Raw genomic sequence first — 57,671 nt, 5'->3', positions numbered from 1 at the left:
CCTATTACTGTGAAATCCTGTGCAAATACATACACTAATCTTCCATCTACTGTTCCATATCCAGTAATTACACCCTCTCCAGGTGCACTTTTCTTTTCCATGCCAAAATTTGTACATCTATGTGTGATAAACGCATCTATTTCCACAAAGGTATTTTCATCTAGCAACGCTTCTATTCTTTCTCTAGCTGTAAGCTTTCCTCTTTCGTGTTGTTTCTTTATACTTTCTTCTCCACCGCCTAGCCTAATTTTCGATTTTCGTGCTTGTAATTCTTCAAGTTTAGTGCTTGACATATGTTTTACCCTCCTTTATTACTAATCTCTCTGGCAAAGCTCTACTAAAACACCATTTGTACTTTTAGGATGGCAGAAAGCTATTTTCGCTCCACCTGCACCATATCTAGGTTTTTCATCTATCATTCTTATTCCTTTATTTTTCATATCTTCTATAGCTTTTTCTATATCTTCTACTCTAAAAGCTATATGCTGCATGCCTTGTCCTTTTTTTTCTATGTATTTTGCTATAGGTCCGTCTTCCTCTGTTGATTCTAATAATTCTAACTCAGTATCTCCAATTGGTAAAAAAGCAACTTTCACTTTTTGTTCTTCAACAATTTCTGTATCATGTAATTTTAATCCTAGTACTTGTGTATAAAATTTAAGAGTTTCTTCTAAGCTTTTTACAGCTATACCTATATGATCTACCTTCATTACCATAAAAAAACCTCCTTAAATTTAACCCAAAATATTCATTTAAAAAATATATTGGAAATTATTATCATGAATAATCTAGATTTATTTATTTTTAATTAAACTTAATATCTCATCTTTTGCAGTATATGGATCAATTTTTCTTAATACTACATCGTTAGATATATTATTAAGAAAATCGTTTTTTTGTGCTTTCTTCATTATTATATTCATAAGTTCAGTTTCTACCATGCTTATTATCTCTTTTCTAGCATTTTCTCCTCTTCTGTCGCTAAGTTCTCCACATTCTTCCATGTAATCCATATGACTTAGTATCTCATTTAATAGCTCATTTACACCTTCATTTAGTCTTGCTGTTACTTTTACTACTGGAATCCTTCTATCTTGTCTATGTCCTAAATCTAAAACTGTTTGAATTTCTCTAGCTGTTTTGTCTGCACCTTGTAAGTCACTTTTGTTAACAGCAAAGACATCTCCTATTTCCATCACTCCTGCTTTTATCGCCTGAATATCATCCCCTAATCCGGGTACCATAACCATAACTACTGTATCTGCTGTCTTCACTATGTCTACTTCTGATTGTCCTACTCCAACTGTCTCTACAAATATATAATCCATTCCAAATATATCTAATATCTTAACAGCTCCCTGTGTAGCTTTAGAAAGTCCTCCAAGATATCCTCTTGTACCCATACTTCTAATAAAAACTCCTTTGTCTAGTGCTAAATCAGACATTCTAACTCTATCACCTAATATTGCACCCCCACTAAAAGGACTCGTTGGGTCTACTGCTATTATTCCTACTTTTTTCCCTCTTTTTCTTAATTCTTTGGCAAGTTTATCAGTTAGTGTACTTTTCCCTCCACCTGGAGGTCCAGTTATTCCTATAATGTGAGCTTTTCCGGTTTTATTATAAAGTTTTTTTACTAAATCTATTGCTTCTTGTTCTTCATTTTCAAATAGCGAGATAAGACGAGCACATGCTCTCTTATCTCCTAATAGAAGCTTATTTTCAATATTCATACTGACACCACCAATTTGTCATTATTGGACTCTTTTGACATTTTTTCTTATGAAATCTATTGTTGTGCCTGTAGTTGTTCCAGGTGTAAATATCTCAGCTATACCTGCTTTTTTCAATCCAGGTATATCTTCATCCGGTATAACTCCACCACCAATTACTAATACATCATCTGCTCCTTGTTCATTTAAAAGCTCCATAACCTTTGGAAACAAATGATTATGTGCTCCTGATAGTATACTCATGGCTACTACATCTACGTCTTCTTGTATAGCAGCTGCTACTATCTGCTGTGGTGTTTGTCTTAATCCAGTATATATAACTTCCATACCTGCGTCTCTTAATGCTCTTGCAATTACTTTTGCTCCTCTATCATGACCATCAAGACCCGGTTTGGATACTAATACTCTAATTGGTCTGTCCATAAAATATCCTCCTTTTCATATAAAAATCATACCCTGATTAATCAATATTTAAATTATAAGTTAACAGATTGTTGATATTCTCCAAATACCTCTCTCATAATTCCACATATTTCTCCTAAAGTAGCATATACCTTAACTGCTTCTACTATAAATGGCATTACGTTTTCTTCGCCTTGACATGCCATTCGTAGAGCTTCTAATCTTTCTTTTACCTTATCATTATCTCTTCTTGCTTTTAACTGAGCAAGCTTAGCTTTTTGTCTTTCTCCTACCTGTGGATCAACTTTTAATAATCCTTTAGGACTTTCTTCTTCTATTTGGAACTTGTTCATTCCTACAACTATCCTAGAATTATCTTCTATTTCTTTTTGATAATCATATGCTGAATCCATTATTTCTTTTTGTATATATCCTAGGTCGATAGCTCTAGGAGCACCACCTAAATCATCTATTTTATTAATATATTCCATAGCTTTCTTTTCTATTTCATTTGTTTTTGCTTCTATAACATATGAACCAGCTAATGGATCAATAGTATTAGTTACTCCACTCTCATGTGCTACTATTTGCTGTGTTCTTAAAGCTATTCTCACTGAATCTTCTGTTGGAAGCGCAAGTGCTTCATCTCTAGAATTTGTATGAAGTGATTGCGTTCCTCCTAATACAGCTGCTAATGTTTGTATTGTAACACGAATGATATTATTGTCTGGTTGTTGTGCTGTTAATGTTGAACCACCAGTTTGTGTATGGAATTTAAGTGCCATTGATTTTGGATTTTTAGCACCAAATCTTTCTTTCATTATTTTAGCCCATAATCTTCTTGCCGCTCTATATTTTGAAACTTCTTCTAATAAATCATTGTGTGCATTGAAAAAGAAAGATAATCTTGGTGCAAATGTATCAACATCTAATCCTGCTTTTATAGCAGCATCAACATAAGCTATACCATCTGCTAGAGTAAATCCAACCTCTTGTGCTGCAGTTGATCCAGCTTCTCTGATATGATAACCAGAAATACTGATTGTATTCCATTTAGGAACATATTTTGAGCAATATTCAAATATATTTGTTATTAGTCTCATAGAAGGTTCTGTAGGAAATATATATGTCCCTCTAGCAATGTATTCTTTTAATATATCATTCTGTATTGTTCCTCTAAGTTTATCAGATGATACTCCTTGCTTTTCTGCAACAGCTATGTACATTGCAAGTAGAACTGATGCAGGTGCATTTATAGTCATTGATGTACTAACTTTATCTAAAGGTATACCATCAAATAGTACTTCCATATCTTCTAAAGAATCTATAGCAACTCCTACTTTTCCAACTTCTCCCTCTGATAACGGATGATCTGAATCATATCCTATTTGAGTTGGAAGATCCATTGCTACTGATAATCCTGTAGAACCTTGCTCAACTAGGTATTTATATCTTTTGTTTGACTCTTCTGCTGTGGCAAATCCAGCATACATTCTCATTGTCCATAGTCTACCTCTATACATTGTAGGTTGAACACCTCTTGTGTATGGATATTGTCCTGGAAAGCCTATATCATCATTGTATTGTAATGATTCAACATCTTCTGGTGTATAAAGCCTATTTACATTTTCTCCGGATCCTGTTGTGAAATTTTCCATCCTTTCTGGAAATCTTGAAAGAGCTTTGTTAACCTTAGCCTGCTGCCATTGCTCTTTTTCTTGCTTAATTTGTTTAAGCATATCATTGTCAAACACTTGAAAAATCCCTCCTATCATATTTAGAGACTGAAAAAATAAGTTCCTAATACTGCAATGGGAAGTTATTTTTCGAATATCCCTTTGACTTAAACTAACATCTTGTACTTCCAGATATAAATTACACTATTATATTTAACATTGAATCAAAGTAACCAATTTATAGTACAATTTCGTTAGCGTTTATAGAACTATCGTTCTATATTTTTTCGTAAAACATTAATATTCATGTATAGACTAATACATAATTAATAATTTTGCAAGATATTTTATCAAATTATTTATAAAATGAAATAAAACTTTCAAATACTTATATTAAATAAGTATTTTTTTATTAATTTTTTATAATCAAAATTTTTGAAAGTTCCCTAAATAACTCATAAAAAAATACAATATCACTCTACAATTTTAATGTAGTAGTTTTATTGTACTTTTTAATACTAATTCTTAATTTTATTTAAAAACTTTTCTATATTTACTATATATCTTGTATGTGTCCCTTCTCCTATTTTCTTATTTTCATCATATGCCTCTACTTTAAAACAAAGTTTTTTACCGTCAATTTCTATTAACTTTGCTACAGCATAAACCTTTTGTCCTACTGGAGTTGCACTTATGTGATTTACATTTACATTTATACCAACTGTTGAATATTCATTGCCCAATTCTTTATCTACTGCGTTAAGTGAAGCATTTTCCATTAAGCCTATCATAACTGGTGAAGCAAAAACATAAATATCTCCACTTCCAAATTCCGCTGCAGTATCTTTATCTGTTACAATTTTTTCTACTCTTGCTTCTAATCCTATTTTTAAATTAGAAAACATATTTCCACCTCATCCTTTATGAAATTTTTTTACTAAAATATTATATCACATATAACTAATATATCTCCTTGATTATTTATAACTAGCCTAGTATTTCATCAATGTATAACTTTTATAATGAAACTCCTACTCATTTCATTCCTAGGAATAAGCGATTCACATCAAATCATAGATTTGAGTTTTCTACTTAAAAGCATAATTTAAAGGGAGATTAACTATAACCTCCCTTACATTTTTATTCTTCTTCTTTTTTTGTTATATCTAATTTATCAGTATTACTTTCAGGTAAAAGATCATCTAAACCAGCATCTTTTTTACCTGTAAAAATTTCTTCAAATTCTTCAGCTGACAAAGTTTCTTTTTCAAGTAATGCTTGCGCTACTTCATGAAGTTTATCCATGTTTTCACTTAACAGCTTTTGTGCTTTGTTGTATGCATTATCTATTATGCATCTCATTTCATTGTCTATTTCTGCTGCTACTTCTTCACTGTAATTTTTACTTCTTCCTAAATCTCTTCCTATGAATACTTCATTATCATCAGTTCCATATGTCATTGGTCCAAGCTTATCACTCATTCCATAATGAGTAACCATATTTCTTGCTATCTTTGTAGCTCTTTCTATATCATTTGAAGCACCTGTGCTAATATCATTTAGCACCAATTTTTCTGCTACTCTACCACCTAACAAATGTATTAATGTTTCTTCCATTTCTATTTTTGAAGTATAATATTTATCTTCCTTTGGAAGTATCATCGTAAAACCACCAGCTCTTCCTCTTGGAATTATACTTATTAGGTGAACTGGGTCTGTATTTGGTAGTAATCTAGCTACAACAGCATGCCCTGCCTCATGGAAAGCAGTAAGTTTTCTTTCTTTTTCACTAATAACTCTGCTTTTCTTTTCTGGTCCTGCTATTACCTTTGTTATAGCTTCTTCTGTTATATCCATTGAAATTTTCTTTAAATTTTTCCTAGCTGTTAAAAGTGCTGCTTCATTCATTAAATTTTCTAAATCTGCTGGTGTAAAACCTGGTGTTCTTCTAGCTAATATTTTTAAATCTACATCCTCTTCTAACGGTTTACCTCTTGAATGTATTTTTAATATAGCTTCTCTTCCAACAATATCCGGTACTCCCACATGTACCTGTCTATCAAATCTACCTGGCCTTAATAACGCTGGGTCTAATATATCAGGTCTATTGGTTGCTGCTATAATGATTATGCCTTCATTGTCTCCAAATCCATCCATTTCTACAAGTAATTGGTTTAATGTCTGTTCTCTTTCATCATGTCCTCCACCAAGTCCAGCACCTCTTCTTCTACCAACTGCATCTATCTCATCAATAAATACTATACATGGTGAATTTTTCTTGGCTTGTTCAAATAAATCTCTAACTCTGGAAGCTCCAACTCCTACAAACATTTCAACAAAATCAGAACCACTTATACTGAAAAATGGTACTCCTGCTTCACCAGCAACTGCTCTTGATAAATATGTTTTACCAGTCCCGGGAGGTCCCACCATCAAAACTCCTTTAGGTATCCTAGCTCCAAGAGCTATATATTTTTTAGGATCTGAAAGAAAATCCACTATTTCCTTTAACTCTTCTTTTTCTTCATCTAAACCAGCAACATCTTTAAATGATACTTTTTTATTTCCATCTTGCTTATGCATTTTTGCTTTGCTTTTACCGAAGGACATAACCCTGCTTCCTCCACCTTGGGACTGCTGCATAAAAACAAACCAAAACACAACAATTACTAATATCATAAATATAGTTGGTAATATTTGCATGATCCAAGGAGTGCCTTCTTCTTGTTCAGCTTCAATCAATAAATCTGTGTTTAAGTCTTGAAACTTATCTATATAAGCTTTTTCAACTTCTGGTATTTGTGATATAAAATTTTTACCTTCCTTGTACGAAGCTACATATACACCCGTAATTTGATGATCCACAATCTTTATATTTTTAACATGCTTGGCTTCAATCTCTTGTTCTAACAAGCTGTATTCTATTTTTTCTGTCTTTTCCATTGGCTTTGTCATTATATGAACAAGAGCTATTATTATTATAAATATTAGTAAATAAAAGCTTATACCTCTAAAAAACTTTCTCAACTACAGTCCTCCTCTCATTAATAAATCATTGTTGTAGTTGTTTTGATTTAATTAGATAAAAAATTTTTCAATTCTACATACTGTGATTTAACTAATAAATTCTATTATTATCTCGATTTATACTATCCTAGATTATTTCATAGAAAATAAATACTATACTGTATTCTTCTTTTTATAAGTATCAAATCTAAAAGCAAAATCAATTACTTATTCAAGTAATCTGAAACTATAATAAATTTAATCAATATTATTTATATATTTCTTCCTTTAATATTCCTATATATGGTAAGTTTCTGTATTTTTCAGCGAAATCTAGCCCAAATCCAACAACAAATTCATTTGGTACTTCAAATCCAGTATAATCAACGTCTACTTCAACCTGTCTGCCATCAGGTTTGTCTAAAAGTGTACATATTTTTATGCTCTTAGGATCTCTAGATTTTAAGTTTTCTATCAAATACTTCAATGTTAATCCACTATCTATAATATCTTCTACTATTAATATATCTCTCCCTTCTATACTAGTATCTAAATCTTTAATTATTTTAACTACTCCAGAAGACTTCGTTGAAGCACCATAACTTGATATAGCCATGAAATCCATTTCCAGATTTAAGTTTATATTTTTTGCAAGTTCTGTTATGAACATAACTGCTCCCTTTAAGACACATATTAACACTAAATCCTTACCTTTATATTCTTCAGTAATCTGTAATCCTAAATCTTTAATTTTTGCTTCTAATTCTTCTCTTGAAATTAATATCCTTTCAATGTCCTTTATCATATAAATCCTCCTTAGTGATATATTGTATTAATATCACTTTCTTAGTATTTTTATCGACTTTATACAAATCACTTAACCTATATCCTACTACCCATATGATATTTTTTTCATCTTCAATAATCGGTATATTATCTCTTTCTTCTCTAGGAATTTTATTGTCTATAAAATAATCCTTGAGTTTTTTACTACCTTTCATTCCAAATGGAACAAATTTATCACCAGGTTTTCGATTTCTTATATATAAGTCGCCTTTTATTTTATCATAATCAATGTATTTTATAAACCTATCATTAGATTTAAAATCAATTTTTTGTATATCCTTAATTTCTATAATAATATCTGATTTAAAATTATTATTATAATTTTTAGCATTTAAAACAAGTTTATTTCTATCTTTGATAACTTTATGTAAACTATTTTCTTTTTTTCTTATCAAACATGTGTCATATTTTTTTAATAATTCGACTCCCATTGTTGTATCGTGAGTTTTACCTGCTACACCATTTTCTATGAAATGAGTTATAATTTTTATATGTTTTAAGCCTATATTTTTCCTGTTACCATTAATTGCTTCTATACTTAATCTTATTATTCTTGATTTAATAGAAATATGTAATTCTTTAAATTCCTCTACTTTTATTTCTATAATATTTTTGCTCTTTTTATTGCATACTTTTTCAAATTTTTCTTCTGCATACTTATTAATAAAGTCATTATCTTCATTCATTATATTTGCTGTTCTTGTCAATGTATTTACTATGCCTTTATTGAAGTTATTTTCGATATAAGGTATTAATTCTAGTCTTATTTTATTTCTCCCATAAATGGGCTGAAGGTTAGTTTTATCTATTCTAGGATTCAAGTTATTGTCTTCACAATATTCCTCTATCAGAGATCTGTCAATACTTAACAAAGGTCTTATGATATTACCTACCTTAAATTCCATTCCTTTTAATCCTTCTATCCCTGTACCTCTTAAAAACCTCATCATAACAGTTTCAGCTTGATCATTTTTGTTATGTGCAACTGCTATTTTATTTGCAGATTCTTTTTTTAGAATTTCGTTAAAAAACTTATATCTTAGTTCTCTTCCTGCTTCTTCAGAAGACATTTTATTTATTTTTGCATACTCGTCCATATTAACCTTTTTATTATAAAAAGGTATATTCCACTGTTTACATATATTTTTAACATATTTTTCATCTTTGTCGGCTTCTTTACCTCTAATTCCATGATTAATATGTACGGAAATAATGGTAAAATTTATTGATTTTTGTATATTTTTCAAAACACAAAGAAGAGCCATGGAATCAGGCCCTCCAGAAACTCCTACAACTAACTTGTCTCCTGATTTGATTAAATTATTATCAACAATTGTATCATAAACTTTTTGTTCCAAATCATCACCTACAGCTAAAACTATTTTATCGTTTTGTAAATTTATTAGTTTTATTTTTTTATTATACCAAAAAACAACTATGTTTATAAAATATATTTCAAATTTTTTAGAATCTACAAAAGTCTTTATAAAATAAAATTTCTAAAAAGCTTCTAAGTAACATTATTTTATAATCAATCTTAATACATTATGTTTCACTAAAATGTTACTTCATTTTAGCATACAATATAATAAAAAAAATAAAAAAATGCTTAAGCTTGTTGTAAATAAAATATCTATAATACGATAATATAAATATTTATTATTTATTACTGAATTATAAACTATTTTTAATTCTTTTTCAAATATTTTTATATTTTTATATCTACATTTTAAAGATTCTATTATAAAATCCTTTACTATTTTATTTATTTTGAGTTCTTTTACAATAATAATTAAATCATTAAAATCAAATTTTAGTGGATTTAGTTCTTTATCTATAAATAAATGTATTATTAACATTGTTGTGTTAAATATTAGTATTTGTTCTTTAGAGACTTTAGAATTACTACACCATGAACTCATATTATACGCAGGGGTAAACTCGGTAGCAGATCTATCTAAGGAAACTACCGAGCCAAAATCTATAATCATAATTTTATTATTTTTTTTGTCTATTAGTATATTATCAGGCTTTATATCGTAATACATATATTTTTTTGTAAACATTTGTTTTAAATATTTTATTAATACTAGCCATATACTTATAATATTTTTTTCAGTTATATTATTATTCATAGTTGCATATTCACGCAAACTAATTCCATCTATATAATCCATAACTAAAAAAAAATGCGCCTTTTGATTGATATATATATCATCCATATCATAAATTGTTGGTATAAAATCTAAATTTTTCAGACTATTCATGACTTCATATTCTCTAGATATAGAATACATATTATCACTAATTTTAAGTGCAAAAATATTATCATCTTCATCACAAACTTTATAAATAGTTCCTACTCCACCGCTTCCAATTTTACTTAAAACTGTATATTTATTTTGATTCCATTTTCCTATGATACTATTCTTCATATTATCAAACTTTCAAATAAGCCTTCTTCTTTTAAAGTATCATTCTTATTATTTAACAAGTTTATAGCTGCTTGTAGTGCTGATCCTGTTGGTGTCAATCCGCCTATTTCAATTTCTTTTATAGCTTTTTCTAAACTCTTTATATCATTTGTAAGATTAGATATGATTTTGGAATCTGTTTCTTCATCACATGGATAAGCTATAACGCTAACAAAAGTTTTTCCTTTTCTTTCACTTAAATTTCTTAATAGGCTAATAATACTCTTTTTTGCTATTTCTATTTTATTGGTCATACTTTTACTACAATCTAAAACAACGCTACATTTTATTGTCATTCCATCTTCAATTTTTTCTATAAAATTAATTATTTTTTTTCTAGAATCGGGCTCAATATTTTGCAATTCTTTACCAATAATTGCTTGTAATTCTTTATTTACTGCTTGTTCAATAGTTTTACATACTGTTTGTTTTGTTAACAAACAAATACTCTTCTCCAAATCTTCAATATCAGTAATTTCCCAAAGACCTCTTCCTGCCTTTGCTATACCTTTTATTTCTTGTAAGTACTCTTTATCTTTAGAACCTTCTATTATGCCAATAGTACTTATTGATATACCACTATTAACTGCATTTTCAGCAACCGTTATTGGGTTAATACCTTTATTAGATTTTCCATCAGTTACAAGTATTATTTGCTTAAATTCAATATTTTTTTCCATAATATCCCTCCTAGTATTAATGATTATTTACATTTTTTATATTTATATACTTTTTCGAGGGATAGTAAGTTCATTTTACGCTTTTCCATATTTTTGTCGCCAATATAGTCATATCATCTCTATTTTTTATTGGTGCTATTTTTAACGCCGAATCCATGATTTTATCTGCAACTGTTTGAGGATTTACACTATCAATATTTCTTATAATTTCGGTTAACCAAGCTTCTTTATCTTGACTATCTTCATTAGCATCCAAAACTCCATCAGATAACATAATTATAATATCTCCATTTTTTATTTGCTCTTCATATACATAAATATCAACTTCTTTCAATATACCTATTGGTAAACTGCTAGAATTTATGGATATAATTGTTTTATTTCTTTTTATATACGTAGGTGCTGAGCCGATTTTTACAAATTGTCCTTTCCCAGTATAAAGGTCTAATATAGACATATCCAATGTTGTCAACATTTCATCATTAGATTTTAAAATTAATATAGAATTTATAGTTTTTAAAGCTACTTCCTTATTATATCCTGCTTCTAAAAATTTTTCTAATAATGAAACTACGGTACTGCTTTCTATATTTGCCTTGTAGCCTACTCCCATACCATCACTTAATATTGTAAAATAGTTGTTTTTACGTTCACCAAAAACATAACTATCTCCAGAAACCTTGGCAAAAGAATTATTTACTCTTGATACTTTTGTTATTGCATTAAATCTATTAGCTTTGATTAACTTTATTTTTGAATACTTGTTATTTTGAGAACTGCCATAAAAGTATTTATCCATTTTAATTTTATATCCAACAATAGAAGACACTATTTTAATAAGTTTTTGTACTTGGCTATTATCTAATTTGTTTTTTGTTTCTACTATTATCTCGAATTTTTCACTACTCGATTCTGTGACTACAACCTCTGTTACTGCAATCTCATTATTTTTTAATTGTATATAAATACTATTCTCTACATCCTCTTTAAACCTTATATCTTCTTCTATTTCTTGTGATAAATCAACCATTATATTTGATACTCCTTTTAATTGTTGCGAAACTAACTGCCTACTCTCTTGTATTTTTTTATTCCAAACATAGTTTAATTTGTATAAATCAAATAGATAATTACATTTATCCACTATCTTATTAGGGCGAAGACATCTTTTCCTTATCAAAAGTGGAAGATTTTTTTCTTTTAAGTTTCCTTTCATCTCAATCATATTCATTAAATCAAACATAGCTTTATATGTGTTATAAAAGTCATTTTTCCAACATATTGAATATAAAGAACAATTTTTACATACACCTTCTGATATCTTATCAATAAAATCTGATATATCTTTATTTTGAGTATAATTTTCTCCTTGAATAACCCTATCAAAGGTTATTGATAATTCTTCAAAAACCTCTGATAATTCCATTAATCTTTTTTTTGTTATATATTTAATCCTATTATGATAAGATTTTTTAACTGTAAGTTTATTTCTGTTAAGTAGTATAGTACGGTCAAAAGCTTCTATGAAACTTTTGCCAAGCAGTAGAAACATTAATGCTCCAGCTATAATTTCTCTAGTCTTTATTACAATATCAACAGCTTCTATGGAATAATATGAGATTATAAAATAAGACATTATAAAACTTATAGAACTTGCTAATTTACCTAATTCTTTAAATAATCCTGTCATCAGTCCACAAAAACCTAGTATTGCAACTGTTATATATATAAATGGCGTACTAAAAGATATAATCAATCCAACAGCAATACCAATAGCTGCACCCATTGATGGTCCTTTCATATTACCAACTGCAATTATTATAAATATACTAATTATACTCCTTAGCGAGAAACCATAAATTTGAGCTTGTCCTACACCAGCAATAACTAAAGCTAAAATAATAACTAATGATATTATTTCCTCGTTTATTAAATCCTCATCATACTTAAAAAATACAGAAATACCATAGTTAAATATATAAGTTGCTGCAAATATTATAACTGCTTCAAAACTAAGCATTATAAAGTCGTATATAAAGTAGTCTTTTATACTTAAAAAAACAATCCTTATAAAGACAATTAAGAATGATGATAACAAAGCTGAACCTATTTTATTAAATTCTATATTTGTTTTAAAAACATTATGCAAAAAAAGCAATATCCATATTGCCATTATATATTCGTATTTCGTCATTCCTGTAACAGTTAATAGACCAATAGTAGCACTTAATCCTGTCAACCAATTTCTTTTACCTTTCACCATATAGGCTCCGACTAATGCTATTGAGAAAGGCATAAAGTTATTCATTAGTTTTACTCTAGATATAAAAATACATATAATTGTTATAAAAAAATACGGAATACTAATATACAAATAGTTTTTTATATCTTCGATTCTTGCCGTATCCCTATTTATGTTTTTTAACTTTATATTTTGTACTATTTCATTAACCATTAACTCACCACCCTTTACTTTGTGCCTGCTATTGTATCAAAACTCAGCTGTTTTATTTGTCAATAAAGGGTATTAGTTAAAAAAAAGTGTTTTACACAAAATTTAATAAATTATCATATGATGTGAACTTTTTAGCTTGTATGACATATTTTTATCTGTTTAAATCGTTGTAGCTTATCATTTTTATAATTCTAAATGTTCAATATAATCATATAATAAGTTTATAATAGTATTTATCGCCATAAAACCATTATTTATTTCTAATTTAAAAATAAAAAAAATACTCATTATGACAATAATCTATCATATTTAGAGTATTTTAATTAATCTATAGTATTCGACATAATTTCTATAGAAAATAAATATAAAAATTCAATACTTTTTAAATTGTCTACCTATTCTTTCTAAATAACCTAAACCTTTGCTAGATTAATAGCTTGTCAATACAGTTCTTTTAGTATAAAAAAACTTCTATTAACACCTAGTAATTGTATCTTTTAAAACTATTCTATTTACATTAAATTAATAAAAGTTAGTTTTAAGTTTTTAAAATAAAAAAAATTTATAATATGAAAAAACCGGTAAAACCGGTTTAAATATGCAAATATATTAACGAGATCTTGAATTACCTCTTTTAGATTCTCTATTTTTTATCTGGTCTTGTCTCTCTGTACTGTCTTTTAAAAATTGTGACATTTTATCCTCAAAAGACATACCACGTTGAATACGCTCCGTTTTATTGGACCAGTCTATCTCTGTAGGCTGCCTATTACTTCTTTTCGGTTTAGCTTGTCTTATAGATAAACTTATCTTTCCTCCTTCAATAGATAAAACTTTAACATTTACCTTTTGTTTATTTTTTAGATGCTTTTTTATATCACTTACGTATTCATGTGATACCTCTGAAATATGGACTAATCCAGTCTCTCCTTCTGGTAGCTGAACAAAAGCACCAAAGTTTGTTATGCCTGTAACTGTGCCTTTAACTACATTTCCTACTTTAACTGGCATATATAAACAATTCCTCCTTTAAAAATTATCTGTTTAATCTTTTAAAGTATATATTAATATTTCTAATATGTCAATAATAACACATTAAATATAATATGTCTATATTTGCTTTTATAACGTTTATAAACAATTTTTAATATATTGTACTATATGATAAGTAAGCCTTTTTTTATAATATTTATGATGCTAAATTAATATTATTGTAAAAATAAATAATTTTTTTCTATTCTTCATCTTTCTTATCTTTTTTCTTTTCTTCTATGTAAATATATTCACCAGGCTTAACCATTTTTAGTTCATCTCTAGCTATAGATTCAACAAATTCTAATGAATTTCCTTTCTCTATCTTTCCCTTTAAATCTTCAATATCATTAGTAACAGCATCTATTTTTTCTTCTTCCTCTGCTATTTGATTCTTTAAATCATATATTAATATATATTTTTTGAAACAAAGACTCAATAGGTATATTGTTATAATCAACAGAAAAACAGTTCTAAACTTAAATAGCTTTTTCTTTTTTCTTTTCATATTTTATCCATCCTTAAAAATTTTATACTAATCCTATTAAATTAGTGCTTCTTAAATAAAATATATTTTGTATGCTTTTTTATATCATATATTATTCTATATGGTAAACTTAAAATCCTTTTTATTCTTTTTTTATGTTTTATCACTTTTTTGTTAATTTTCAATCTCATTTTAACTAATATATTTTTAATATACTTTAATGGTAATACTAAATATCTTAATATATATATAATAGGTTTTATAAGTAATCCTATAATCTTTATCATAGCTTTAATAATGATTTTGCTTAGTAATAAGCTGTAAATTAAGACACCTAAAATAAACCCTAATAATACGTACCCTCTAAGTTGACCCCAATTACTGTAGAATAATATACCAATTGATATTATAGATATTAATATCCAAAATAGCAAGTCTTCTATTAATGTTGCTAGTCTTTTTGGCTTAATAAAATATCTGAAAACTCTGTATAAATCATAAATAAAACCTATTATTAGTCCTCCATAAATTGTAGTGAGAAAAATTAAAATCTGGTCCTTCGTTAATACATACATACAAACACCTCATAAAGCTATTTAAACATATTTTTTAATAGACCTTTCTTATGATTTATAGATTTATTACTGTATACCATAGAATCAATGTGTCCTTCTATTTTGACATTTGCATCATCCAGATTTAATTTGCTAATATTTAAAACCTCGCCTTTTATTGTCACTACCCCATTTGTTGTAACAATGACTATACAGCTTTCATTAAATTTATCTACGTGCTCAACACCAGTTATATTTAATTTTTTTCTATCTTCTAGATATATATTTTGATTAGTAGTATTTACTATATTATTCATACTAATCCCCCTTTTACTACTCATGTTAAAAGAGTATGTTTTAAAAACTTACTTTATGACATGAATAATGAAACAAAAACTTTGATTAAATTAATTTAATGTATTATAATTTCTCACATTTTTTAAAGTACTCTATAGATTAAAAAAAGGTTATCTCTATATAGAAATAATTTTCTATTTTGAGATGACCTCTTTATTATAGTATCTTGTATAACTTATGTGCATCGTCTTTAGTAACATGTTCCAATAACTCTATAACTTCTACTTTTAATGTCTTGTTACCAAAAATAACTTCTATTATATCCCCAGGTGTTACTTCTGCTCCCGGCTTAACTTCCTTATCATTTATTAAGACTCTTCCTTTTTCACATGCTTCCTTTGCTAAAGTTCTTCTCTTTATTATTCTAGAATTTTTTAAAAATTTATCTATCCTCATTAATTCACTCTCCATTTCTAACAAGGTTATTTTTTCATTATCTAGTAAAATAATTAAAGTTTTTTATGTTAAATTTCTGAAACATAACAGAAATAATTTCTTTTGTGTTTTAAAAAATCAGGTCAAAGACCTGATTTTCTACTTATTAACTGCTTCTTTTAATGTTTTACCAGCTTTAAATACTGGAGCTTTAGATGCTGGAATTAATATTTTTTCTTTAGGATTTCTTGGATTTCTTCCTTCTCTTTCTTTACGATGTCTTACTTCAAATGTTCCAAATCCAACTAATTGAACTTTATCTCCATTTTCAAGAGCACCTTTTACACTTTCCATAAATGCATTTAAAGCACTTTCAGCATCTTTTTTTGTCAAATTGCTTTTATCAGCCATACTTGTTATAAGATCTGCTTTGTTCATTAAAATACCTCCCTATTTTTGAACTGTAAACTCAGTTATGTAGCTATAAGACAATACTAATATAATTAACTAATATTCTAGGTATCTTTGTAAAATCCTTCTTTTCAATATTATTTTTTATCTTTTTTTAAGTTTTTATGTATTTTTGATAAATTCCATAGTTCATTCATTTCTTTTAATGTCATTTCTTTCAAATCTCTATCTTGTTTCTTACTTTCTTCTTCCATAAATTTGAACCTAAAAATGAATTTTTCTATTGTATTTATTAGAGATGTTTCAGGATTAACCTTACAAAACCTACTTAAGTTTACTACTGCAAATAATAAATCTCCTAATTCCTCTTCTATATTAGATTGATCATTATTTTCTATTGCCTCTTCTAGCTCTCTAAATTCCTCTTTAACCTTTTCTAACACTTGATTGATATTATCCCAGTCAAAACCAATTTTAGCGACCTTCTTTTGGATTTTGTGGCTTCTCATCAATGCAGATAATCCTTTTGGGATGTTTTCTAAACCTTCTGAGTACGATTCGATATTTTTCTCTTTATCTTTTATGCTTTCCCAAATGTGTCGCACTTGGTTAGCTGTATCTACTTTTACTTCTCCAAATACATGGGGATGCCTATTTATTAATTTCGAAGAAAGCTTTGCTATTACATCCCACAAATTAAAGGTTCCTTCTTCTTTTGCTATTTGACTATGAAAAATAACTTGTAACAATAAATCCCCTAATTCTTCCGCTAAATTATCTGAATCATCATTATTAATTGCTTCTACTACTTCATAGGCTTCTTCTAACACATATTCTCTTAACGAACTGTGTGTTTGTTTCATATCCCATGGGCAACCATTCTTACCTCTTAATCTTTCCATTATTGTTATCAGATCGTGTAAATTATATACTTGTTTATTTAAATAATCAACAGCAGGTATAAACAAGCAAGATTTATGATCCCAACTAGTCAATCTATCAATTTCATAGACTAAAACTTTTTTTGACGTGAAATCTAATTCCTCTTTGTTTTTATTTAAAACATAAATTTCAAATTCGTCACCATATATTTCACTTATATATAGCTTTATTTCAGAAGCTATTAGTTGATCATAAACATTAATGATTATATTTTCACTATTAATATCCAAATATTGATTACCTATATCTAATGCATTAACTATTTTTAAGCTTTTATCATCATTTTTTTTGACTGTTTTTAATACTTCATCAACAATACTTATACTACCTATTATGTCTAGCTTTATTAATCCTTTTTTTTCTTTTTCTAAAAGTAACTGCACAATTTTATCTGATAGTACTGGATTGCCTGGAGCACAATATGATATTTCGTTATATCTATTAGCATTTTCTATTAAATCATTTGTTATTATTTCATATACTTGATCAAAAGTTTGACTTTCTTCATAAACATAATCATATGACGTAATTTCTTTACCCATTCCTTTTAAATAATCAGCAACCTCATGGTTTTTTGTTCTAAAATATAATCTATTAGACTTTTTTATACTCTCAGCTGCTGATAATGTAAGTGAAGAGTAATTCCCATAACCTAATCCTACAATAGTTATTTTCGCCATTTTTACACCACCTATATAATAACTCATTATTTTAAAATATGAATAATTTGGGTTGAATACTACTTCCTAATTAATCTATACTTTCTTAACACCTTTACTATTTTATTTCCTTTTGGTATAATTTCAAAATCTCTTTGGGTAATTGCACCTGTTACAATTAATGCTACACCATAAATTATTCCTCCGATAATAATAGCTATAATCGTTGTTAATCTCTCTGGAATATACTTACATATGTATAGGTAAGATATTTTAACAGCAATAAGCATAATTACAGCTGCAATAGCTGGTTTAATAAATACATCTATAAAATTTGGCCTTATATTAACATATTTTTTGACAGATACATAATTTAATATACTAGCTATTGCATATGCACATATTGTTCCTATAACAGCTCCATAAATGTTGATACTTTTTATTCCTGTAAGTGTATAAGTTATTACAACTTTACATGCTGCACCTATAATAAGATTCCTAACAGGTATAAATGGCTTTCCTATAGCTTGTAAAATACCTGTCATTGACTGCACTAATGCTAAAAATATTACACTAAATGCAAGTACTGATAAAATAGAACCAGCACTTTCTTGTACCTCTAAACTCTGAGTAAAATATAATAACTTCATTATTGGCACTGCTAGAGCATATAATCCTAATGCCGCTGGTAAACCAATAACTAATGATACCCTAATTCCAGAAATAGATATATCTCTAACATTCTTATAATCTAGTGTAGCATATGCAGCTGATATAGCTGGTACTAAGCTCATTGATAATGCAATTGAAAAAACTTGCGGGAAATTTATTAATGTCTGAGCCATGCCTGCCATTCGTCCATACAGCTTTGAAGCCTCGATTTTAGTATACCCTATTACCTGAAGTTTTCGCATAACTATTGCAACATCTATACTATTAATTAATGGTACAATTGCCGCTCCCATAGTAATAGGTATAGCAATAATTAATATATTTTTTATAATCTGATTTGTACTTTCGTAAACTTCTGTAGAATCAGTTCTAATTTCGTCTTTAATATTTTTTCTATTGTATAGGTATATTAATACCATCAATATTGTACCACCAATTGCACCCGCAGAAGCTCCAAAAGCAGCTCCTCCAGCAGCTTTATCTAAACCTTTATCTAATAATATGTAAGCAAGATATAATCCTATACCTACTCTAAATATCTGCTCTACAATTTGTGAACATGCAGTAGGTACCATATTTTGACGTCCTTGAAAATACCCTCTAATAGCTGACATAATTGGTACAAATAACAATGCTGGTGTTAATGCCATCATAGCATAATACGCTTTTGGATTCTCTAAATAAGAAACTATCATACCACTACCAAAGAAAATTATCGATGAAGTTAATACTCCTCCTATAATTAAGCCTAAAAACGAAATCCTAAATATTCTTTGTGCGTTTTTGTACTGCCCTAAGGCTCTTTTCTCTGATACTAATTTTGCTATAGCTACAGGCAAGCCAGCTGTTGATATTGCAAACAGCAAGTTATATATTGGGTATGAGGTTTGATAATAACCCATACCTTCGTCTCCTATTAAATTTACTAATGGTATTCTGTAAAATGCTCCTAATACTTTAACTAATATTCCGGCTGCTCCTAAAATGACAGCTCCTTTTAAAAAAGACTTCTTGCTCATTAATTATCCTCCTAAAGGCTTTAAAAGCCTATATTGTACTTAACATTTTCTATTATAGCAAATATTATGTTTTAATTAAATAAAAAAATAAATTACAATCTTCTAAAACAGGATAAAGTATATTTATTCCTGATCTTCATATATACCCCCATAATGTGCTATATAGTTCTAAATTATCAGCACAGAACCTAAATTTTAATTTAAAGTGAATGGCTTATCCAGACTGAGTTTGAGGTACATGAATGAGTTTCATAATTAAGAAGTGATGAATTTTTTATAAATAATTTGAATTTTACTATAAATTTTTACTATATAAAATAAATATATTACATTATAATTTATCTAATACTTTTTTTTAACTATGATTATTTATATAACGTTAAAAATATAATTAATCTCCTATTCCATTTTTTCATAGGAGTAAGCAATTCATATAAAATAATAGATTTTGTTTAATGCTTATAATCTCTATAAATAATTTGAGTTTAATGCATCACATAAAAAAACCTGCTTAAATAAGCAGGCTTTTTTTAACCTTCCATTTGTTTTGCTAAAAACCTAGCTGCAGTTTCTGCTAATTTAATTTCTACTTCTCCCATAGTAGCTCCTGATTCTTTTGAAGCTAATATTACTGCTCCAATTGGATCTCCTTGTGAAACTACAGGTGCTATAATTTGTGTTACATATTGCTCTGAACTTGCTTCATCTAATATTAATCTAATAGGTTTTATTTCACCAGCAGTTTCATAAATCTCTTTGCTTTCAATAATCTTTTCTAATTCAGTACTAAGTCTTTTATCATAATATTCCTTATTAGATGCACCTGATATTGCTACTACAGTATCTCTATCACAGACAATTGCAATATGTTTAACAGTTTGACTTAATGCTTCTGCATATTCCTCTGCAAATTCACCTAGTTCTCCTATAGGAGAATATTTCTTTAATATAACTTGCCCTTCTCTATCAGTAAATATTTCTAGTGGATCTCCTTCTTTAATACGTAAAGTTCTTCTTATTTCTTTAGGTATTACTACTCTACCTAAATCATCAATTCTTCTAACAATTCCTGTAGCTTTCAAAATTTTTCCCTCCTAGTTATAAAATTGAAGCAGTTCTTATGTATTATTATTTTACTGTTAAGATTATTTTATACATAGCTGGAATTTTTAAAATTTGCTTATACCTAAAAATTGAAATCTAAAATTACTAATTACATTTATTATTTACAAAAAAAAAGCCGTTTAAACGGCTTTTTTAATTATTATTCTCTTCTGTATTATTATCTTGTTCATTACTATTTTGTTGGTTATTATTTTCATCTGATTCAGTAGCTTCGTTTTCATTATTTTCTTCTGACTTCTTAGGCTCCTCAAATTTCAATAAAATCTCAACATTAGCTTTTTCTCTTTCTTCTTGTATCTGTTGATTATATATACTTTGTTTTATGCTTCTCTCAACATCTTCTTTATTACTATCAAATCCAATTTTGCTATCTGTAACCTTTATTACATGATATCCATATTTAGTTTTAACTACGCCGCTAATTTCTCCTACTTCTAAATCAAATGCAGCATCTGCAAACTCAGACACCATTTCTCCACGTCTAAAATAATTTATATCTCCACCATTACTAGCAGATGGTCCAGTAGATTTTTCTTTAGCTAAAGTAGCAAAATCAGCACCTTCATTAAGCTGTTTAATTATATCTAAAGCCTCTTCTTCAGTTTCAACCAATATATGACTTGCTCTTACGCTATCATATAATTGTTTTCTCTGTTCATAATAATCTTTAGCTTCTTGTTCTTCTACTTCCATTACCTCATCAATATACTTATTTATTATAAGACTTCTTTTTAAAATAAACTCCTTAAAAAATTCTTCACTTAAGTTCATGCTATTTAAATACTGTTCAAAATTCTTTTTATCTTCTGGAGTTGAAATATAAGTATTAATACTCTCTTCAACTTCTTTCTCATCAACCTTTATATTATTATTATCAGCATTTTGCATCTGAACTTCTTGAAGTACTAAATCTTCTAAAACAGCTTCTCTAATAATAGTTTCAAATGTTTTTCCATCACCAGCATCATTATCCCACATATCTGGTGCAACATAACCACTTGCTTCTGCAAGTTTTTTCCTATATTCTAAATACTGATCAAAGTCAGCTTTCAATACTGGTTTGTCATTTACTAATGCAACTGCATCATCTTTACTTATAGAACAACCAGCCATAAAAATTGCAAAACTCATAAGTATAGTTATTAAAACTATAAATTTATTCTTTGTCAAATCTTTCACTCCTCTACCTACATAAAAATCCATACTACAATATATAGTATATAATAACTTATTCATTATTTAAACTGTCAATTTTGTTAACTACTTTCTCTATGCTAGACAATATCTTGCTTTGATTAGTATTATTAAATTTATATTTCAAACCAGGTGTTCTTGATAAATCAAAACTAATACCTTTACCAAAAAAATTCGAAAGTTCATTAAGAAACATTGGTGTTAAAATATTTATACTATCAAATTCAATCTTAATTTCATTATTCTTTTGAACTACACTTACTATACCATTTCTATTACAAATAGATTTAATATAAGCAATTTTTATTAAATTTTCTACTTCTTTAGGTATGTCTCCGTATCTATCTATTAATTCCTCAATAACATCCCTATAGTCTTCTACGCTTTGAACTGATGATATTTTTTTATACATTTCAACTTTCTGTTGTTCATTTTGTATATATTTATTTGAAATATACCCGTCAATATTCAATTCTATAGTCGTCTCAACTTGTTTTGTTTTTATTTTACCTTTAAGTTCATTTATTGTTTCCTCTAAGTATTTTACATAAAGATCATACCCAATAGCAGCCATATGTCCATGTTGTTCTGAACCTAGTATATTACCAGCTCCTCTTATTTCTAAATCTCTCATAGCAATTTTGAAACCTGAACCAAATTCGGTAAATTCTTTAATTGCTTTTAACCTTTTTTCAGCAACCTCTGATAACACCTTGTCTTTTTCGTATGTAAAATATGAAAAAGCAACTTTATTTGATCGGCCTACCCTTCCTCTTAATTGATATAGCTGCGATAAACCCATTTTGTCGGAATCATATATAATCATAGTATTCACATTAGGTATATCTAATCCAGTTTCTATTATAGTTGTACATACGAGAATATCATATTGTCCTTCTAAATAATCAATCATAATGTGTTCTAATTCTCGCTCACTCATTTGCCCATGAGCAACTGCAATTCTCGCTTCTGGCACTAAATCTTTTATATGTGCTGCCATTTTTTTAATACCCTTAACTCTATTAAACACAAAATAAACTTGCCCTTTTCTATTCATTTCTTTCTTTATAGCATCTATAACCAACTGGTCATTATATTCCATTACATACGTTTGTATAGGATAGCGTTCCTCTGGTGGTTCTTCAATCAAACTCATGTCACGAACGCCAATTAATGACATATGAAGTGTCCTAGGTATCGGAGTAGCTGTTAATGTTAATACGTCAACATTTTCTTTTATTTTCTTTATTTTCTCCTTATGTTTTACACCAAACCGCTGTTCTTCATCTATAATTAATAATCCTATATCATAAAATTTCACATCATTTGATAATAATCTATGTGTCCCAACAATTATATCTATATTTCCAATTTTAACATCTGAAATAATTTTTTTCTGCTGCAATGGAGTTCTAAACCTACTTAACATTTCGATTTTTACTGGAAAATCTTTAAATCTTTCTTTTATTGTATTATAATGCTGTTGTGCCAATATTGTCGTGGGAACTAGGAAAGCTATTTGTTTACTATCCATCACTGCCTTAAAAGCTGCTCTTAATGCAACTTCTGTTTTACCATAACCAACATCTCCACACAACAACCTGTCCATAGATTCTTTTTTCTCCATGTTATCCTTAATTTCTTTTATACACTTTAACTGATCCGGTGTTTCCTCATATGGAAATAAATCTTCAAATTGTTTTTGCCATGGTGTATCTTCTGAAAAGCTATAACCTTCTTGTAAATGTCTTTTAGCATACAATTCTAAAAGATCCATTGCCATATCTTCTATAGATTTTTTAACTCTATTTTTTGTTTTTACCCAATCTCCACTACCTAATTTATTCACTTTAGGTTTTACAGAATCTGCTCCGATATATTTTTGTATTAAATCCATTTGTTCAACAGGAACAAATAATTTATCTTTTCCCAAATATTTTATACATAAATAATCTTTCTTAATTCCCTGAACATTTAACTGCTCAATACCTGTATATTTACCTATACCGTGGCTTTCATGAACAACATAATCTCCAATTTTTAAATCCGTAAATGATGAAATCTTTCTAGCACCATCTTTTGATTTGACACGTCTTTTCCTTTTATTGGCTCCAAATATTTCTTTGTCACTAATAAACATTAATTTTAAAGCTGGATATTCAAAGCCTTTATTAATTGTTCCTTGAGTAATAAATATTTGGCTAGAATAAATAACTCTATCTCTATTTTCTATATATAAACAATCTATATCCAAATTCAAAAGATTTTTTTCAAGCCTTTTACCTCTATCTTCTGTTCCTGATAATATAATAATTTTATATCCATTATATTTTAATCTTTTAAGTTCTTCAGCTAATAAATTAAGTTTATTATGAAATGGTTGTATTTCTTTAGATACCATACTTATTATTTCTCTTGGCTCAAATCCATTTATGCTTTTTAATAAGGCCGATATACAAATACATTCTCTTGATTTTATTTGATCCATTATATCATCATATTCATAATAAATATCTTTATGTTTACTTAGTAATTCTCCTCTTTCAAATAAATCTGTATATTTACTAATAAAATCATTTTTTATATTTTCATATTCTTCATTTATTCTTTGTGGTTCATCTAATATCATTAAACTGTCTTTATCAAAGTAGCTTGTAATGCTTGTTAATTTATTGTCAATATAAGGAGTCACCATATTAATATTTTGTATGCATCCACCATCATCCATTATATCAATATAATGTCTAAACTTATCCTCTAATTTTTCTACAAAACTAGAGTATGCTTTAGTAGATAAGTTATTTACTGAAAATTCTAAATCTTTTTGCAGCTTTTCTTTGACATCATTTATTATATTGTTTTCTATTAACACTTCTTTAAAAGGTGGTATATCTACTTCATCTAAGCTATCTATAGACCTTTGATTTTTTATATCAAAAACTCTAATAGAATCAACTTCATCATCAAATAGCTCAATTCTTATAGGATTTGCTCTATTTATTGGATAAAAATCAATCAAGCCACCTCTTACACTAAATTGACCAGTTCCCTCTATCATATCAACTCTTTCGTAGCCTTTTACGATAAAAGAATTAATTATATTCTCTAAATCTATCTCTTGTCCATAGCTAATTGTTAAATTATATTTTTTAAATATTTGGGGCTTTATAATTTTATTTAATAACGTTTCCACTGAAGCTACTACAATTATTTTTTCTTTATTACACAATCTATTCATTACTTTAAGTCTCTGATTATGAATTTCATGACTAAAAGCATCAATATCATATAAAAGCAACTGCTTTACTGGGAAGATTTCTGCACTATTGTTATTAAAAAATTTTAAATCCTCAACAATTTTTTTTGCCCTAAATTCATCATGTGTTACAATCAATATTTGCTTTGATAAATGAAAATTTAAACAATAAGCTATATGACTAATATTTTCCATAGATAAACCATGCACTAATATTGGAGACATATCATTTTTGATTGATTTTACTATTTTATTATAAGATGCAAGATTTTTCATTTGATCAACAAATACATTTTTAGACACCAATATCGACTCCTTTAATTACAAGTAGCATTAGTCCAGAATTCAGACTGTTAACAAATCCAAATTCCTTTTTGTTACTTCATTTGAGAATGCTTACATGTTTTTATACGCTCCACTTACTCATCTGAAGCACACCTTGAATTTTGCATTTCTTAACAGTCATTTATATAAAATTTCATTAACAAGCTAAGCCCAGATATAGTCTGGGCTCTTTTGTATATGCAATTTTGAAACTAACAAATATTTTTTACCAATGTATTTAATTTTTAAACTGATTATAGATAATATACTACATAATAGATATTAAAATCTCTGTTTTATACGTTAATCATTTATTAGAAACTACAAGAATGCAGTATGATGTTCAATTTTTTACTAATAATTTTAAACTTAATACTATTTCCTTTTGTTAAAAATATTCATAGCTTGATCAACACCATTTTTTATTATCTCTAAGACAGCTTCACTAGCTCTTTCAATGGTAGTATCTATCAATTCTCTATCTTCTTTACCAAAATTATTAATAACATAATTAGCTAAATCTTGTCCCTGATTAGGTTTACCTATCCCTAGACGAATACGAGGAAAATCTTCACTTTTTAAATGATATATTATTGATTTCATACCATTATGACTACCTGCACTACCTTTTTTTCTAATTCTTAAGCTACCTAATTCGATATCTATATCATCATAAATTACTATTATATTATCTATTGGTACATTGGTATATTTAAGTATTTCCATCACAGATATCCCACTATTATTCATATATGTTTGAGGCTTCACTAATATTACTTTGTTACCATCAATCATTGTCTCACCATATACTGATTTAAATTTTATCTTAGATAGTTTCACATTGTTTTTTTCAGCAAGACAATCTATTGTGTTAAATCCAACATTATGTTTAGTATTTGAATATTTGTTGCCAGGATTACCTAAGCCTATAACTGCATACAAACTACTCAACTCCTTACTACTAATTTCTACTTTTATTCACTAGAACAAATTTAGCTATGTATACAGCTGTTCTTCGTATCTTCTTTAATAATTTTAAGTCTTCATATTTTATAAGTGCAAAAGGCTACTTTTTTTCAGGTGGAGTAGAACCTCCACCTGAATTCTTGATTTTTCACTTTAACTAAACAAATTTTCTATTTGTCAAATAATTTACTTACTGAATCATTATTATTTATTCTCTTTATAGCTTCAGCAAATAGTGGTGAAATTGACATTACCTCTATGTTATCTATGTGTTTATCTTCTGGTAAAGGTATAGTATCTGTTACAACCAATTTTTCTATAACTGAATTTTCAATTCGCTCTATAGCTGGACCTGACAATACTGCATGGGTACAACATGCATAAACTTTTTTAGCACCAAAATCCTTTAATACTTTAGCAGCTTTTGTCATTGAACCAGCTGTATCTATGATATCATCGACTATAATTACATTTTTATTTTGAATATCACCAATAACATTCATAACTTCTGATACATTAGCTTTTGGTCTTCTTTTTTCTATGATAGCTATTGGTAAATCTAATATACTTGCAAAATTTCTAGCTCTTCTTACTCCACCAATATCAGGAGAAACTATTACAGTATCTTTGTCTATAAGATTATTTTCTTTAAAATATTTAGCTAAAATTGGTACTGCTACTAAATGATCTACTGGAATATCAAAGTATCCTTGCAGCTGAGCAGCATGCAAATCCATACTAACAACTCTATCTGCTCCTGCAGATGTTAATAAATCTGCAACTAATTTGGATGTAATTGGATCTCTAGCCTTTGTTTTTCTATCTTGTCTAGCATATCCATAATAAGGTACAACTGCATTGATTCTTCCTGCTGATGCTCTTTTAAACGCATCTATCATAATAAGTAATTCCATCAAATTTTCGTTTACAGGTGGACATGTAGGCTGAATAACAAATACATCTCCTCCCCTTACAGTTTCGTTGATATCAACAGAAATCTCACCATCACTAAATGTACTAACAACGCTATTTCCTAATTCAACACCAATTTCTTTGCAAATTTTTTCAGCAAGCTCTCTATTGGCATTTCCAGTGAAGATTTTTATGTCCATCTTATTATTAGAACACATTTAAATTCCTCCTTTATTCTTGGAAAACAAATACATACTACTATATATCGTTTTATATTGTTAAAAAACACATCTTTTATTATAACATAAATTAAAAGTAGAACAAAGTCTTCTATGATAGATTGAAAGTAGACTTTACTATTTTAAATAAACTATATTTAAACCATGATTATTCATAGAATTAAATGCAATGCTATGAGTAAGGACTAAAATATATTCATACGAAGAATAAGTTTTATCAATAAAATTACTTATAGCATATTATTGGTCTTCATATGCGTAATCAGGGTTAATATTGAAATTAATTATTAATTGTGAATACAATGAAATTATACTAATACATAGAATGTATATAATACACTTTGATATTATCATAAATTACAATAAATTTACAAGACTTATATTTACTTCTTTTTAGCTTTTACCCATCCGCTTTTATTAACTTGTCTAGCTCTTGCTATTGATAGAGCATAAGCTTCTACATCATCAGTAATTGTTGAACCAGCAGCTAAAAAGGCTTTTTCTTCAATTATTACTGGAGCAACAAGATTACAGTTACTACCAACAAAAGCATCATCTTTAACTATTGACTTATATTTATTCTTTCCATCATAATTAACAAATACTACACCACAGCCAATATTTACCCTCTCACCGACTTCCGCATCACCTATATATGCTAAATGACTAGCTTTTGAAAAATCTCCAATGCTTGCATTCTTTATTTCAACAAAATCACCAATTTTGACATTACTACCAACCTTACTCTTTGGTCTTAAATATGCATATGGTCCAATGGTTGTATTATCATTTATTTCACTTTCTACTATAGTAGATATCTGCACTTTAACATTATCACCTATTTTACTATCTACTATTCTGCAATTATTTCCAATTATACATTCTTCTCCTATAACAGTATTACCTTGAATTGACACACCCGGATATACTATAGTATCTCTGCCTATTCTAACATCATTATCTATATAAGTACTCATTGGATCAACAATCGTAACTCCACTGAGCATTATTTCTTCATTAATTCTTTTCCTCATTACTGATTCAACTTCTGCTAACTGTACTCTTGTATTAACTCCCATTATTTCAGTATTATCATTTATATTATATGCACCAATTTTACAACCAATTTTTTTAAATATCTTTATTGCATCAGTTAAGTAATATTCATTTTGTGCATTATCATTAGATAGGTTATTTAATGCCTTTTTTAAATAATTACCTTTAAAACAATAAATGCCCGAATTAATTTCTTTAATTTTCTTTTGATCAACATTTGCATCTTTTTCTTCAACAATAGCTGCTACTGTATGTTTATCATCACATCTAATAATTCTTCCATAACCGGTAGGATTATCAATTTCAGCTGTTAAAATTGTAACATCATTTTTTTCTTGTTTATGGTAACTAAGGAATTGTTTTAATGTGTTATCTTTAATTAAAGGTGTATCTCCATTCAATATCATAACAGTATCTTCATCATTAATTTCATTTTGAGCCTGCATAACCGCATACCCTGTTCCATAAGGAACTTCTTCTCCTATAGGTTGCTCTATAAGTTTTACACTCTTATAACTGTTATCCTCAATTATTTCAATAATCTTTCCTTTATTTTTTCCTACTATTATAATATTTTTATCACTACCAGTATTTTGGGAAGCTTCAATAATGTAACTAATCAAAGGTTTACCGCAAATTCTATGTACAACCTTTGGAGTTTTAGATTTCATTCTTGTTCCTTCTCCAGCAGCTAATATAATGGACATAATCATATTCTTCACCTCTCTTGATTTTTTATCTCAATACATATATTTTCTATAATTTTCATCATATTAATTTTCTTAGCTAAATTTTACAAAATTTTAACCTGATTATTCATCGAATATTTTAATACATGAATCTTGAATTCAGCAATTTACACCAAATCAAGATTTGGGTTCACTGATAATAATTTTGTATGAATAATCCAGTTTTAATATATATAAATATCTTATATCCCTTGTATTATAACAAATCAATAATATAATAACAAATCTTTTGAAAAGTTTTCTTCAAAAAAATAAAAGAGTCTAAGACTCTTTTATTCAACACACTCAACCTCAACCTCTTTTTGATATTCTGTAAATACTGCTTCTTGTATCTTACTTCTTGTTTCTGAGTTGATTGGATGGGCTATATCTCTAAATTCCCCATCTACCATTTTTCTACTCGGCATAGCTATAAACAATCCATTCTGTCCTTCAATAATTTTTATGTCGTGTACCACAAACTCGTTGTCAAATGTTACAGAAACAATAGCTTTCATTTTACCATCGTTGTTTATTTTTCTTACTCTAACATCAGTAACGTTCATGATCTCACCACCTTCCTGCATAACTCAGTTGTATTAACAGTATAATTCTATATATATTTGGAAATTCCTCCTTTTTTTTTAATTATTACTGTTTTTTTATATTAACCTAGTCAATAAATATATTATTATTTGCAGTTATCTCAACATTTTTAGCTATTTCATCTATGTTCTTAAGTGTTAATAATGATACATAGTCATCTACAACTTTCTCTTCTGGATGTTCTGTAGATATTAATATTCCAGTACCAACAACTTCAGCATTAAATTCTTTCATCATATCATAAATTCCTTTAACTGTTCCCCCAGCTCTCATAAAATCATCTATAACTAAAATCTTCGAACCTTCTTTCATTGCTTTTCTAGCTAATGACATAGTTTGTATTTTTCTAGTAGAACCAGAAACATAATTTATACTAACCGTTGGACCTTCGGTTATTTTTGCATCTTTTCTAATTATAATTAAAGGTTTATTAAAAACTTTTGCTGTCATTAAAGCAATTGGTATTCCTTTAGTCTCCACTGTTATAATATAATCTATCTCTTTTTTACTAAAAATAGAATAGAATATTTTACCTATATTATATACTAAATCCGGAGAATACAATAAATCTATCATATAAATGAATCCACCAGCAATTACTCTATTACCTTGCGAAAGATTTTTACACATTTTATTTGTGAAATCCATTATTTGCTCATTGTCTAGTATAGGTAGATATCTAACTCCTCCTGATACTCCAGATAAAGTTTCTATATCCCCTAATTTTAACTTTGTCACAAGTTTTTTTACTATAACAATATCCTCACTTATTGTAGATTTTGCTGCATCAAATTTCTCATTGAAATAATTATATGTAAATATTGTATTTGGGTTATCCGTCAGGATATTCATTAAAGCTCCTATTCTCTCATTTCTTTTTAACTTATCCACGTTTTACCTCCACATAGTACGAATATTATCTTTATTATATACGATTTTATTCGTATTTATCAATACAATCAACACTTTTTTTCTAAGAACAGGATAATTATAAACGTAGGCATTATAAATACTATGATATATGTTATAACAATTAATATTTAATCTAATAAATCATAAAATATATAATTTCAATCCAACAATATTATTGATATGTTATAATTGTAACTATAATTAAAATTTATTAATACAATGAAATAACAATGTAAATAATGGTAATAATATAAATACTTATATTTTTAGGAGGTATCATATTATGTTGACTTTTACAAAGCCCAATACAAAATTAAAACATATCCATTTTATTGGTATTGGTGGAATAAGCATGAGTGGACTAGCTGAAATATGCTTAAATAATGGTTACATTGTATCTGGTTCCGATATGAAAAGTTCACTTATTATTAAAAAGCTTGAAAAAAAAGGTGCTAGGATATATATAAGTCATGATAGAAAAAATATAGAAAAAGCAGACCTAGTTATATATACTTCTGCTATCAAAGATGACAATCCTGAATTAATTGAAGCTAAAAAAAGAAAAATAGAAACTGTTGATAGGGCAACTTTTTTAGGTAATCTAATGAAAGATTATAAGCAATCTATATCAGTTTCTGGAACACATGGCAAAACAACTACAACAGGTATGTTAGCAACTATACTTCAAGATTCAAATGATGATCCAACTATTTTATTAGGAGGGAACCTTGATTCTATTGGTGGAAATATTAAAATAGGTTCAAATAACGTTTTACTCACTGAAGCATGTGAATATAAAGGTAATTTTTTAAAATTCTATCCAACTATTGAAGTTATTCTAAACATAGATAAAGATCACATGGACTATTTTACTTCAATTGAACATATTATTGACACATTTAAAAAATTTACAGATTTGATACCTATCAATGGTACTTTAGTTATAAATGGTGATGATCACAATTGTAAAAAATTGTTTGAAAAATTTAAATGTGACTTTGTCACTTTTGGTATAGATAACACTTGCAATTATTCAGCTAAAGATATTGAAACAAATGGTAATTCTATTAGTTATATGCTTACTATTAATAATAAAATAAAAAGACATGTTAAATTAAATGTTATTGGTAAACATAATGTTTATAATTCTCTAGCGGCAATAGCTTCTGCTCATATATATGGATTGGATTTAGACTATATTATATCTTCAATTTCAAATTTTTATGGAACTGAGAGAAGGTTTCAATACAAAGGTATTGTAAACAATATGACTATTATTGATGATTATGGTCATCATCCTACTGCAATCAAAGCTACCCTAAGTTCTACTAGTAAATTGAATCATAATCATTTATGGTGTGTTTTTCAACCACATACTTATTCTAGAACATACGAGCTTTTAGATGACTTTTCTAATGCATTTTATGATTGTGATTTTGTTATAATAACTGACATTTATGCTGCACGAGAAAATGACACTGGTATTGTTCATTCAAAAGATTTAGTTGAAAAGTTAAAAGCTAATGGTATAAATGCAACATATATTCAAGATTTCAATGATATTTCGAGCTATATACTTTCTAATGGTTCTCAAAATGATATTGTTATAACTATGGGTGCTGGAGATATCTATGAAGTTGGCAATAAATTAATACAATAAAACAAAGCACTAGAACCACCGAAGCAAAGTTCCTTTCTCACGTTTAGAAATACGAGACTTAATAATCAATAAATGTATAAATTGAAAATTTACGGACACAATAATAGCGTAAAATATACCTTAGTCCCCACTCCCCATTAAACAAAGTCTTCGATAATAATTTGTTGTAGACTTTGTTTATATTTATTTATAGAAATTATAGATTATAATTTCCTAATCCTAAATATTAAAAAAATCTCCTTTTTATGAGGAGATTCTTTATTTTACTATTCTTGTACATTGTAAAGTTCTAATATATATTCTTTTATCTTTTCAGAATCGTGACGGAAATAATCGCCCTTCTTAGCAGACCCTGGTAATACTTTCATAGTTATATCTTTATCAGGATCTATTCCAATTGCATTTTTAGCATATATAAGCATGTCTGTTAAAGGCATATCTGTTCTTACATAATTAAAACAAGTCTTAATTACTGCAGGTAGTTTAAAGCTTAATGCTTTATTTATTGCTGATTTTAAAAACTGTTGCTGCGATTTTATTCTACCAAGATCTCCATCTTTGTAACCATTTCCATTCGAACTCTTCCTGAACCTTAAAAATTTAACTGCATTCTCACCATCTAGCACTTGTTTTCCTTTTGGTATGTCTATATGCAAACTTTTGCCAACAGTTGTATCATCGTATTTCATATGAAATGGAACGGTTACTTCTACTCCACCAAGTGTATTAACTATTTCTTCTACGCCTTCATATTTAACACTAACATAGTAATGGATTGGGATCCCACCAAGTATTTTTGAAACAGCATTCATAGTTCCTTTTGCATTACTTCTACCATATACTGCATTAATTTTCTTTTGATCAGCATTATTATGTCCCGCTTCACTATAATAAGTATCTCTAGGTATTGAAAGCAAGTCCATTTTTTTTGTTTTCGAATCAAAACTTGCAAATATTATAGTATCAGTTCTAGTATCTTCTAAGCCCAATAAAAGTACATTAACTCTCTTACTATCATCTATAGCTCTCTTTAATGGATCTTTTTTTACATTATCACTTTCTTTAATATCATCACCTATAACCTTGGATTCTGGAATATTAGGATCAACTTGTGGATCATAAATTTTCATATAAGCTATTACTCCTGCTCCAACTGCTAATGCAAAGCATAAAAAAGCAGCTATAAAAATTTTAATAAAATGTTTCATTTTTGGTTACCCCTTCTCTTAAAATTTTTATACATTATCTATTGTGTCTTTTCCTATTTTATTAGTCACGTCATAAAATTCATTTCATGAATATTATATTATAATTTTAATAAAAAATAAAATGTTTTACTAATAATTCTATTTTTATATATACATGGAATGTTTTTATTTTTTATCATTGGCTACTTTGTTTTCTTCTTTTACATCATAAAGTTTCATTACATATTCTCTAGTCATTTTAGGATCATGGAAAAAATAAGATAATCCGTCTTTCATCCTAGCTTTGCCAGATAACACTGACATACTTATATCTTCTGATGGATTTATTCCATAAACATCTTTCGCATACATAAGCATATCTGTTAAAGGCATATCTGTTTTAACACAGCTAAAACTTTTTTTTATAACTATTGGAAGTCTAAAACCTAATGCTTTATTAATAGCAGATTTTATAAATTGTTGTTGTGCTCTTACTCTGCCTAAATCTCCATCTCTATAACCTTTTCTATATCTTAAAAACTTTACAGCATTTTTCCCATCTAAAGTTTGTAGACCCTTTGGTATATCTATGTGCAAACTTTTACCAACCGTAGTATCGTGATATACCATGTGAAATGGGACATTTACTTCTACTCCACCTAGTGAATCTACAATATCTTCAACACCTTTATATGTTATACTGACATAGTAATGTATTGGTACGCCTCCAAGCAAAGTGGAAACTGCATTCATAGTTCCTTTTGCATTACTTCTGCCATACTTTGCATTTATCTTCTTTTGGTCTGGCTTGTTATACCCTTTATCCCAATAATAAGTATCTCTAGGAATTGAAAGCATGTCCACTTTCTTTGTTTTTGGGTCAAAACTTGCAAATATTATAGTATCAGTTCTAGTACTCTCTAATCCTAATAAGAGAACATTAACTCTCTTACTGTTATTTATAGCTATTTTAAATGGATCTTTTTCCTCATTGTTATTATTAACGTTATCTCCTACATCTATAGGGTTTTTGGGATTATTAGAATCCAAATCATCCTGTGGATCATATATTTTCATGTATGCCATTACCCCAGCTCCAACTGCTAATGCAAAACACAAAAAAGCAATTGCAAAAATTTTGATAAAATACTTCATATTATGTGTCCCTTCTTTCTCATTTAACTCATTATAATGAATTCACTCTAAATCATAGATTTAGTTCTCTGCTTAAATGATACTAATTTTATCATATACAAAAATCATATATTTTATAACAACAAAAGCAATTACGTAGTAATTGTAACACACCGTTTCAACAAGGCTAAAGCTTTCACACCACCTGTTAAATCTAATCGGTAACCGTCACCTATATAGATTTGGAAACATCTTACACCTTGTTATAACAACGAAAGCAATTATGTAGTAATTGCAACACACCGTTTCAACAAGACAGAAGATTTCACACCGTATGTTAAATCTAATCAATGATACCCACCACCTATAGAGGGCGGGGACATTTTGCGCCTTGTTCTAATACATAAATAATTATATTTGAAAAATATTAAAAATTATATTACAATTGTATATCAAATAAATAAGTACTAATTGATTATTACATTATTTTCATTTTATTTGAATTTTTCAATACTCAAGATTATATCATTATTTAATTACATTTTCAAATAACCTTTTTATTTTTTAAGGAAACTCCTACTACCTTGGTTCCTAACAGTAAAACTCCCCACATCGTAAAAAAACTAGTATATTAAATACTAGTTTTTGTTTCCTATTAACATATTTTGTATGCTTTGAGCATTTGTTGGTGGGCTAAACAGGTATCCCTGTATTTTATCACAACTCTTTAATTTTAAGAAATTTAACTGTTCTTCAGTTTCTACTCCTTCAGCAGTTACATTCATATTTAGATTATGCCCTATATCTAGTATTGACGAAATTAAAGCTTTATTATTCATATTATCTCCTAAACTAGATACAAATGATTTATCTATCTTTAGTGTATTGAAATTAAATTTATTCAAATAGCTTAATGAAGAATATCCTGTTCCAAAATCGTCTAAAGCTATACTTATACCCATTTCTTTAAATTTCTTTAAAGTTATTGCAATATTTTCATTACACACTAATACACTTTCTGTTATTTCAAGTTCTAAATACTTAGGATCCATTCCAGTTTCCTTTAATATCCTTTTAACACTCTCTATAAAATCAATTTGCCTTAGCTGAACAATTGAAATATTTACAGATATTATTATAGGAGTACAACCACAATTTATCCATTTCATGTTTTGCTCACATGCAGATTTCAATATCCATTCACCTAATTGTATTATTGTGCCATTTTTTTCTGCTAAATGTATAAAGTCGTCAGGTTTTATCAATCCTTTATGTGAACTTTGCCATCTTACCAATGCTTCGACACCTATTATTTTTTGCTTTTCTATATTCATTATTGGTTGAAACTCTAAATAGAATTCATTATTTTCTAATCCACTTAAAATGCTGTTTTCTGTAATCATTCTATCAAAAAGATTTTCATTCATAACCTCTTTGTAAAACTCGTAAGTACCTCCACCTTTTTCCTTTACATAGTGCATAGCTATACTTGCATTTTTCACCAAATCGTATGCACTGCTACTTTTATATGTATCCATACAAATACCAATACTAGTTTTTATATGAAGTTTTTTCCTATCTATTATCCATATCTTATTTAAAGATTCTAATATATTTTTAACAAAATTTATAACTTCGCTCTTATTTTCAACATAATCTAAAATTATAGCGAATTCATCTTCTCCAACTCTACTTACTGTATATTTATTATTTACTATATATTTTAACTCATTAGCAATATGTTTTAATAATTTATCGCCTGAATTATATCCATATATATCATTTATTGGTTTTAATTCATCTATACCAATTAAGACAACTGTAGCTTTATTATTATTACATATGCTAACTAAGATTTCATTAAAAAATCTTTTATTTGGTAAACAAGTCAAGTGATCATAATAAGTCATTTTACCTATTTTGTCCATCATTTTATTGAAGTCTTTTGCTGCTTCTCCTATTTCATCATCACTATTAATATTTGCTCTAATACTCATATTTCCTAATGCTGCTATGTTAAAAACTTCTTTTAGTTTGATAATTGGTTTTGAAATAGAATCAGCTAACAAAACTGACATTATGATAGCTACTAATATTCCCCCAAAACCTACTACAATAAGTTCTTTAGTTACCTTCATTACAGGATTAAAAACTATATTCTTAGAAACCTCAGTTATTATTCTCCAATTATTCGTACATGGTATCTTACTGTAGTAATATAAATTTTTATAATTACTATTAAAGACATGTCCTGATTCGCCTGAAAGTATAATTTCAGCTGCACTTGCAAAGCTTTTGCTAATATACTTTGATTCTTTTCTGATATTACTCTCCATCATAGCCGAATCTTCGAAATGAGTTAAAACCAAACCCTCTCCGTTCACTAATACGCTGTTACTTGATTCTGCATTGGTATTTAAGATATCCATTATATTACTTAAACTTTTTAATGATATTGCTGCCCCTAAAACTCCAACTATATCTCCTTTTAAATCTTTTATTGGAGAAGCTATAACAATTAACTTTTCTCCATCAAATTTTGATATAAGTGGATTGGATATTACATTTTGCCCTTTTATCGCCTTTGTAAAATAATCTCTATTAGTAATATCTATTATATAATGTGAAAATTTATAATCATGATCTGTGCTTACAATGCTTTTACACTTACCATTTATATCACTAATAAAAAAATCTTTATATACAGATTTTTCTGCTTTTAGTTCTTTCTTTAAAAATTGTGATGCATCATTCCAGTTTTGTTTTTTAAACACATCCATTCTTGAATATATAGAAACTTCGTTAGTCTTTTCGTTAAGCCAAGTATCAATCATATAAGCATAATCTTTTATATTTTTTTCATATTGCTTATCTAAAACATACGTTAAACTGTTACTTGTAAAAAAATATGCCATGATAATTAAAGCTATAGCTACAAAACTACTAATAAACAATGAAACAAATAGCATTTTGTTTTTGATACTTTTAAATTTAATTTTACTCATTATCTCAGCTCCTATATATGCTATTTATAATAATCTTATATTATCCCAGATTATTCATAGAAAATTAAATACCTTTTATTAATGAACCTCATTCTTCAAATGAATAAGCGGCAAACCAGAAACTCATTCCAAGAATGAGTAAGCTATTCACATAAAATCACAGATTTTAGTTCTCTGCTCATGATTATAAGAAATCCATCAAATGGCGGGCATACCAACTCGGTATGCCTTCGAATTCACTGGAATCTTCTAATTCAAAATTATACAGCATACTATTCAAAGTTATATAAATAATCAGGGATATTATCTATAAAAAATATCCTCAATTACAAATCATTATGACTCTAATGTCGTTTTTGTACCTCACATTACGTCTGAATAAGCGATCGACACTAAATTGAATTTTAGGTTCTTAGCTCATAATTCAGAACTATACATCGCATTATGGAGAATCAGTTATAATTAGTGTACTAATAAATATTCTATTAAACATTGTTTTTTCCTTTATTATATGTGATTTTTATCCATTGTTTTACGTTTTTAGGGATGTAGTCCCATATTTGTCTTTATTTAAACTTTTGCCTATATCATTTAAATGTACCTAATGTCCTAAAGTTACCTTCAAAACAACAATGTATTTTTCTTTGCAAAAACTTTAACGAACTTTCTTATATACATTAAAGCAAGTTCAGCATCAACACTGAACTTGCTTTTTTTCAAAGCCTATTATTTTATTGTTTATTCTTTCTAGCTCTAGAAATTGACCAGTATAAACCACCATATAAGAAAATAAATCCGAATATAAGCATTATCCATGCTCCAATAGGCATATTATTCCTCCTTCTATAATATTGCTCTTTTTGTAATCTATAGACAATCACAAAACTTCAAACAGTAGATAAGTTATAATTTCGTAAATAAATTAGAGTATAAAGCTATATTGAAATTAAATAATAAATCTATGATTTTGAATATTACTTAGCTAATCTTTTTTCAGCACTAGATTTAGTTCTACCTAATATGAAAGAGACTATAACAACAACTATAGTTACTGCCCAACCTCCAATTGCTATTGACCACATTGGATATCCACCATATAATGTACCGTTTATTGCATCTTTAACCTCTTGAATAATGTTAGCAACTAATATAATCAAAAGTACTAATGGTGAAATGTATTTTAGCATTACATTGTACCATGATCCTAGTTTTATATCTGATATTGGATTAACATAGTCTCTAACCTTCTGAGCTGAATAAACCCAACCAACAACTATTGCTTCAAAAAATGCCACTGATATAATTCCAAAGTTATTAACATATCTATCAACTATATCTAACCAATGTAAACCAGCTTTTGTTGCATATAAAAAACTAATAATAAATCCAACAAAAACAACCCAACGTGTTACTTTTTTCTTATTCAATTCCCATTTATCAGAAATACCTGCAACAATACCCTCTACTAAAGAAAACGCTGAATCAATACCTAATGTTAATAACATAATAAAAAATACTAATGCAAATATCACTCTTCCAAAAGGTAATAGGTTTATAGCTTCAGGATAAACCCAAAATGCTAAACCTACTCCACCACTTCCAGCAACCTCTGCTACTGTTGAACCTTTTTGTAATGCCATATATCCCAATGTTCCAAATACAGCAAACCCTGCCATGAAGCTAATACCACAGTTAGAAAGTGCAGTTATAATAGCATTATTAGTAATATCCGATTTTTTAGGTAAGTAACTTGCATATGCCATCATTACACCAAATGCTAAACTCAATGAAAAGAATATTTGACCGTATGCTGCTGCCCAAACCTTGGGATCTAATAGTTTTGAAAAATCAGGATTTAAGTAGTATTTAATACCATCTATAGCTCCATCTAACGTTAAACCTCTTATTACAAGTATTCCTAGCATTATTATAGGTAAAGGTACTGTCCACTTAACTACCTTGCCCACAGATTTTACACCATCTTTAATAGTCAAATAGATAGCTATCCAAGCTATAATTAATCCTATAACTACAGGAATACTAAAGCCGCCTAATACTCCAGGTCCGCTAGAAATTTCAAGTACATGATTTAAGAAAAAATCTTGCGGTACATTTCCCCATGCCAATTTAATTGAGTACCATAGATAATCAAATACCCAAGCCATTATAACACTGTAATAAGTAATAATTACAAAAGCTATTCCCAGTGCCCACCAACCTATGCCTTCAGATCTTTTTTTTATGCTACCAAATGAAGTAGGCGCACCTGCTTGAAACTTATGTCCAATAGAAAATTCCATAATTAATAAAGGTATACCAGCTGTAATAAGTGCAATAAAATAAGGGATTAAGAAAGCTCCTCCTCCATTTGTGGCAGCCTGATAAGGAAATCTCCATGCATTTCCTAGCCCTGCTGCTGAACCTATAGCTGCAAAAATAAAAATAGTTCTGCTATTCCATCTCTGCCTATTTTCCATAATTTAACCGTTATGTAGGATTTACAAATCTAATAATAACTTAATTATTAATAAAATTTAACCTACTTCCCTGTTCACCGAGTACAATTTTGTAATTTCAAATGAAATATACTACTTTCGTTTGGTCACACTCTCCCAGGGCGTAAAATCGGATGTAATTCACCCTACATATTAGCATTATCTATTAAATAGAGTCATGCTAATCAACGGTATTCCAACTCCTTTCATATTAAATTTGACCATTTAATCAATTATCATATTAATTGGTTAAACACGAAGACTAAAGGTAAGTCAAAGTCTCCCTTTCAATCTTTATAGATAATATTTCATCAAAACTTTAAATAAAATTAATCCTACCCTCCTTTGTTTTTTTGATTAATTCAGTAACTCTTTAACCCTAATTATTCATACTAAAGTTCAACAATATGCTGTCAATTTTGGGTTAAAGTCATTTTGAAAATATTGTTGATTTTATGTTTAAATACATTAAGTCTTGGATTTGATTTTGAATAGTTATTAAACTTAGGTAAGTTTGTTAAAATAAATTATGATACTAATTTAAGAAATGATAATGTTGATAATAATGAGTGGTATTATGTGTTATTGCTTGTATATATTGTATCATGTTTGTAGTATGTTTACAATAATTACTTTTTTGATTTAACCCTATATAAATATATATTCATTTAATTATATGTTCATTCATATATAGTTAAATATAAAAATCTATTAAAGATATATTCTCCAACACCTTAATCAATAAATTCTCTCCTCTAACTTATAGAAATGTGTGCCTTAAAAGAACAATAAACAGCATACGCCGCGTTAATCTTGGTTACTCATATACATATTTTCTAATCACATCTACTCTAGTCAAACAGTAACCAACTGCTCTAGTAACTGTTTCAACCAACAAATTCACTAGGGCTCAATCTGAGGTTTCTTTGTAGGTGACTTTTAAGAAGCACTTTTTTCAGCGCTTCTATAAAATGAAAAAAATTGCTTCTTTACAGGAACCAGCAAAGATTCTCAGATTCGTGCCCCTCTCCATTTGGTAATGTATCTAACCGTTTTTTCTGACAACACACTCACAACGTCTGACCCTAAAGAAATCAAACCATTAAATCCTTTAGAAGCTACATGACATTTTTTGACCACGACATTGATGCCTATATTTTTTCATCTTTATATTATCATAAAAATTTAGGCATCTCCGAGTAAAAAAAATGTCTTGTATGCCTTCAACCCACAAACATTGAGCTACACTTACTTCAAAGGTTGATCCTAACTACTATCTATTTTTTTAACTCTTATTGAAAAAGTAGAACATTCTTATTATAAAATAAAGACCGCTATTAGCGGTCTTATATATTGTTATTCATTCTATTATTAAGTTTTTGTTTTAAATCTTCAAAGCCTTTTTTGCCTAATAACGCAAACATATTTTTCTTATACGCTTCAACCCCGGGTTGATTAAATGGATTTACACCTGATAAAATACCACTTATAGCACATGCTTTTTCAAAGAAATATATAAGATTACCAAAATAATATTCATTCATTCTAGGTACTTCTATTGTTATATTAGGACAACCGCCATCCAAATGCGCTATGTTAGTTCCTTCCATAGCCATTTTGTTTATATAACTTAATTTTTTTGAAGCTAGATAGTTTAAACCATCTAAATTCTCTTCATCGCTTTGTATTACAATATCTGATTTCATGTCGTCTATTTTTATTACAGTTTCAAATATATCTCGTCTTCCCTCTTGAATATATTGACCCAATGAATGCAAATCAGTAGTCAAATCAACTGAAGCTGGAAAAATACCCTTATTATCTTTTCCTTCACTTTCTCCAAATAATTGCTTCCACCATTCGCTCAAATAATGTAGTGATGGTTCGTAATTTGCTAAGATTTCAATATATTTACCTTTATTATACATTATATTTCTTATTGCAGCATATCTATAGCAATCATTTTCCATTAAATTATCATTATTATATTCTTCAAAGGCATCTTTAGCACCTTTCAAGATTTCATTGATATTTATACCCGAAACAGCCATTGGTAGTAATCCTACAGGTGTTAAAATAGAAAATCTTCCACCTATGTCACTTGGTATTACAAAAGATTCAAACCCTTCTAAAGATGCTAATGTTCTTAATGCTCCACTATCCTTGTCCGTAGTTATGAAAATTCTATCTTTTAACTCATCTTCACTATATTTTTCCTTCATCAAATCTTTAATAATTCTAAAAACGACTGCTGTTTCTGTAGTTGTACCTGATTTTGAAATAACATTTATACTTATATCCTTGTCCTTCACTACATCAAGTAGATGATTAATATATGTAGCACTTAAGTTATTACCTGCATAATAAATCTCAGGTGCTTGTCTTCGAGCCCTAGGTAACATATTAAAAAAACTGTGTTTTAAAGCAGATACACCTGCTCTAGTACCCAAATATGATCCTCCAATACCTATGACTATAAATGCATCTGAATTCTTTTTAATTTTACTAGCAGCACTATTTATTTTATTTAATAAATTAGTACTATATTGAATCGGATAATTTACCCAACCTAAATATGAGTTTTCTTTATCAACATCCTGATGAAGTTTTTTATGAGAAGAAGATACTAAATGTGCCATATATTCAAACTCTTCATCACATATTAATGAATTTTTATAATTTACAGCTATTTTTTTCATGAAATTCCCTCCTGCTTAAAATATTTATTTATACCAAGATTATTATATGAATTAAAATTTAACTTTTAAAATAGCTAAATCATCTTGCTTATTAACATAGCGTAATTGTCTCATTTTATTTTGTATTATATCTAATATTTTGTCATTTTTATTTTCTTTTATTATCTCAATGAATTTTTCAAATCCAAGCAATTCATCCTGTTCATTTTTAGCTTCTATTATACCATCTGTGTATAGTAAAAGGCTATCTCCTTTAGCTAAATCAATATTTTTTTCTTTATATTCTATATTATCAAATAAATTAGTAATAGGATATCCTTGCATCTCTAATAATATTATCCTATCATCTTTTATTAAAACAGGTATACAATTATGCCCAGCATTAGTATAAGTAAAAACTTTTTCAACTTTATCTATTATACCATAGAAGATTGTAAAATATTTATCATCATCTAACCTCAGCTGCACAAAACTTTTATGCAACTCGCTCAATGCATCTGCGGGCCTCTTATGAACATCTTTTATAGCTCTCATCGTCTGCCTAATAAACATTGTCATCATTGATGCAGTTACACCATGTCCAACTACATCACTTATATATACTCCTAAATACCTATCATCAATTTCAAAAATATCAAAGATGTCTCCACTTAAATGTTTAGATGGTTCATAGATATAATCTACTTTAATAGAACTAAATTCTCCTTTATGTGGAAGTATTTTTTGTTGCAATAACATTGCAAATTCAATATCGTTCTCCATTTTTATATTTTCACTTGTAATCTGTTCTTCAAGATTTTTCTGCTTTGTAATGTCTCTAAAAACTTCAACAGCTGCATATATATTACCCTTTTCATCTCTTATAGGAGAACTTTTTACAGAAAATATTTTATCTTCAACAGCTTCCTCTTTAGTATGAGACATACCAGTTTCTATTGTCTTTTTGGATATACAATTTTTACATTTATCATCCTTGCATAATAATGTATAACATTTAGAACCAATTATTGATTCACCTATATCTTTTACTAGTGTTTTATTAGCATATATTACTTTACCTTCAATACTTACAACCCTTACCCAGTCTATCATTCCATCTAATATATCAAATGCAAAATTACATTCAAATGTCGTTTCCAATTTTCTAATCACTCCTCTTTACCTAGTATGATTAAATTTAATATATAGTCTATACCATATTAACCGTTATAGCAATGCTAACATTTATTATCAATTATTTAAAGTGTTCTAGTTTTATAAAATGACTATATATCAAATTTAAAAGTTTTTATAGGTCAAAGTATATATTTTTTAATATATTATGTAAAAAAATTATATATAACCAATAAATATATGTTAAAATAAGAAATAGAAATGAAAAAAGAGGGGTAATTTATGAGATTCTTACCAATAGTTTACGCAAAGGATAATTCAATATTAGGAAAACATGTATATGATAATGAAGGTAGAATATTACTTAAAAAAGGAGCTACTCTCACTCCAAAAATAAAAAAAAGAATAAAACAGATTGGAATTCATTCTGTTTATGTACTTGATGAATATTCTGATGAAGAATTAAAAGATGTTATCAGGCCAGAACTGAGAAATCAAGCTTTATCAAGTATAAAAAGTACCTTTAATCATTTTAGACAATACAATAATAAACAAAATAATAGTATTTTAAATTCATCTGTCAAAAATCGTTTTAATAATGAACGAAGACAACATATTAATAATCTCTCAAAAATTTCAGAAGAAATACTTGACGAAATACTGTCAAATAAAGACATATTAATTAACCTTGTTGATATTAAAAGTAATGATGCTTATACACTACAACATTCTATTAACGTAGCTGTCCTTTCATTAATACTTGGAATATCTCTTAATTTAAATAAGTCTGATTTAAGAGATTTGTGTCTGGGCGCTATATTACATGATATTGGAAAGACAATGATTCCAAAAGAAATACTTCAAAAAAATGGACCTCTTACTAAAGAAGAGTTTGATATTGTTAAAACTCATCCTCAAATAGGCTATGATTATCTTAAAGATTGTTCTAATATATCAGGTAAAGCTAGAATTATAGCCCTTCATCATCATGAAAAATATGATGGTACAGGTTATCCTCAATCGCTAGTTAGAAATGATATAAATAAACTTGCTAGGATAGTAACTATTGCCGATGTATATGATGCTCTAACTTCTGATAGACCATATAGATTAGCAATGCCTCCAAATGCTGCTATAGAATATTTAATGGCTGGAGGAGGTACCAGTTTTGATTTTGATATGGTCAAAATATTCATTAGTAAAATAATACCATATCCAATAGGAAGTTTAGTAAGATTAAGTAACGGTAAAATTGCTACTATTAAAAATATTCATGAAAGATTTCCACTAAGACCTTTTGTTGCCGTTGTATGGGGCGGACCTAAACAAGATATTGACTTGATGAAAGAAACAAATATTGTAATCAAAAATATTGAATATCAAATTCCTGAAGAATAAAAAATAACTATCTCAAAATGTGTTTAGAGATAGTTACAGGTGTTTTAAAATAAATGAAATTCAAGGCATTGAATTTTTCAAAGGCTAATAGCATACTATGATGTAGCTTATTACTCACTTCGTTCCTAGGAATAAGTGATTCATAAGAAATCATAGTTTTTTGTTCTCTCTTCATGATTAGCCGTGAAATATTTCAAAAACTCTGAATTTCGTCATTTTAAGACACCTTCTTTTTTATTTATGACCTTCTTCAGGAACAATACATATAAATTTTAGTATTTTTTCTCCAGTGTTTCTGAATTGATGCAATTCATCAGAAGGAACATATGCAAAAGAACCTGCTTCTACTTTATTTTCATTTCCATCCAAGTATAATAATCCTTCACCTTCTATAATGTAATTAATATGTGGCCAAGGGTGTGTATGTTTTGGAGTAAACCCATCTTTTTCAAGTTCAAATATTCTCATAACATATCCATCCCATCCTTCATCAGGTGAGATTACTGCTTTCATTAAAACATTTTTAGCATTGTCACCAACTATCTTTTTCCCTTCAACATTTCTTTCATGAGAAATTATCATTTTACCACCTCCTATAATCTTAAAATACCATGAAATTCATTATATTAGCAAGGTATTTTTAGAATACAGGAAATTTTTAATCCTGCTTAATCTATTAATCCTTGTTCTTTTAACCATTCTTTAGCTACTTCTTTAGCATCTACTCTATCAATATCAACTTTTGCATTTAAATCTGACATTATTTCATTGCTAATTTTGGAATCTAATAAATTTAAAACATTTTTTAATTCAGGATATTTATCTAATGTTTCTTTTCGTATAATTGGTGCTGCATAATACGGTGGAAAGAATTGCTTATCATCCTCTAAAGCAATTAATTTAAAAGCTTTAATTCTCCCATCAGTTGAGTGAGCTGAGTTAATATCTACTTTGTTATCTCTGACAGCAACATATGTTAAGCCTAAATCCATGCTTTTTGTATCTTTGAATTCAATACTATAAACTTCCTTTAAACCATCATACCCATCTGCCCTTTCTAAAAATTCCTGTCCTGCTGCCAAAACTAGATTTGAAGCTTGTTTTGATAAATCACTTAGATTTTTTATTCCAAGCTCTTTTGCTTTTGATTCTTTCATAAGTAGAGCATAAGTATTATTAAATCCAAAAGGTTTAAGCCATACAATATTTTTTTCCTTTTCATACCTTTCCTTAACTTTTTCATATACTTCATCAGGATCTTTTAAAACTTTTTCATTAAGTACACTCACTAATGCAGTTCCTGTGTATTCGGGATATATATCCAAATCACCCGAAGCCATAGCTTTATCACAAATATGTGTTCCACCTAAAAACGGTTTTCTTACTACTTTAATATCCGTTTTATTTTCTATAAGTTCTGCCATAATATTTACTAAAATATCTTGCTCTGAAACCTCTTTACCACCTATAACTATTTCTTTATCATTTTTACCACAAGCAACTATAGATAAAGACATAATTGCTATACTTAAAAATAAAATAAATTTCTTCATACCATATATCCTCCTTTATATTTTTTTAGTTTTTAAGTCCACGAGGAGTTGCTTTAGTCTCTAACTTCTTTAAAATAAAATCTATACCAATAGCAAGAATGGCCGCTGGTACAGCACCAAATAATATTAATACTGAATCAACCGAAGCTATACCTCTAAAAATTAACTCTCCTAGACCTCCTGCTCCAATTAAAGAAGCCAATGTAGCAACCCCTACGATTAATACTGCGGCTGTTCTTATTCCTGCCATTATTATTGTTGAGGCTAAAGGAATCTGAACCATAAACAAAATCTGCTTAGAAGTCATACCCATACCTCTCCCAGCTTCAATCGAAGACTTATCTACACCCATAATTCCAGTATACGTGTTACGAAGAATAGGTAATAATCCATATATAGTTAATGCAACAATAGCTGGCAATGTTCCTATTCCTAATATTGGGATCATAAATCCTAATAAAGCAACGCTTGGTATTGTTTGAAATATAGCAGTTATACCTATTACTGTATCAGCAAATCGTTTGTGCCTAGTTAGATATATACCAAGTGGAACTGCAATTACAATAGCACAAATTAAAGCGATTAAAGTTAATTTTAAATGCTGCCCTAAACATAATAATATATCAGGCCATCTATTTGTCATTGTCTTTATTATTGAATTTAAATTTACTCCTTCTATCATATAGCTCTCCTTTCAATAATTCTATCTGTCAATACTTTTACTATAATATCATTTGTAATAATGCCCTTAAATTTTTCATTTTCTCCTACAACAGGTAAACACCCACTATCAGTTTTACTTAAGATTTCTATAGCATGCTCTAATTTTCTATTAATACTTAACTTATGAACGTCTGTTTTCATTATATCTTTCAATATCATATCTTTGTTTTTGCAATTATTATAGATATCCCAAGCTTTTACAATGCCTATAAATTTGTAATATTTGTCCACGATTACAATGTATTCACATTTATTCTTGTATAGCATTTTCATAGCTTTTATTAGATCTTTATCTTCAGTTGCTACAATTGGTTTAGTAATGATATTTTTTAATTCGGGTAGATTTTGTTTTGATGCTTGCTTTAATCTATGTTCTCCAATAAAATCCCTTACGAAACTATTTGCTGGGTGCCTTATTAGTTTGTCTGGCGTACACAATTGTACAATCTGTCCCTCTTTCATAATACATATCCTATCAGCAATTTTTAAAGCTTCATCCATATCATGTGTAACAAATACTATAGTTTTTTGTATAGCAACTTGTAACTTAATAAGTTCATTTTGTAATTGCTCACGACTTATAGGATCTAAAGCACTAAAGGGCTCGTCCATAAGGATAATTGGAGGATCTGCCGCTAAAGCTCTAATTACTCCTATTCTTTGTTGCTGTCCTCCACTAAGTTCACTAGGATATTTATTACTATATATCTTTGGATCTAAACCTACCATATTTAATAATTCATCAACTTTATCTGTATATATTTTTTTATCTTGTTTTTTTAATTTAGGTACTAGTGCTACATTTTCTGCAATTGTCATATGTGGTAATAGTCCAATTTGCTGTATCACATAACCTATATTTCTTCTTAACTCTACAACATCTTGTTCATATATAGATTTTCCATTTATATAAATTGCTCCCTCTGTCAATTCTATAAGTCTATTAATCATTTTCATTGTAGTAGTTTTGCCACAGCCACTTGGTCCAATCAGTACAAATATTTCTCCTTTTTTTATATGAAGATTTAAATTTTTAATTGCCTTAAATCCATTATTATATGTTTTAGATACATTCTCGAATTTTATCATTTATTACCTCCTACTTTCAAAAACTTCACTGTAATTTATGCAATTAATAATTTATATTATAATTAATTGCATTAAAATAGACTAATATATTAGCCATAAAATTATCATAATAATTATATTATTAAAAAATATTAGATTGATAATATTACCGACAAATTGCAATCTTATTGGTTGGAATAAAATACTCTGACAACTTGTGTGATTTTATGAGTTGTTTTATGTGACATTCTCATTATACCATATAAGTTGTCAGATGTAAAATTTCGTCTATCTCTTGATATAAACTCATTTATTTTGTAAAATATTGATATAAAACAAAAAGGAGACCTTAATAAATGAAAAAAAAACATGTAACACCTAAGTATATTAAGATAGCTTTGGATATAGCTTATAGCATTTACAATGGAGATATGAAAGAGGGTAGCAAGGTTAGTGGTAGATCAACTTTAGCAAGTAAATATAATGTGTCTCCTGAAACAATTCGTAGATCCATTGCTCTTTTAAAAGATATGAATGTTGTTAATGTAACTGAGAAAAGTGGTATTTCTATAATTAGCAAAGAACAAGCTTATCAGTTTATACAAAATTTTAAAACAAAAGATCATGTAGCTAAGTTGAAAGATGAAACCAATAAACTAATATTAGAAAAACTAGAATTAGAAAAAAATATAAATGAAAATATACAATCAATAATAGATTATTCATATCAATTAAAGAATATAGGATTAATTTATCCTTTTGAGCTTGAAATTTTAAAAGACAGTCCAATTATTGAAAACACAATTTCAAGTACAAATTTTTGGCAAAAAACCAAAGCAACTATTATTGGCATAAAAAGAACGAAAAATTTAATAATATCTCCAGGACCTCATTTAGCCTTTAAAGAGAATGATATAATTTTATTTGTTGGAACTGATGGAGTATATCAAAATGTCGAAAATTTTGTTAATCCTAAAACAAAGCCTCTATAAACATTTAAATACAGAACTCTGTTCTTTAGGTAACAAAATCTATCTGAAATTATAACTCCTAACTCTAAAGAAAACAGACAGGTAAAACCTTTAAAAGCTTCATGATATTTTTAAACACCACAATAATGGCTATATTTTTTCATCCTATATAATTAGAAAAATATAGCCACCTTTTAAAAATGTCTATTTGACTTCTATACTAAATTACGAGTTACACATCCTCAAAAGCTTGCCTATCTAATCTATACTATTACAACAATTTTTTGCACTCTTGTTCCAACTATTAAATAAAAAAAGACTAGTTCATCACAAACTAATCTTGTCTAGCTAATATGAAAATAACATTCTATCACTCAACATTCCTTTATCCTGACTTTTCTCAAAACAGTCTAATAGTTTATCTATTGTAAGGTTTTTCTTTTCATTTTCATCAATATCTAGTACAACTCTCCCATCATGCATCATTAAGAGTCTATTGCCTACTTCTATAGCTTGATTTAAATCATGAGTAACCATGAGAGTTGTAATCTTTTTTTCGTCTACTATTTTCTCTATCTGCCCACATATTTTTTTTGAAGTTTTAGGATCTAAAGCTGCTGTTGGTTCGTCTAATAATAAAATATCTGGATTTACCATTGTAGCCATTATTATAGTAAGTGCTTGTCTTTGACCTCCTGATAATAATCCTACTTTTGTATACAAATGATTTTCTAAACCAATGCCTGCTTGTGATAATATTTCTTTAAAATATGGTATTTTACTTTTTGAAACACAAAAAGAAAATCCGTATTTTCTACCTTTTTTTATAGCAAGCGACATATTTTCTAGTATTGTCATAGAAGGAGCTGTCCCTAAAGTAGGATTTTGAAAAACTCTTGCTATATTTTTTGATGCCTTATGCTCTGACATTTTTGTTAAATCCATATCTTTAAGCAATATACTACCGCTATCTGAGCTTAATTTTCCAGATATAAGATTCAATAGAGTAGATTTTCCCGCTCCGTTACTTCCTATTATTGTTATAAAATCTCCTTTGTTTACTTTTAGAGAGAAATTGTCAAAAACTTGTTTGCAATTTGCAGTATTTTTTGAAAATGTCTTATTCAAGCCCTGTATTTGTAACAACTTTCTCACCTCCAAAACTAAACATTGATTTAACCTTTGTTAAAAGTTCCTTACCATTTAATTGTAAAGCTATTGTAACTATAATAGCGTTTATTAACTTTAAATCATTTGGCGGAAAACCTAATTCAAGTGCAAATCCTATACTTGCTTTATATAATATTGCTCCTCCTAGCACCATTGTAGTAGGTGTTATTAAAGGTATTCTTTTAAATAGTGCTTCACCAAAAATAACTGATGCAAGTCCCATAACTATTATACCTGTTCCCATTCCAACATCTGAAAACCGTTGATACTGAGCTACTAATGAGCCTGATAGTGCTACCAACCCATTTGATAACATCAAAGCTACTATCTTCATTACTCCCGTATTCATTCCTAAAGAGGTTACAAGTTGAGGATTGTCTCCTGTAGCTTTAACAATATAACCTATATCAGTTTTTAAGAAAATATCTAATAATAATTTAGTAATCACCGCAAAAACAATTATTATAAAAATAGAATCTATATTACTTGAAAAAATAGTTTCATTGTTAAATAAAGGTGTATTTGATTTACCCATTATCCTTAGGTTTATTGAATATAACCCAGTCATTACTAATATACCTGATAATAAATTTGTGATTTTTAATTTTACATGTAAAAACCCTGTCGTAAAACCTGCTAATGCTCCCGCTGCAAAAGAAGCTAGCAGTACAACTAAAGGGTTAAGCCCTTTTGTCAATAACGCTCCCGTTACAGCAGCTCCCAAAGGGAAACTGCCGTCTACTGTTAAATCAGGAAAATCTAATATTTTATAAGTAATATATACTCCAAGTACCATTACTCCAAATATTAAACCCTGCTCTATGACACTTAACCAAAAATTCATCATATTATTTACCTTCCTCGATTAATTTTGCATTATTCTTTAATTCATCAGGTATTTCTATATTTAATTTTTTAGCAGCATCTACATTTATAACTAATTCTGTACTTTTTAATGTAGTTACAGCCATATCTTGTGGCTTTTTGCCTTTTAAAACCTCTATAGCCATTTCACCTGTTTGAAAACCAAGCTTGTAATAATCTATACCTTCAGTTGCTAATGCACCATTGTTTACATGTGCAGCTTCTGACCCTATTACAGGGATATTATTTTCATTACATTTTGATACTACAAGAGCTATAGCTGATGCTATCGTATTGTCAGTTGGTATATAAATAGCATCTACATCACCAATCAATACATCTGTTGATTGTGCAACTTCATTAGTATTAGTAACTCCAGAAAGTTTTACATCTAAATTTAATTTAGAAGCTATATCTTTTGCCATTTGTACCTGCAATACCGAATTTGCTTCGCTAGTGTTATATAATATACCTATAGTTTTTACATTAGGTAATAATTTTTTCATAAGCTCAAATTGTTTTTGTATTGGTGCTAAATCACTTGTTCCAGTAACATTAGTCTCTGTTTTATCCCATGCTTTAGCGAGTCCTGCATCTATAGGATCTGTAACCGCTGTTATAAGTATTGGTATATCCTTTGTGGCATTGTAAGCTGCCTGTGCAGTTGGAGTTGCAATAGCTAATATTAAATCTTTTTTATCTGATGCAAAGTTTTTAGCAATTATCTGTGCTGTAGGTATATCACCTTGAGCATTTTGCACTTCAATAATAATATTTTCACCATCTTTATACCCATTCTTATCTAAAGCATCTATGAATCCACTTCTAGCTGCATCTAATGCAGGATGTTCAATTATTTGAGTTATACCTATTTTGATTTTATCAGAATCGACATCTGATTTATTAGTACATCCTGAAAACAACGACATCATTAGTACTAATATCATTATAATTCCTATTAATTTTTTACCTACCATTCTAACCATCCTCCTAATTTTAACGACAAAAAAAACAAAGCTTACCATGTAGTATACAAGAGTAACTTTGCTACCTAAATAATTTGTATATGCTAAAAATTCCCATATAAATCAAAAACCTCTTTTCGCTTATAAAGCATATAAGAGTTCTCTATAGGGATGATATACAATATTATATTGTCACCTACTCTGCTACCATACTACAAAATTTTCGCTATTTTTTTACCATTCTACAAAATACTATGCAAACTAATGCATGAATAAAGTATAACTAAATTTTATCTATATGTCAATAATAACTACAAGCTTTGAACTAGTATTTTCTATTAAATAATTATTGACTTTTTTTATTTTTAGCTATAATATAAACATATACAAACTAATTCAAACATAAACAAACATTCAAAATAGAAGCAAACAAACATTTTGACAGGGGTGATTATTATTTTTCCAGAACAAAGAAGAATTGAGATATTAGATAAGATTGATAAAGAAAATAGTGTAAAAGTTGATGAATTAGCTCAAATTTATAAAGTTACTAATGCAACTATTAGAAGAGATTTAGAATTATTAGAAAAAGAAGGTTATTTAAAAAGGACTCATGGTGGAGCAGTTATTAATGATGATAGTAAAAATGAATTGACTTTTCTTCAGAAACATATGACTATATCAATTGACAAAGAAAAAATAGGGAAACATGCTGCAACTCTGGTAAATGAAGGAGATACAATAGTAATTGACGCTAGTACAACAACTATTCAAATGGTTAAATATATCAAGAAGATTAAAAATATAAATGTTATAACAAATTCCATAGATGTTACTGTTGAACTAGCTGACATTCCAGGGATTCAAGTGATTTCTACTGGTGGAATAATTAGAGGTAAAACCAGGGCAATGGTTGGCCCAGTAACTAAAAGTGTTATTGATAGTTTGATTTCAGATAAAGCTTTTATTGGGGCAAATGCTATAGATATTGAGCATGGAATAGCTTCAACACATGTTCTTGAAGGAGAAATAAAAAAAGCAATGATAAATAATACCAAACAAATAATATTTATGTGTGAAAGTAAAAAATTTAATGAAGTTAAAATGTATAAATTATGTGATTTAAAACATGCAAATATGATTATTACAGACGATAAAATAGAAAAAGAAGTTCTAAATAAATATAGTAGTCAAGTCAAAATAATTCAAGCAAAATAGAAAATAATGAGCTCATTATATATATAAATAAGAAAAATAGGAGGGATAATAGATAATAAAAAGTTAGTATTAATAATAATTAAAATAAAAAAATTCTTATAATAAAAAAGAAAATTGGCCCTTTTCTAATCTATTATAAGAAAAATTATACGTACCTAATAATTATAACAGAAATTTTTTAGTTATAAAACTTTTTTAAGAAAATATGAGTAAATAAATAAAAATATTTCAAATTAAACTAAAAGATAAAGAAAAAAAATATACTTAAGATTACTTGTAAACAGGAGGATTTTATGGACATTACTGAATTAATAAATAAAGAACAAATCTGTATGGAGCTGCATGGAGATACAAAAGAAGAAGTAATTTGTGAATTAGTAGATGCCATTGATAAAAGTAATAATCTACATGATAAGAATATTTATTTGAGTGATGTAATAAAACGAGAGGGAGAAATATCTACAGGAATAGGTAATGAAATAGCAATACCTCATGGAAAAAGTAAAGGTGTTAAAAATGCTAGTTTAGCTTTTGGTGTTAGTAAAAAAGGTATAGATTTTAAATCATTTGATGAAAAATTGGTTCATCTTATATTTTTAATTGCTGTCCCAGAAGACTCCAATAATTTACACTTAAAAGTACTAAGCCAGTTGTCAAGAAAATTAATGCATCCTGAATTCAGACACAAATTAAAAAATGCAAATACAAAAGAAGAAATATTATTAATCTTAAATGGGGAGAGTGAAGGCTAAATGAAAATAGTTGCAGTTACTTCTTGCATAGCAGGTATTGCTCACACATATATGGCTGCTGAGTCTCTAGAAATAGCAGCAAAAAAGAAAGGATATCAAATAAAAGTTGAAACGATGGGGTCCATTGGTTCTGAGAACGTTTTGACAGAGGAAGAAATAAAAGAGGCAGATGTAGTTGTTATAGCTAGTGATAAAGACGTTCAAAAAGAAAGATTTAGTGGAAAACCAATACTTGAAGTAGGAACACATGATGCTATGAAAAATGGTGAGCAAATATTAGAAAGAGTAAATGAAGCAGTTGTGTATAAAAATAATAACCTTAACAATTCACATACAAATAGTAATACTTCAAAAAAACAAAGCACGTCTTTAACTGCTCGACTTTATAAACATCTAATGAATGGTGTATCACATATGATTCCATTTGTTGTAGCAGGAGGTATCTTAATTGCATTATCCTTTATTTTTGGCATAAAAGCATTTCAACAAGAAGGCACTTTAGCATCAGCGCTAATGAAAATAGGTGGGGATTCTGCATTCGCTTTAATGATACCAATTCTAGCAGGCTTCATATCATTTTCTATTGCCGATAGACCTGGTCTTGCACCTGGTATGGTAGGTGGTATGCTTGCTGCTTCAACTAACTCTGGATTTTTAGGTGGTATTTTAGCAGGTTTCTTGGCTGGATATGTTGTTAAATTTCTAAAAGAAAAGATAGTACTTCCTCCATCACTTAAGGGCATAATGCCTATTTTGGTAATACCTGTAATATCATGTTTAGTTGTAGGTTTAACAATGATATATGTTATAGGTACTCCTATAAGTTATTTAAATAATTTTTTGAACAATTGGTTAAGTAATTTAAGTGGAGCTAATGCTATTGTATTAGGACTTGTATTAGGAACTATGATCTCAATAGATATGGGTGGAGTACTTAATAAAGTAGCATATGCTTTTGCAGTAGCTTCCTTAACTTCTGGACAACCATCAATGGCTATGGCTGCTGTTATGGCTGGTGGAATGGTTCCTCCATTAGGACTAGCTCTTGCTACAATAATTTGTAAAAACAAATTTACACTTGAGGAAAGAGAAGCAGGAAAAACCGCATGGATTTTAGGAGTATCTTTTATTACAGAAGGTGCTATTCCGTTTGCAGCTGCTGATCCAGGAAGAGTTCTTCCATCAACTACAATAGGAGCTGCTGTAGCAGGTGCATTATCTATGCTATTTAAATGTAAATTGGCAGTCCCACATGGTGGAGCATTTGTATTTTTAATACCAGGTGCAGTTACAAATCTTCTATTGTATATAACTGCAATTATAGCAGGAACAATTGTTACAGCTGTAATGGTTAGAATATTAAAAAAAGATATATAAAAATATGAAGTTAAGGAGAAAATTATATGTTAGTGACAACAAAAGAAATGTTTAAAGTAGCTATGCAAAATAAGTTTGGAATAGCTCAACCTAACGCATGGGATTTACACAGCTTAAGAGCGATAATCAGAGCCTGTGATGAAAAAAATGCCCCAGCAATAATTGGATTAGCTGAAGTACATTTTAATTATATTAATCTTAAAGAGTTTGCTACCCTTGTTAAAATGTATGCTAATGAAGTCGATGTGCCAATTGCACTTCATCTTGATCATGGTTCTACTTATGAAGGTATAGTTAATGCAATACATGCAGGATTTACCTCTGTTATGATAGATGCATCTTCAAAACCATATGAAGAAAATGTTAAAATGACAAAGGAAATAGTAAAAATTGCTCATACATGTGGAGTTACAGTAGAAGCTGAACTTGGACATGTAGGTATGGGTGATAATTATAAAAATGTAGGTGATGAGTTCACTTCGCCAGAACAAGCTAAGGATTTCATTGAAAAAACAAAAGTAGATAGCTTGGCTGTAGCTATTGGCACAGCACATGGTGAATATAAAGGTACACCAAAAATTGATTTTGATAGACTAGTTGAAATAAGAAAAAAAGTTGATGTACCATTGGTACTTCATGGTGGCTCAGGTACAGGTGATGAAACAATAAATAAATGTATTAAATCAGGAATAAGCAAAGTTAATATCTGTACAGATTTAATGAAAGCAGCATCAAAAAAAACGAAAGAAAGTGGAAAAACTAACTATGTTGATTTATGCATGGTAGGTGAAGACGCAATTAAAGAATGTCTAGAACACTATTTTGAAGTATTTGAAAGTGTAAATACTGCTGATATTATAGGAAAACCTAAAAAACATTTTGAAAAAAAAGAAAGAAGTACTTTTATGACCGCATAAACAGAAATATAAGAAATTAAAAAGAAACTATTTAGAAATAAAAAACTGCATGTCCATAAGATGTGCAGTTTTTTAGTACACTTCTCATGGGTGTAATCTTTAGGGTGAAAGTCCCAAACACCTAATATGATATAGGAGTTAGTCAAGACAAGGATGTACATGATGAAGTGGAATTCGAAGGAAGCTAGAGATGAATTTTCACTCTGAGTAACAAGAAACACATATGAGGCTAAATATTGTTAGATGGGTTTGTTGAATAAAACAAAGTCCGTATCAGTTCTACAAGGGTAATATAAATTAATCT

The 57,671-nt window shown here is 28.4% G+C and carries 49 protein-coding genes (1 of these 49 running past the window's edge); 7 read left to right on the top strand and 42 right to left on the bottom strand.

The annotated features are described in order from the left end of the window. From AYC61_RS09775 to purR, 28 genes are all read right to left on the bottom strand, one after another. Positions 1 to 293, bottom strand: the 5' portion of a protein-coding gene (locus AYC61_RS09775) for an acyl-CoA carboxylase subunit beta (protein ID WP_066500807.1). It extends 1,255 nt beyond the left edge of the window; 293 of the gene's 1,548 nt are visible here — the first part of the coding sequence; it begins with the start codon at positions 291 to 293; its stop codon lies beyond the left edge, outside the window. Between the two features lie 21 nt (positions 294 to 314). After that, positions 315 to 716, bottom strand: a complete 402-nt coding sequence (gene mce / locus AYC61_RS09770; protein WP_066500803.1) for a methylmalonyl-CoA epimerase — start codon at positions 714 to 716, stop codon at positions 315 to 317. A gap of 78 nt (positions 717 to 794) precedes the next feature. Further along, on the bottom strand, positions 795 to 1,733 hold the full coding sequence (gene meaB / locus AYC61_RS09765; RefSeq protein WP_066500801.1) for a methylmalonyl Co-A mutase-associated GTPase MeaB: 939 nt from the start codon (positions 1,731 to 1,733) through the stop codon (positions 795 to 797). Positions 1,734 to 1,754: 21 nt separating this feature from the next. Next, entirely contained in the window at positions 1,755 to 2,156 is a 402-nt protein-coding gene (locus AYC61_RS09760; protein WP_066500798.1) for a cobalamin B12-binding domain-containing protein, read from the bottom strand. A gap of 53 nt (positions 2,157 to 2,209) precedes the next feature. Beyond that, positions 2,210 to 3,910: an acyl-CoA mutase large subunit family protein gene (locus tag AYC61_RS09755; protein ID WP_420806808.1), complete on the bottom strand. Its 1,701-nt coding sequence runs from the start codon at positions 3,908 to 3,910 to the stop codon at positions 2,210 to 2,212. 419 nt (positions 3,911 to 4,329) lie between these two features. Next, positions 4,330 to 4,716 (bottom strand): thioesterase family protein, encoded by a 387-nt coding sequence (locus AYC61_RS09750; protein WP_066500793.1) that lies wholly within the window; start codon positions 4,714 to 4,716, stop codon positions 4,330 to 4,332. Positions 4,717 to 4,951: 235 nt separating this feature from the next. Beyond that, the gene (ftsH, locus tag AYC61_RS09745; RefSeq protein WP_082759893.1) at positions 4,952 to 6,838 is read right to left on the bottom strand and encodes an ATP-dependent zinc metalloprotease FtsH; all 1,887 of its coding nucleotides are present in this window, start codon (positions 6,836 to 6,838) and stop codon (positions 4,952 to 4,954) included. Positions 6,839 to 7,085: 247 nt separating this feature from the next. Continuing rightward, positions 7,086 to 7,622, bottom strand: coding sequence for a hypoxanthine phosphoribosyltransferase (gene hpt / locus AYC61_RS09740; RefSeq protein WP_066500791.1), 537 nt, complete (start codon positions 7,620 to 7,622; stop codon positions 7,086 to 7,088). After that, positions 7,606 to 9,021, bottom strand: a complete 1,416-nt coding sequence (tilS, locus tag AYC61_RS09735) for a tRNA lysidine(34) synthetase TilS (protein WP_066500790.1) — start codon at positions 9,019 to 9,021, stop codon at positions 7,606 to 7,608. The genes hpt and tilS overlap by 17 nt, the downstream gene beginning before the upstream one ends. Positions 9,022 to 9,231: 210 nt before the next feature. Beyond that, positions 9,232 to 10,098, bottom strand: coding sequence for a protein kinase domain-containing protein (locus tag AYC61_RS09730; protein ID WP_066500784.1), 867 nt, complete (start codon positions 10,096 to 10,098; stop codon positions 9,232 to 9,234). Further along, positions 10,095 to 10,817 carry a vWA domain-containing protein gene (locus AYC61_RS09725; protein ID WP_066500776.1) on the bottom strand — a complete coding sequence of 241 codons (723 nt, stop codon included), beginning with the start codon at positions 10,815 to 10,817 and terminating at the stop codon, positions 10,095 to 10,097. The genes AYC61_RS09730 and AYC61_RS09725 overlap by 4 nt, the downstream gene beginning before the upstream one ends. 70 nt (positions 10,818 to 10,887) lie before the next feature. Continuing rightward, positions 10,888 to 13,272, bottom strand: coding sequence for a stage II sporulation protein E (gene spoIIE, locus AYC61_RS09720; RefSeq protein WP_066500773.1), 2,385 nt, complete (start codon positions 13,270 to 13,272; stop codon positions 10,888 to 10,890). Positions 13,273 to 13,881: 609 nt separating this feature from the next. After that, positions 13,882 to 14,283, bottom strand: a complete 402-nt coding sequence (locus AYC61_RS09715) for a S1 RNA-binding domain-containing protein (protein WP_066500770.1) — start codon at positions 14,281 to 14,283, stop codon at positions 13,882 to 13,884. Between the two features lie 223 nt (positions 14,284 to 14,506). After that, entirely contained in the window at positions 14,507 to 14,812 is a 306-nt protein-coding gene (locus tag AYC61_RS09710; protein ID WP_066500766.1) for an FtsB family cell division protein, read from the bottom strand. Between the two features lie 41 nt (positions 14,813 to 14,853). Continuing rightward, complete coding sequence (gene yabQ, locus AYC61_RS09705; RefSeq protein WP_066500760.1) at positions 14,854 to 15,366, bottom strand: spore cortex biosynthesis protein YabQ; 513 nt, start codon at positions 15,364 to 15,366, stop codon at positions 14,854 to 14,856. 17 nt (positions 15,367 to 15,383) lie between these two features. After that, complete coding sequence (yabP, locus tag AYC61_RS09700; protein ID WP_066500755.1) at positions 15,384 to 15,662, bottom strand: sporulation protein YabP; 279 nt, start codon at positions 15,660 to 15,662, stop codon at positions 15,384 to 15,386. Between the two features lie 196 nt (positions 15,663 to 15,858). Next, entirely contained in the window at positions 15,859 to 16,098 is a 240-nt protein-coding gene (locus tag AYC61_RS09695) for an RNA-binding S4 domain-containing protein (protein WP_066500749.1), read from the bottom strand. Between the two features lie 138 nt (positions 16,099 to 16,236). Continuing rightward, positions 16,237 to 16,515 carry an HU family DNA-binding protein gene (locus tag AYC61_RS09690; protein ID WP_066500744.1) on the bottom strand — a complete coding sequence of 93 codons (279 nt, stop codon included), beginning with the start codon at positions 16,513 to 16,515 and terminating at the stop codon, positions 16,237 to 16,239. A gap of 110 nt (positions 16,516 to 16,625) precedes the next feature. Next, complete coding sequence (yabN, locus tag AYC61_RS09685) at positions 16,626 to 18,110, bottom strand: bifunctional methyltransferase/pyrophosphohydrolase YabN (protein WP_066500741.1); 1,485 nt, start codon at positions 18,108 to 18,110, stop codon at positions 16,626 to 16,628. A 59-nt stretch (positions 18,111 to 18,169) separates the two neighbouring features. Next, positions 18,170 to 19,780 (bottom strand): putative polysaccharide biosynthesis protein, encoded by a 1,611-nt coding sequence (locus AYC61_RS09680; RefSeq protein WP_066500738.1) that lies wholly within the window; start codon positions 19,778 to 19,780, stop codon positions 18,170 to 18,172. A 530-nt stretch (positions 19,781 to 20,310) separates the two neighbouring features. Next, a complete protein-coding gene (gene spoVT, locus AYC61_RS09675; protein WP_066500737.1) occupies positions 20,311 to 20,862 on the bottom strand; it encodes a stage V sporulation protein T in 552 nt (183 codons plus the stop codon). 175 nt (positions 20,863 to 21,037) lie between these two features. Next, entirely contained in the window at positions 21,038 to 22,141 is a 1,104-nt protein-coding gene (locus tag AYC61_RS09670; protein WP_066500736.1) for a peptidylprolyl isomerase, read from the bottom strand. Continuing rightward, positions 22,134 to 25,658: a transcription-repair coupling factor gene (mfd, locus tag AYC61_RS09665; RefSeq protein WP_156456420.1), complete on the bottom strand. Its 3,525-nt coding sequence runs from the start codon at positions 25,656 to 25,658 to the stop codon at positions 22,134 to 22,136. Before mfd ends, AYC61_RS09670 begins: the two co-directional genes overlap by 8 nt. Before the next feature lie 396 nt (positions 25,659 to 26,054). Next, positions 26,055 to 26,621: an aminoacyl-tRNA hydrolase gene (pth, locus tag AYC61_RS09660; protein WP_066500734.1), complete on the bottom strand. Its 567-nt coding sequence runs from the start codon at positions 26,619 to 26,621 to the stop codon at positions 26,055 to 26,057. 194 nt (positions 26,622 to 26,815) lie between these two features. Then, entirely contained in the window at positions 26,816 to 27,775 is a 960-nt protein-coding gene (locus tag AYC61_RS09655) for a ribose-phosphate diphosphokinase (RefSeq protein WP_066500732.1), read from the bottom strand. Between the two features lie 404 nt (positions 27,776 to 28,179). After that, positions 28,180 to 29,565: a bifunctional UDP-N-acetylglucosamine diphosphorylase/glucosamine-1-phosphate N-acetyltransferase GlmU gene (gene glmU / locus AYC61_RS09650; RefSeq protein WP_066500728.1), complete on the bottom strand. Its 1,386-nt coding sequence runs from the start codon at positions 29,563 to 29,565 to the stop codon at positions 28,180 to 28,182. Positions 29,566 to 29,873: 308 nt separating this feature from the next. Next, the gene (gene spoVG / locus AYC61_RS09645) at positions 29,874 to 30,146 is read right to left on the bottom strand and encodes a septation regulator SpoVG (RefSeq protein ID WP_066500725.1); all 273 of its coding nucleotides are present in this window, start codon (positions 30,144 to 30,146) and stop codon (positions 29,874 to 29,876) included. Positions 30,147 to 30,252: 106 nt separating this feature from the next. Further along, the gene (gene purR, locus AYC61_RS09640; RefSeq protein ID WP_066500723.1) at positions 30,253 to 31,077 is read right to left on the bottom strand and encodes a pur operon repressor; all 825 of its coding nucleotides are present in this window, start codon (positions 31,075 to 31,077) and stop codon (positions 30,253 to 30,255) included. A gap of 307 nt (positions 31,078 to 31,384) precedes the next feature. On the opposite strand from purR, the gene murC reads away from it, so the two are divergent. Continuing rightward, positions 31,385 to 32,758 (top strand): UDP-N-acetylmuramate--L-alanine ligase, encoded by a 1,374-nt coding sequence (murC, locus tag AYC61_RS09635; protein WP_420806809.1) that lies wholly within the window; start codon positions 31,385 to 31,387, stop codon positions 32,756 to 32,758. A 266-nt stretch (positions 32,759 to 33,024) separates the two neighbouring features. On the opposite strand, the gene AYC61_RS09630 is transcribed toward murC, so the two are convergent. The 7 genes from AYC61_RS09630 to AYC61_RS09605 form a co-directional block, all read right to left on the bottom strand. Further along, positions 33,025 to 33,966: an LCP family protein gene (locus tag AYC61_RS09630; RefSeq protein ID WP_066500716.1), complete on the bottom strand. Its 942-nt coding sequence runs from the start codon at positions 33,964 to 33,966 to the stop codon at positions 33,025 to 33,027. A gap of 165 nt (positions 33,967 to 34,131) precedes the next feature. After that, the gene (locus tag AYC61_RS09625; protein WP_066500715.1) at positions 34,132 to 35,100 is read right to left on the bottom strand and encodes an LCP family protein; all 969 of its coding nucleotides are present in this window, start codon (positions 35,098 to 35,100) and stop codon (positions 34,132 to 34,134) included. 617 nt (positions 35,101 to 35,717) lie between these two features. After that, on the bottom strand, positions 35,718 to 38,084 hold the full coding sequence (locus AYC61_RS09620) for an EAL domain-containing protein (protein WP_066500713.1): 2,367 nt from the start codon (positions 38,082 to 38,084) through the stop codon (positions 35,718 to 35,720). A 731-nt stretch (positions 38,085 to 38,815) separates the two neighbouring features. Continuing rightward, the gene (locus AYC61_RS21240) at positions 38,816 to 38,914 is read right to left on the bottom strand and encodes a MetS family NSS transporter small subunit (RefSeq protein ID WP_156456418.1); all 99 of its coding nucleotides are present in this window, start codon (positions 38,912 to 38,914) and stop codon (positions 38,816 to 38,818) included. Between the two features lie 144 nt (positions 38,915 to 39,058). Beyond that, positions 39,059 to 40,561 (bottom strand): sodium-dependent transporter, encoded by a 1,503-nt coding sequence (locus AYC61_RS09615; RefSeq protein WP_066500706.1) that lies wholly within the window; start codon positions 40,559 to 40,561, stop codon positions 39,059 to 39,061. A 1,364-nt stretch (positions 40,562 to 41,925) separates the two neighbouring features. Beyond that, positions 41,926 to 43,278, bottom strand: coding sequence for a glucose-6-phosphate isomerase (locus tag AYC61_RS09610; RefSeq protein ID WP_066500702.1), 1,353 nt, complete (start codon positions 43,276 to 43,278; stop codon positions 41,926 to 41,928). 51 nt (positions 43,279 to 43,329) lie between these two features. After that, a complete protein-coding gene (locus AYC61_RS09605) occupies positions 43,330 to 44,418 on the bottom strand; it encodes a PP2C family protein-serine/threonine phosphatase (RefSeq protein ID WP_066500701.1) in 1,089 nt (362 codons plus the stop codon). Positions 44,419 to 44,673: 255 nt separating this feature from the next. Here AYC61_RS09605 and AYC61_RS09600 point away from each other — a divergent pair, with 255 nt between their 5' ends. After that, the gene (locus AYC61_RS09600) at positions 44,674 to 45,789 is read left to right on the top strand and encodes an HD-GYP domain-containing protein (protein ID WP_066500699.1); all 1,116 of its coding nucleotides are present in this window, start codon (positions 44,674 to 44,676) and stop codon (positions 45,787 to 45,789) included. A 234-nt stretch (positions 45,790 to 46,023) separates the two neighbouring features. Here AYC61_RS09600 and AYC61_RS09595 read toward each other — a convergent pair whose 3' ends face one another. From AYC61_RS09595 to AYC61_RS09580, 4 genes are all read right to left on the bottom strand, one after another. Next, positions 46,024 to 46,371 carry a cupin domain-containing protein gene (locus AYC61_RS09595; RefSeq protein WP_066500696.1) on the bottom strand — a complete coding sequence of 116 codons (348 nt, stop codon included), beginning with the start codon at positions 46,369 to 46,371 and terminating at the stop codon, positions 46,024 to 46,026. Positions 46,372 to 46,457: 86 nt separating this feature from the next. Further along, positions 46,458 to 47,342 carry an ABC transporter substrate-binding protein gene (locus tag AYC61_RS09590; protein ID WP_066500695.1) on the bottom strand — a complete coding sequence of 295 codons (885 nt, stop codon included), beginning with the start codon at positions 47,340 to 47,342 and terminating at the stop codon, positions 46,458 to 46,460. 25 nt (positions 47,343 to 47,367) lie between these two features. Beyond that, positions 47,368 to 48,024: an ABC transporter permease gene (locus tag AYC61_RS09585; protein WP_066500690.1), complete on the bottom strand. Its 657-nt coding sequence runs from the start codon at positions 48,022 to 48,024 to the stop codon at positions 47,368 to 47,370. Beyond that, the gene (locus AYC61_RS09580) at positions 48,021 to 49,154 is read right to left on the bottom strand and encodes a betaine/proline/choline family ABC transporter ATP-binding protein (RefSeq protein WP_066500688.1); all 1,134 of its coding nucleotides are present in this window, start codon (positions 49,152 to 49,154) and stop codon (positions 48,021 to 48,023) included. Before AYC61_RS09580 ends, AYC61_RS09585 begins: the two co-directional genes overlap by 4 nt. 335 nt (positions 49,155 to 49,489) lie before the next feature. Here AYC61_RS09580 and AYC61_RS09575 point away from each other — a divergent pair, with 335 nt between their 5' ends. Continuing rightward, entirely contained in the window at positions 49,490 to 50,125 is a 636-nt protein-coding gene (locus AYC61_RS09575) for a GntR family transcriptional regulator (RefSeq protein WP_066500687.1), read from the top strand. Between the two features lie 327 nt (positions 50,126 to 50,452). Here the strand turns inward: AYC61_RS09575 and AYC61_RS09570 are convergent, their stop codons facing one another. From AYC61_RS09570 to AYC61_RS09560, 3 genes are read right to left on the bottom strand one after another with little or no spacing between them, the layout of a single operon-like run. Next, positions 50,453 to 51,250: an ABC transporter ATP-binding protein gene (locus tag AYC61_RS09570; protein ID WP_066500682.1), complete on the bottom strand. Its 798-nt coding sequence runs from the start codon at positions 51,248 to 51,250 to the stop codon at positions 50,453 to 50,455. Then, positions 51,225 to 52,118, bottom strand: a complete 894-nt coding sequence (locus AYC61_RS09565) for an ABC transporter permease subunit (RefSeq protein ID WP_066500859.1) — start codon at positions 52,116 to 52,118, stop codon at positions 51,225 to 51,227. The genes AYC61_RS09570 and AYC61_RS09565 overlap by 26 nt, the downstream gene beginning before the upstream one ends. A 4-nt stretch (positions 52,119 to 52,122) precedes the next feature. Beyond that, the gene (locus tag AYC61_RS09560) at positions 52,123 to 53,115 is read right to left on the bottom strand and encodes an ABC transporter substrate-binding protein (protein ID WP_066500676.1); all 993 of its coding nucleotides are present in this window, start codon (positions 53,113 to 53,115) and stop codon (positions 52,123 to 52,125) included. A 435-nt stretch (positions 53,116 to 53,550) separates the two neighbouring features. On the opposite strand from AYC61_RS09560, the gene AYC61_RS09555 reads away from it, so the two are divergent. The 4 genes from AYC61_RS09555 to AYC61_RS09540 all read left to right on the top strand — a co-directional run bounded on the left by AYC61_RS09555 (position 53,551) and on the right by AYC61_RS09540 (position 57,367). Further along, positions 53,551 to 54,321, top strand: coding sequence for a DeoR/GlpR family DNA-binding transcription regulator (locus AYC61_RS09555; protein WP_156456417.1), 771 nt, complete (start codon positions 53,551 to 53,553; stop codon positions 54,319 to 54,321). A 293-nt stretch (positions 54,322 to 54,614) separates the two neighbouring features. Continuing rightward, positions 54,615 to 55,073, top strand: a complete 459-nt coding sequence (locus AYC61_RS21845; RefSeq protein WP_066500671.1) for a PTS sugar transporter subunit IIA — start codon at positions 54,615 to 54,617, stop codon at positions 55,071 to 55,073. Next, a complete protein-coding gene (locus tag AYC61_RS09545) occupies positions 55,074 to 56,450 on the top strand; it encodes a PTS fructose transporter subunit IIC (RefSeq protein ID WP_066500665.1) in 1,377 nt (458 codons plus the stop codon). 26 nt (positions 56,451 to 56,476) lie between these two features. After that, positions 56,477 to 57,367 (top strand): class II fructose-bisphosphate aldolase, encoded by an 891-nt coding sequence (locus AYC61_RS09540; protein ID WP_082759892.1) that lies wholly within the window; start codon positions 56,477 to 56,479, stop codon positions 57,365 to 57,367. Positions 57,368 to 57,671 lie beyond the last annotated feature (304 nt).

The organism is Abyssisolibacter fermentans, assembly GCF_001559865.1.
In the GTDB taxonomy this organism is placed as follows: Bacteria; Bacillota; Clostridia; order Tissierellales; family MCWD3; genus Abyssisolibacter; species Abyssisolibacter fermentans.
The sequence above is the reverse complement of the archived record's forward strand: the minus strand, read 5'-3'. Positions and strand labels throughout refer to the sequence as shown.

What these genes read in the sequence shown, in the direction of transcription:
- mce (WP_066500803.1), bottom strand. Translation starts at nt 716, where the DNA reads ATGGTAATGAAGGTAGATCATATAGGTATAGCTGTAAAAAGCTTAGAA.
- AYC61_RS09715 (WP_066500770.1), bottom strand. Translation starts at nt 14,283, where the DNA reads ATGCCAGTTAAAGTAGGAAATGTAGTTAAAGGCACAGTTACAGGCATA.
- AYC61_RS09760 (WP_066500798.1), bottom strand. Translation starts at nt 2,156, where the DNA reads ATGGACAGACCAATTAGAGTATTAGTATCCAAACCGGGTCTTGATGGT.
- AYC61_RS09560 (WP_066500676.1), bottom strand. Translation starts at nt 53,115, where the DNA reads ATGGTAGGTAAAAAATTAATAGGAATTATAATGATATTAGTACTAATG.
- yabN (WP_066500741.1), bottom strand. Translation starts at nt 18,110, where the DNA reads ATGGCGAAAATAACTATTGTAGGATTAGGTTATGGGAATTACTCTTCA.
- AYC61_RS09750 (WP_066500793.1), bottom strand. Translation starts at nt 4,716, where the DNA reads ATGTTTTCTAATTTAAAAATAGGATTAGAAGCAAGAGTAGAAAAAATT.
- AYC61_RS09610 (WP_066500702.1), bottom strand. Translation starts at nt 43,278, where the DNA reads ATGAAAAAAATAGCTGTAAATTATAAAAATTCATTAATATGTGATGAA.
- spoVG (WP_066500725.1), bottom strand. Translation starts at nt 30,146, where the DNA reads ATGAACGTTACTGATGTTAGAGTAAGAAAAATAAACAACGATGGTAAA.
- AYC61_RS09620 (WP_066500713.1), bottom strand. Translation starts at nt 38,084, where the DNA reads ATGAGTAAAATTAAATTTAAAAGTATCAAAAACAAAATGCTATTTGTT.
- AYC61_RS09615 (WP_066500706.1), bottom strand. Translation starts at nt 40,561, where the DNA reads ATGGAAAATAGGCAGAGATGGAATAGCAGAACTATTTTTATTTTTGCA.
- AYC61_RS09575 (WP_066500687.1), top strand. Translation starts at nt 49,490, where the DNA reads ATGAAAAAAAAACATGTAACACCTAAGTATATTAAGATAGCTTTGGAT.
- AYC61_RS21845 (WP_066500671.1), top strand. Translation starts at nt 54,615, where the DNA reads ATGGACATTACTGAATTAATAAATAAAGAACAAATCTGTATGGAGCTG.
- AYC61_RS09670 (WP_066500736.1), bottom strand. Translation starts at nt 22,141, where the DNA reads ATGAATAAGTTATTATATACTATATATTGTAGTATGGATTTTTATGTA.
- hpt (WP_066500791.1), bottom strand. Translation starts at nt 7,622, where the DNA reads ATGATAAAGGACATTGAAAGGATATTAATTTCAAGAGAAGAATTAGAA.
- AYC61_RS09690 (WP_066500744.1), bottom strand. Translation starts at nt 16,515, where the DNA reads ATGAACAAAGCAGATCTTATAACAAGTATGGCTGATAAAAGCAATTTG.
- AYC61_RS09580 (WP_066500688.1), bottom strand. Translation starts at nt 49,154, where the DNA reads ATGATAAAATTCGAGAATGTATCTAAAACATATAATAATGGATTTAAG.
- AYC61_RS09730 (WP_066500784.1), bottom strand. Translation starts at nt 10,098, where the DNA reads ATGAAGAATAGTATCATAGGAAAATGGAATCAAAATAAATATACAGTT.
- AYC61_RS09540 (WP_082759892.1), top strand. Translation starts at nt 56,477, where the DNA reads ATGTTAGTGACAACAAAAGAAATGTTTAAAGTAGCTATGCAAAATAAG.
- AYC61_RS09710 (WP_066500766.1), bottom strand. Translation starts at nt 14,812, where the DNA reads ATGAAAAGAAAAAAGAAAAAGCTATTTAAGTTTAGAACTGTTTTTCTG.
- AYC61_RS09585 (WP_066500690.1), bottom strand. Translation starts at nt 48,024, where the DNA reads ATGATAGAAGGAGTAAATTTAAATTCAATAATAAAGACAATGACAAAT.
- glmU (WP_066500728.1), bottom strand. Translation starts at nt 29,565, where the DNA reads ATGATTATGTCCATTATATTAGCTGCTGGAGAAGGAACAAGAATGAAA.
- yabP (WP_066500755.1), bottom strand. Translation starts at nt 15,662, where the DNA reads ATGAATAATATAGTAAATACTACTAATCAAAATATATATCTAGAAGAT.
- AYC61_RS09595 (WP_066500696.1), bottom strand. Translation starts at nt 46,371, where the DNA reads ATGATAATTTCTCATGAAAGAAATGTTGAAGGGAAAAAGATAGTTGGT.
- AYC61_RS09755 (WP_420806808.1), bottom strand. Translation starts at nt 3,910, where the DNA reads ATGATAGGAGGGATTTTTCAAGTGTTTGACAATGATATGCTTAAACAA.
- AYC61_RS09565 (WP_066500859.1), bottom strand. Translation starts at nt 52,118, where the DNA reads ATGAATTTTTGGTTAAGTGTCATAGAGCAGGGTTTAATATTTGGAGTA.
- AYC61_RS09695 (WP_066500749.1), bottom strand. Translation starts at nt 16,098, where the DNA reads ATGAGGATAGATAAATTTTTAAAAAATTCTAGAATAATAAAGAGAAGA.
- AYC61_RS09625 (WP_066500715.1), bottom strand. Translation starts at nt 35,100, where the DNA reads ATGAAGTATTTTATCAAAATTTTTGCAATTGCTTTTTTGTGTTTTGCA.
- AYC61_RS09600 (WP_066500699.1), top strand. Translation starts at nt 44,674, where the DNA reads ATGAGATTCTTACCAATAGTTTACGCAAAGGATAATTCAATATTAGGA.
- yabQ (WP_066500760.1), bottom strand. Translation starts at nt 15,366, where the DNA reads ATGTATGTATTAACGAAGGACCAGATTTTAATTTTTCTCACTACAATT.
- meaB (WP_066500801.1), bottom strand. Translation starts at nt 1,733, where the DNA reads ATGAATATTGAAAATAAGCTTCTATTAGGAGATAAGAGAGCATGTGCT.
- AYC61_RS09590 (WP_066500695.1), bottom strand. Translation starts at nt 47,342, where the DNA reads ATGAAGAAATTTATTTTATTTTTAAGTATAGCAATTATGTCTTTATCT.
- AYC61_RS21240 (WP_156456418.1), bottom strand. Translation starts at nt 38,914, where the DNA reads ATGCCTATTGGAGCATGGATAATGCTTATATTCGGATTTATTTTCTTA.
- AYC61_RS09680 (WP_066500738.1), bottom strand. Translation starts at nt 19,780, where the DNA reads ATGAGCAAGAAGTCTTTTTTAAAAGGAGCTGTCATTTTAGGAGCAGCC.
- AYC61_RS09545 (WP_066500665.1), top strand. Translation starts at nt 55,074, where the DNA reads ATGAAAATAGTTGCAGTTACTTCTTGCATAGCAGGTATTGCTCACACA.
- AYC61_RS09655 (WP_066500732.1), bottom strand. Translation starts at nt 27,775, where the DNA reads ATGTGTTCTAATAATAAGATGGACATAAAAATCTTCACTGGAAATGCC.
- AYC61_RS09630 (WP_066500716.1), bottom strand. Translation starts at nt 33,966, where the DNA reads ATGAAACATTTTATTAAAATTTTTATAGCTGCTTTTTTATGCTTTGCA.
- spoIIE (WP_066500773.1), bottom strand. Translation starts at nt 13,272, where the DNA reads ATGGTTAATGAAATAGTACAAAATATAAAGTTAAAAAACATAAATAGG.
- AYC61_RS09725 (WP_066500776.1), bottom strand. Translation starts at nt 10,817, where the DNA reads ATGGAAAAAAATATTGAATTTAAGCAAATAATACTTGTAACTGATGGA.